The sequence below is a fragment of the Bradyrhizobium shewense genome (assembly GCF_900094605.1).
Classification (GTDB): Bacteria; Pseudomonadota; Alphaproteobacteria; order Rhizobiales; family Xanthobacteraceae; genus Bradyrhizobium; species Bradyrhizobium shewense.
This window is the reverse complement of sequence record NZ_FMAI01000036.1, coordinates 1-57671: the sequence shown is the minus strand read 5'-3', so window position 1 is coordinate 57671 and position 57671 is coordinate 1. Positions and strand designations below refer to the sequence as shown.

Genomic DNA, 57671 nt, shown 5'->3' with positions numbered 1-57671 from the left:
GGCTTGCGCGGACCTCCAATCTGGGGCGCAGTAACGCAGGAAGAAGAGCATCTGATGGGAGGCGATCGGGCACGCTCTCGCTACCCTGCGGATCGCGACAGGGGGCGCATTCGACTTCCTCAAGAGCGGCGGGGAATGTAGAACTGCAACGCGGCGCATTCTCTTATCCCGCGTGTGTGTCGGTTAGGTTCTCATGGAGAAATGTCAGGGAGGATGATGTGCTGAGCGCCAGAAAATCGCAGGCAATTCGAGATGGCATTGACGCGAAGGCGCGGCAATGAGCGCCCTCGGCCACGAAGCAGTCAAAATGTCGCGCGTGCTGCCTTTTAAATCAGCCGCACAAAAATAGTCATCCTTTTACCGGTCCCCGACGCGGTCGATGTCGTCGGCGTTGTACAACAGAGGTTGGGTGGGGTGCCCACTTTCGACCGATCAAGCTGTTTGGCAGCAATCTCCTTGACGCCTGCTAGGCTCGGCTCTCATTCGCGCGAGATGAGCTCCAGGTTCGATGGCTTGCCGAACCACAAACTTCCTTCATCCATTGTGAATGAACTGGGATGCCAGGATGCGAAGGCGATTTTCATGCAATGAACAGGCGCAAGATCTCCCAGCCGGCACCTGCATGGACGGCTCCAGCTCGCAGCATCGAGAACCTAGTGACGGGATGGTCGAGACCTGACCAGGCGGTCTAATTGAAACTGAGAGCTGCAGGTGCATCGCATCGATGCGACGCCAATGAAGGCTAACGGAATAGATATGCGCGATCTGGCAGGGATGGATAGCTCCAAAGGCGATGTTAAAAAGAATTCGACCCAGTTGATGAAGCAGAATAGAAACTATTGGTCTCGTTCGATGCATCCGGCCGGGATCCGCTCTGCCATCAGCAACCTCAAAAGTGGTTGTGAGTTCGTGAGCTGCATTAAAAAGCGACGAGACGCCACTGAACCAAGGCGCCCCGACGCACTTGGCCGGGGGGCTGAAAGTGCGCTGGGGTCGCCCCAACATCATCAGTACATCCGTGATGATGCTTGTGGCAATGAGACAACCAGCATGGCGGAATTGAGGCTTGTGCGTTCGATAGTAGAGATTAAGGATTGTTTTCGTCGGGTGCACTAAAGGACTTTAATCGCACGTCGCGTCACGTTGTGTATTGCGCTCCTCGTGCTCTCATCTAGCAAGCAACTTATCTTCCGTGTCACGCCGGCCTTGGACGGATGCATCCGTCGAACTCTGTGAGCAACCAAACGGCTTTGCTTGAAACACCCGGTTTGAAGATCCAGCGGCAAGCTCAGCTGCTCCTGGTGAAACCCACAATTCCTGTTTTCGTCGCGAAAGTGACCTGGCCGTCAGCGGATGCGAAGCGACGCGCCCTCGGATGAGCGATTGATCGTTCGCGACAGCTCGTCGGGCACGTCTAGCCGCTTGGACCGTGCTCGCACGAGAAATTCATATCCTAAACGTCCGGATGATCGCCAACGAGCGGCTCTCACTCCCTGCCCTGCCCTAAGCGGTTGGCAGTAACATCGAAAACGGGACCGGATCTCAGAAACCCTGGGCGGGTTTGACATAACGCAAAGACACAAGAGAGGGCATCGGTCAGCTTCATGCTGTTTGAGCATGGGAAAGTTAAGCCTTGCAGACCTCCCTCCTAAACAAGTATTGCGATGCGCGCCTGCCTTGGTACACCATCTATCCAACCGTACCGGAGTTCTCCGCGATGGTCGGTGCCAAGACTTGCGAGAAATGGCTGAGGCGGCTGCCTCCCGAGGAACCCGTATCGCTCTACATCCACGTTCCCTTCTGTCGCTCTATATGTTGGTATTGCGGCTTCCCTACAAGCCTCACTCGCGGCGAGCGACCTGTCCGCAATTACTTGGCAGCAGTGAGGAACGAGATAGGCTTGGTCGCAGAGCAAGTGCCGCGCGCTCTGCCGGTGAGCGACGTGCATTTCGGCGGCGGGACGCCGACCACCATTGCACCGAGCGATTTTCTCGGCTTGATGGAACTCGTGCGCCACTGCTTTGCATTCAGCAAATCAGCTACCACCGCCATAGAAATCGATCCGCGTGGGGTCACGGCCGAGATGGTCGAAATGTTACAAGCGGCCGGGATCAGCCGCGCGAGCATTGGCGTGCAAAGCTTCGATCCGGTGGTTCAAAGGTCGGTCAACCGCGTGCAGAGCGAGGTGCTGACAGCTTCTGTCGTCGACAGCCTGCGCCAGCATGGGATAAGCCGCATCAATTTCGACCTTCTCTTCGGACTGCCGCATCAGACGGTGCGGTCCTGCGTGGACTCCGCGCGGACGGCTGTGGCCATGCGGCCAGACCGGCTTGCGGTTTTCGGCTATGCTCACGTCCCCTCCTATATGAAACGTCAGCGCCAGATCGATGAGACGGCGCTGCCGGATAATGTCGCCCGCGCTGAGCAAGCCGCGGCTATTGCAGATACGCTGATCTCGGCCGGCTACCGCCAGATCGGGCTCGACCATTTCGCCCTGCCCAATGACGAGCTCGCGCTGGCGCAGAAAGCTGGTCGGCTGCGCCGCAACTCCCTGGGTTATTCGGCTGATACATGCAGCACCGTGATCGGCTTTGGTCCGTCAGCCATCAGCCGTTTGCGTGACGGTTATGTCCAGAATGAGATCGCAACCGCTTCCTATCACCAACACATTCAGGCTGGCGGTCTGGCAACTTCAAAAGGCTACTGTCTCACCGCCGAAGATCGCCTCCGCGCCGCAATCATCGAGCGTCTGATGTGCGATTTGCAGGCCGACGTACCAGCGATCTGTGCTGCTCACGGATTTGATCCGATTCCTCTTCTCGATTCGGCCGAGCGCCTGGGAATGCTTGTCGAAGACGGGATAGTGGAGATTGAAGAGGGATTCATTCGGGTCAAGCAGGAGCACCGGTTTGTCATTCGCGCCGTTGCTGCCGCGTTCGACACTTATCTCGACCGCATCCCTGTTAACTAAGCCACGCATGTGAGCAGATCCCAAACCTCTAAGCTCTTCGCGAGGGGGCGATCCGAAGAAGCGCCTCGGGCAGACAGCAGGCCGGATTTCGAAGAAGCAGCGGCGGTGTGATGACATGACCTTTCAGATATGATCTCAAAACTGGCGGGAGCTGAATAGAAGAGAGCTGATTCGAAGGAAAGGCGCAGCGGTTCTGCCGTTCAGGGACACGGCTCGATCATGCGGAAAGTGCTCTGCGCCACCTGTCCTGGAGTGCGCGCGATGATAGACGGCCTCAGTGACATGCCCCTGGAGACGACGGCCCGCACAAACTTCGGGTATTTTACGGCCGGAGGCAGCTTTGCGAAGCTACGGTCCACCTCATAGAGCACAGTTGACCAGGCCTGCAGCGTCTCAGACCTCAAGGCTCGGCTGTCTTCGGTCTGGCGATCACTGGCGCGCCTCCGACGGAAACAGGTCCCTGTGGTTTGGACCGCCCGAAGCGTTTTCTGGCGACGCTCGAAGCAGCCCGAGCTGGCGACAAAGGAGGCTCGGAAGCAGCAGAAGGGACAGGTGTTAAACTCTGCAGCGAATCGATCCGCGAAGTCAGCATGGTGATCTGATCCAAGATTCCTTTGAGGTCATCCCGCTGGGCAATGATCCGGCTGTTGAGTATTGCGATCTCATCGCCAGTTTTCTGCTGTGCCCACCTTATCTCAAACAAGGCTGCCCTGTCCTCCAGTGACAGGCTCATCGTTGAAGCGACGTCCCGGGCTTCCGGCGTCTCGATAAACGCTTCAAGGTTAGCCCAAAGCCAGACGCCAGCGGCACACGAGCTGGCGAGGACAAGCGAGAGCACCAAAACCGGGAGAATTCGTCTTGACGGCCCGCGCAAGAGCGGTCGCAAGTCTGAAGCGGCGGCTTGATCAATCAAGTCCATTGTCCCTCGCCCAAGATCCCATTCCAGCGCGCTTGTTTTGTCGACGCCATAGGCTGCGATGCTCACGCGCTCCAGGAGCTGCGAGCGTCGACGATAATCAATCTTGCCGAGCTTCCCGATCGGATGCCCTGCTCCTATGAAACGCTACTTCTTGAGCAGCGCAACGGGACAGTTTGCGCGCGTTCTCCATGATAGCGTCACCAGCGAGCAACGGTACTCATCTTCGCCGGCGATGGCGCAGCATTTTTTCACCATTCAGAAGAACCCTGGAGATTTTCTTTCCCACGACGAATGCAAACCGTTCACTCATTCCTGCAGTGTGTTCGATGGAGCCACCTCACGGCTTGGCGAGACCAGCAACTTCCTCCGGGGCGCGCCACGTAAGCGCCACGGCTGATCGGCCGAGCCGCAATCGCCGATTGGACCGGCAACCATTGCACCTGATCAACTACCAATTCCGGCAGGTTGTTCGAGATGACGGGCACGTGGCAAGCGTGACCAACGACCGCCGCGCACGTCAAGGATTCGGATGCAAGACAGGTTTTGCGGCGCTGACGGCAGCCAGCAACTTCTCGCCGATACCCGCCAAGGCTGCTCGACGGCTAATTCCTTCGGTCTCCTACGCCATCACGTTGGATGTTGTGGTGTGGTTGCCGCGCGCGCAAATTCAACGGCTCTTCGGCCTTCAAGCCTGGCGATTGTCCCCTGTTTCGCTGACAACGATATTAGTGAAGCCATTCGTGAAGCAAAGTATCTTGCACGGAGAGCCTTGCTTTCTGGTAGCTGCTGTTTCGTCCAGAAAGCCGCCTTCGATGCAGATGCGCGGCACCGCCAGACTCGCCTGACTCACAGTGAGCAGGGTGGACATCCCCAATGCTTTGGTGGCCGGGACAGCAAGCCCCGCGCGCTCGTGAGCATTTGCCGAACCAGCGCCCTCCGCTGGCTCTCGGCGCACCGGCGTTATGCACCAGCAGAGTTTCGGACCAGATCATCATCGGGCCGCGGGCTGAGAGGTTCAGCAAGCCTGAGTGGTCCCCTTCGGATGGATCGTGTTCTGGCTCGTCCCCCTCACCCTCGGACGCGAAAACGCCGGGACCTCACTCTGAGCCAATCAGGCCGCTGTTCAATCTATTCATGGCCGGCAGACATAGACTCGAAGTACGTCATGCGTGATTGCCTTCTTGCGACGAGCTCGCCTCGGACAAATTCCGCTACGGCAGCACTTTCTTTCAATTTCAGACCAAGGGGAAGGCGATTTGGGCTTATTATCGCGCTTTCGCTAGCGGTTTGTCTGGTCGGCAATTCCGTACTGGGACAAACCGCGAGCGGACTTGATCCTAGTTCTATGGATCAGGCCAGCAAAAGAGGAAAGACCTCCAATCGGGCCGCAAAGCTCCCGATCGACCTGATCCGTCGGGCAATCCGCCCTCCTGCCCCGGCGCCAGCAGCAGGTCCCGGAGTGCCTTTCGAGAAGCGCGGCAATGCGGACAGGGCTGCTCAGATGAGACCGCAAAAGACGATCGATCCCTTCGCAAGGTACGACAATCTGCGTGAAAAAGGGTTGTGGCTCAACATACCTGGCCCTGCTGACACGATTGACCAGGACAAGGACGGCGTTAGGTCGGCGCTGGCAGATGTCGGCATCGGCTACATCGGTTGGACACACAATAGCTTTGCAAACAACCAGCTGCCGAATGCGGCCAGAAGCACTATCGCAAACCAGCTCTATATGGGCCAGAATCCGACCTTCGCGTCGGCAAACTTCATGATCGTCACCTACGATCTCAGCCGGTTTGGCATTGCCGATGGACAGATTGTCGTAGGAGCCGAGCAGCAATACTGGACGTGGGATCGCCCGGGACCAGATCGAGCGGGAATCAATACGCTCGCCTACTACCAGACTTTCTTCGACAGGACACTAGAACTCAAACTTGGCTACCTCAGAAACCAAAATGAGTTCACCGGCACATTGTTCGGAGGGATTACAGGATCGAATATGTCTGCCTTGTTCCAGGCAGGGATGAGCACCAATGCTGCGCCGACGCCGGCGGTCAACTTGAAGTACAATTTTGACGATCGCTTGTACAACAAGGTCTCCGTCCAGCGCTCAATCAGTCCAGATGGTGCCTATGCCCACATAACCGAGAATCCCACTGGCTTGAACTGGAGCACGGCCAATGCGGGCATCCTTCTCGTTGAAGAAGCCGGCTACAAGAGCAAAGCTGCTGCAGGCGTACCCGACACGTGGCTGCGGGCGGGCGTTGGTTTGAACAGTAGCCGCTACACGAATTTGGCGGATCCCAAGCAACAAAGGGAGAGCGGGAATAATTTTCACTACATCGCTGCGGACAGGCAGCTCTGGCAGATTGACGCGAGTGGGACGCCATCGCGCGGCATCTATGGCGGCTTCTCCATCATGGGAGCTCCGCCTGTCCTCAACAAGATCAGCCAATATTACGAGCTTCGTCTTTATGCGAAAGGGCCCTTTGATAGCCGGCCCAGCGATCTGATTGCACTCGTTGCTAGCAAGACGAGCTGGAGCAAATTTGCGGTGGATGCTGCCCTGGCTAAAGGCCAGCTTGCGCATCGTGATACAACGGCAATCACCGGAACATATACCGCCCATCTTGCTCCGGGAATATATGCAGGCGTGGGATTATCATACGTTCATAACCCCACAAGCATCACGCACACGTCCCAAACTGAACACGCGCTCAATCTGTTGGTATCTACGTTGATATTCTTCTGATCATCGCAAACGCCATTTTGGTTCCACCATCTCGTGCCGCATGGGACTTGAGCTTCGCGATCTTGTTGAAGGGACCGGCGCCAGACAAGCCCGTTGGGATCTCAGGGTGCGCCAGCTGTAAGAGCTTATGGACAAAACGATGTCGTTGTATCCCAGGGAGGGTGAGGCGGATTGTTCAGGAGAGCCTGGCCCCGAACGCGGTCATTTCCGAGGTTAGCCACGCGAATAGCTCTCCGCCGGAACCATAGCCAGGACAGGTTCTCGAAAGCTTGCCCGAGTAAGCAGACCTGTTCAGGTGATCCTGGAGGTGAGGTAGCGTGGACCTGCAAGATTTTGACCCGTTTAACGTGCCAGCTTGGTCGCAGGTGCAGCACGAGGTCTCGCAAGAGCCGCAGACAAGCCAGGCCGGACAAGATGGCTTTGAGCAGCACTTGGCTGAGGCAAGGCAGGCCGAACCCGCGCCCGTCGCCGCTGGAGGCTCCTATCCACATCTATCTACAGAAGACCGGGACCTTATCGACAGGGCGATTGCTCAATATACGGCTCAGAAGAACCCACAACCGAACACGGTCAAGCTTTATACTCAGGCACTTCGTCGACTGGCGAATGATCTCCGCGCCCGTGGCCAAACGACTGATCTAAGGGACCACCAGTCCCTGGTTAATCACCTAGATACTTACTTTCCGAAAGACGCCCTCATGAAGACAGGCGTACGCGTGCTTCGTGCGTATCATGATTCCGGTCATTTGGTTTCTCGCGGGCGACCGCGCGCGCTCCCCTCAGCGAAAGAAGCATCCAACGATGGCCAGCAATCCCCGGACGAAGCGATGGATGCACGTGCCCGGTGCAATCTTCTGGCAAGCGAGGAGGCCCCCATCAATCATGAACATGACGCAGCTCAATCGAGAGCAGCGAAAAGACAGAGGACGCTGAACGATCTGGAAGAAGTTCTGGTTTATCGGAAACCGAGCGCAAGCGCCGCTTCAGGAGGAAGTGGCGGAGCAATGCCGGTCGCCTCAACGGGCGTCATAATCCGGGGGGCGGTGGACCGGCGGCCTCTTTATCCCGAGGATGCTCCTGTTATCCTGAGTCTTGAGGAGGCCCTCATCAAGGGCGGGATGACCGCCAGCCCGGCGAAGCAGTATGCAAATTCTCTTCTTGGCTATAGCCGTTGGCTCTTCGCAAAAAACAAACCAAGCATTGTTGCTCGCCTGGACGGCAAGTCGCTGACCGATAGCGGTGACGTGCACGAGTTCGGCAAGAGCGACAGACTTATTAGAGCATTAGAGCATCTGCGGACCTTTCGGTCGACGGGCGTAGTCGTGCCCATCGTGCGTCCGGGGCGCACTCGCGCCAAGCTCATTCCTCCCAACGTGCCTCCAATCAATCCCGAAACCGCGTCACTGACGGACCCGATACGCATCGACGGCGCCGCTGCGCAGCACGGCGCGTTGCAGGAAGCTAAGCGGCAAGAGGAGCATCAGGAGGTGCAGGAAAATCTACCCGTCCCATTGGCGTCGGCTCTCCTCCAAGGACAGGTCGCGGTCGATCCAGAGCAGCTCCCTCAGGAGCAGCTTCGGCGCGGACTGGATCATCTTGATGATGAAGCGATCCGTTTGCCAGTTCCCGTCCGTTCAGAGGAGGAGCTTCAACGACTGGAAACAAACTTGCACGACGAACTTCAGGGACGATTGGAGGATCATGCAGCTCCTTTGTTATTCATTGATCCGGAAGAGTTTACTTTCGATCCAGACCAGTTCTCTCCAGCGGAGTTTCGGCGACTGCTCGAGGATGAAGACGCACAGGAGGTTACCGAGGGGCGAGATGATCAGCCCGCCACCTCGGCTTTCGTCCAAGAGCAGGTCGCATCCGATTCGGAGCAGCTCCCTCAGGCAGATCTTCGACGAGTACTGGATCATCTCGATGATCAACCCAGCGACTCGCCAGTCTGCGTCCCTCCAGAGGAGCTGCGGCAACTGGAAAAGGACTTGCACGACGCGCTTCACGGACTACGGGATGATCACTTCGCTCCTCCTGTTGCCATTGATTCAGAAGAATTTACTTTCGATCCAGGGCGGCCCCCTCCAGGGGAGCTTTGACAACTGCTTGATGATGAGTCCGCAGTGCAGCTACAGGAAAGGAAACGATGATCAATTCGCCTCGCCGTCTCTTATCCAGGAGCAAGTCGCATTCGATTCAGAGCAGCTTCTTCAGGGGGAGCTTCGGCGAGTACTGGATCTTGTCGATAATCAACACGTCCCAGTCTCCGTGCCTTCCGAGGAGCTCCAGCAACTGGCAAAGGACTTACATGACGAGCTTTCGGACGACAGGATAATCACCTTGCCGCTCCAGCGTCTATTGATCCAGAAGACTTTGCTTTGGATCTGGAGCAATTCCCTCCAAGTGAGCTTCGGCGCATGCTTGATGATGAATAAGCAGAGGAGCTTTCGGAAAGCCGAGATGATCAACCCGCCCCTTCCGCTTTCGTGCAAGGGCACATCGCGATACGGGGTACCGCCAACTTGTATCGCAAAGGACTCCAGCGAGCCTACCATGATTGATGGCAGCCTTGATCGACGACCTTCGTCTAAGCTTGTTGCCGATCTAGGAGAGACTCGAATGGCCAAACGCGCACGCATTCGTTGCAGTAACAAGAAGGACGGAAAGAACCCTCGCGAAAGGATCACACACGTCGGCGGACTAAACCCCGACGGAACGCAGCGGAAGCGATCCATCGATCAGGCAATCAAAGACATCGAGAGCGGCGAATGGAAGTTCTATGTCGAAGAATACGGCCGCACGGTTGATGTGGTGTGAGCCACTCACGACGGGCACAAGTACATCAAGACGACGGTGGACGGCGATCCAACCAACAATGCCCTTTCGCTGCTCGTCGAGTGTCGCTGATGATCGCCGGTCCGCACGTTGAGCCCCACTCTGGCAGCGCTCTCAAGGGGGTCTGCCCGATAGGTAGGCCGGACGACCCTCCCAGATACCAGTCAGCGCCTTGCGAGCGTGAAGGCTGAATGCGCGGGATGCCCCCCCGAACGCATCGTCGGGCAACCGCAAAAGGCGATTGCGTCGGCATTTGATGATGGCCCCAGGTGTCATCTGGTCAGCGCGTAATATCCGCCCCAGGCGCCTCAGCTCGGCGGGCGAACGCTTGTCCCGTTTATGATCACCGTCCACTTCGACCAAAGTGGAAGTTAGCGGCAACGTGATTCGGCGCTTTGTCGGCCCTGAAAAGCGCTGTCCCTACCACGCGCCACTAACTTGGGTGGGCTGCCTTGCCATAACAAAGCTACCACCTCGCCTTCCCAGGAGTGTCATCAAGCTCCACGGGCTGCGAATTGTAGCGCCAAGAGCGCTCGTGGGATGCCTACCAGGATTGGTGGCTGGCCTTCACTTCATGAAGGAGCGCGATAAAGTGAGGTTTGGCCGCAGAAGATCGGCACAAGCACATCAAGATGACACCGTGCTTGCGAGCAGGTCGGCTGACTTCGCCCCAGCCTCATGCTCCTGCGCGCAATACGCGATAATCTGCTCTTCCGTGAACCTGGCGCGCCTCGTTTGTCCGTCCTTCTTCAGGCCGTCCTCTAACTCCTTCTGAAGCAAATACTCAGTCGCAGATCAAATCTACGATGGTCTGCGAGAGCCTTCTGACGAGACTTCGGTTACAGCTACTTATCGGCAGAAATGGTTCGACAAACGAAGGAGCGGGCTGGCACTCCGAGCATGAGCTGGGACAGATAAGGAATGTCGCGCACGGTCCAGCGAACCGCAAGCGCGACGGCAACAATCATTGCCCCGAGAAATGCAGCCGCGGCCGCCCTCGTCGTGGGGCTCCACAATTCTCCATACTGTATCGAATCCATTAGACGGAATACCGTACTCTGGATCAAGTACAGCACCAGCGTGCTCGGCCCCAGTTTCGCGGCGATAAAGCGGACCACCCGATTTGAGCGGCCAATATTCCATGATCGAAGTAGGACCTCAATCATCACCGCTGAGGCAGCTGCGGAGCCAAGAAACATCAGAAGCACATTCTTTGCGGATTGCAAATCCTGGACCAAAGCGAGATTGTTGTAGACATAAGTGTCGTTGCGCCAGAACAGAAAGCACATCATCGCCACCATTGAGGCAGACATAATCGAGAACGGCCCCTGAGAGCGCACTATGCTCGTCCACCGCTCTCTCGACTGCGCAAATGCGAATCCCAAGCAGAAAAACGGGTACGTATACTTTATGAGAGGGAATATGGAAAAGGTCAGAGGTGCGAGGACGACCAGAATGACCGATACCAAGAAGACCCAGGACGAGGAATGATTGAAGATTGAAACAGTTTTGGCGAGAAGAAAGCAAATGAACGCGGCCCAGACGAACCAGTATGCGCCGGCGAAATCATTCAGGAATTGCAAAACGTTGTCTACTGCGCCCGCCGGTCGGGGAAACACGGTCAACTTTAATGTCTCCAGGAGAGAGCACCAAAACAGCATAGGCAACAGGAGCTGCATCGCACGATCGCAGATGGCTTTCGTGAAGGGCTTTCCCGTTAGCGCTCGGCAGGAAAGATAACCGCTTATCGCCATAAAGAGAGGCATGTGGAACATGTAGATCCATTTGAAACTTGCCGAATCCCAAAACCCTTCATTTCGGTAGAGGATATATTGGATCAGGTGGCCGACGATCACTAAAATAATGAGCACTCCTTTGGTGAAGTCCAAAGCGAGATCGCGATCGTGCGCTGTCTCAGGCATGACCTTTCCTGTTACATGATGTATCAACATCTCGCCACGCTTTTCCAATTAGCCGAATACATAGCTCGCGACAATCGACCTGTCCGATGACGGCGGAGACAATCGCCGCTCGAGTCTGCACTCCAATAGCTGACTGTGCGATAAAGACCCAAAGGAAGCGGGAAACGAGCTATACGATGGTTTATCGAATTCTTTACCACCAACCACTGAGCGGAAGAGCTGTTTGAAAGTCATCGCGAGGAGTCATTCCATAGCGTAATAACTGAACTGCGCATGAAGGCTTAAGCGTATGCACGCTGCGAAGTAACACGCCCGCCGAGGATTTTGGCCCATCGTTACGAAAAGCATTCGTCAGCAAACCTTGGTCTGGTAGCCATGTTCTCGGCGCTTGTTCCGTCGGCTGCACTCCGCGCTGTGCTTCGTCGATGACAAATGCGCTCGATCTGCAGGGCTCGCTGAGCGAAAGTTTTCTAGACTAGAATTGGCGAGTTTTTGTGAAAGGATCAGGGTTGCAGAAGGCGCTTAGGGCATGCACCAAATTCGTAGAATCCAATGAGCCTGCCTGGTTAAGAGGAAGCTGCATGGTTCAGTCCGTGACCTAGCAGCCGATCTCGTCTGCCAAAAGCCGGGTATAGAACGCCTCACGCGAGCTGCCCCGCCGAAAGACGGGGATTGCTGTCCTGCTGCCTCTTCAGACACGTTCAGGAAAAATGCGAACGCGCTGGCGTCCCTCGCCTTCCACCAACTCGCCCCTGTAAGGCACTCCGCGGATCTCGAAATAGGTCGGCCGCCCAGGCTGGGGCATGATGCGCTCGCCTTCCAAAACGCGCACGAGGTAAGACGGCAGGAATCGCTCCCTATGCTCCCAGCCGCCCCGGATAAGATAGCCAAGATCGACTGCACTTTCCTCGGTTTGCCTTGCGCTTACGATTGGCGGTGGGCGATGCAGCGGCTGGGATGGCCCGGCCTCGTTCGTCCCACCGGCGCGCGGGTGATGAACCAGGCGAACATCCCTGCGACCGCCCGGTCCAAACCTAGCCGAATAGAGCTCACCGTTGATCGCAAACTGACTTGGTCCAAACTGGTTTGGCAGCAGATTGATATTGCCCAAGACATCGATCAACACGTCTGAAGCCGCCTGCGAGCTGTGGCGCCAGCCGGCGCCAACAATTGTGCCAATATCCCGTAGCTCTGGAGCCGCCGTCGGCAGTCCTGCGAACGACGATGCGGCTGCAAGCTCAGGTGCTGGCGCAGAGTGCGCATCGTCACGCAAGTGGTACGGCGTTGACGGGTCCAGATCGACGAAGGAATCGAGGCCGGCATAAATGTTTGACGATTGGGGCCGAACTGACGACGACGATGCGGGCTCTTGCATCTGTTGCCCAAGCCAGGCCCATGCGCCCTGGCTTGGGGTAGCTGGAGTCGCAGGAAGTTCGACTGGCAGATCAGCCTGGGCGGCCCAGTGCGGCGCTGGAACCGGTGACGCAGGGCCGTGGATCTGCTCCCCGAGCCAGTCCCAGGCTCCGGTGCTCGGCGTCGCTGGCGTTGCAGGAAGCTGCTGTAATGAGGCAGCGTGTTCCCCCCGGTACGGCGCTGGCATCGATGAGGCGGGCCCGTGCATTTGCTCGCCAAGCCATTCCCAAGCTCCCGCGCTCGGCGTTGCCGGCATTGCGGGAAGTTCCTGCGGCGAGTGAACCTGCCGAGCACCTTCCGCAGACGGATGACCATAGTCCTGAGGAGGCAGCAATCCGAGCGCCCTGTTCGCCTCCAGGATTTGCTCGTATTGGCCAAGCTTGACCAGATCAGCGTTGATCTTGCTGTCGTCGGTATCGTGCCTGTACTCCTCGACATCCTGGGCGAGCCCAGGGGTGGACAGTCGGCCGGCGATCGGTGGCCGGTCATGCGTCTGCAGCCACTCACTCAGCCTCGACATGCGGCGAGCTTGCCTGTCGATCGTCTTCGGGTCGATCCTGCCTGTCGCCTTTTCCGCCGCCGCCCACATGCGGATGAGGGTTGCGTCAGCATCCTGAGGAGCCAGTCGCCGGACATCGGCTACCAAGCTGTTACCGGCCCCCACCTCACGAAGCTTCTTCAAGGCGGCCTTGATGCGCCTGGCGCGGTCCTTTGCGTAGGTGTCAACGTCCTCATCGAGCTCAGCTTCCAGCTGGTGGCTGCCCACCTCCGGATTGTCCTGCTGCGCGTTTTCCAATTCCCGGCGAATTCGATCCGCAATTGAGGGCCTGCCGGCCCCGCTCAGGCGCGCGCTCAAATAGCGCAAATCGGTTGCCGCATTCTTGATCGTGCCGTCGCTGAGGTTACCCGTCGCCTTGTTTCTGAAATCGTCAATGAGCTCCTCATCGGCCGGAGGGACCCCGCGCGTTCGGCCTGGCTGCCTGGCGTAATCAATTCGCAAATTCGTCGAAAAGACGTCAGATTGGCCCACCTCGCGCGGCGACTTTTCACTGCTGCTCCCGCCAAGAGCCTTGCCGATTCCCGACTTGAAGCGTGACCATAAACCGCGGCTTTTTCCGCCCTTGGCCGAGGCGGCAGACTCTGCGTCCGGAAAGCTGTAACGTGCGCTGCTGAAGAGATCATCTCGTAAACTAGACTGCGGCACTTGCCCCGAACCGGGAAGCTGAAAGGTGGGAGTGTCTACGCTCCGGCGCGTGCCGCCCAGCGCACTCTCCTTAAAAGCGGAGTGCGGCGGCGCCCGCATCGAACCGCCGAAATCCTCCCGCCGGACTGCTCGACCACCTCCTGCGGCTGGCCGATCAGGCGAAGTTGAGTTCCTTTCATCAGACGGATCGAGATTCAAGTCCTGCAGCCGCCTTTCAAAGTCACCCTGCTCGCTTGGGCTGCCCGCTCGCTGCCCAGTCCGCTCCTGCAGGGCGGCGTACTCTTGCGTCCAGGCTCCTGAATCGAAGAATGGGTCAACCGGATCCATCCTGCTCTCCTCATGTTTATATAGACCCTGCAGCAATCCGTAGGGCCTGGATTACGGCCAGATAGCAGCTCGTTCAGCAAGAATCAGATTCTCGATTGTTGTAGCCGCAACCTTTCGAAAAGCTGACGAGATCAGGATGTTGCTGCGCGCAAGACCGGCCTCGCATCGGCACCCGCCTGACGAGGGGTCCTCCAGTTTTACCGCACCTCTTCGCCGGTCCCCTGTCGAACTGACGAAATTCGTCCACCGATATAACAATGGATCGCCTCACGATCGTGCGCCGAATTCAAGCATCACCGCCCGAACAGTTAGCTGCCTCGTCAAATCGAGCTGGCTGGCTGCGGCAGCGCCTCCGCAACCAATGATTTCACCGCTGCGCGCCTTGGTCTCCTCGACAACTTTTCGACCGAGGAGCGCTCGTCCCGAAGCGCCTTCGGCTGGACGTAGAAACGCCCTCGTCTGGCACGCGGGAATTTTCGTCACTCGGCAAGACCGAAAGACCCTCATCGACTGCAGCGCATTGCCAAGGCGCAAAAGCACCTTGGCAGCGATGGGCGAGCCTTCACGATCGATCTTGAGGTACCGCCACAGAGCAATAATCGATATCTCTGCGGCGGTTTGGGAGCCTCATAGTTCGAGGCCATGCTCGGCGAGCACACGGTGCATGACCTCGCGTTTGATCTCGCCAGCGATCTCGTTTCGGACTTGGGCTCCGAGCACCCGCTCGGCATCCGGATCGCCTAGAAGACCATGCTCGGCCAGTCGCTGATCCAAGCGGGTTTGAAACTCTTCGCCCATGGCTTCGACCACCCGGTCTCGCATCGCTGCATGTTCGTCCCGAGCGATGCGCCTCAGCACCGTCTCCCAGGGTTGCCAGCGGGTTGCCATGTAGTCGGTGAATTGGTTCGTTTCCTGCCCCCGAACCAGGTCCAGCGCCTGCGCAGCGTCATCCGGGGTTACGTGAGAGACCGTCAGGAAACGCATGTCAGGGGCGACGTGACTGAGCTCCAGCGGCTCGCGCAACAAATGTTGATAGGCCAAATAGACTTCGACGTCGTCTATGTTCGGGTCGAGGCTGAGGAGCGAGTTGACCCTGTCGCGCGCGATCCCGTCCAGCGCCTCCAGGCGGAACGCAACGCGGCCGCGCTGGATCAGTTCACCTAGGCGGTCGTCGTATACCCCGTCCTCAACATCAGCGTTAAGGCGCGCGGTCTGCATACCGTTCCAGTGCAAGGTGACACGATCCTCGCAGCTCGCGTTGGCCTCGGAAGCCTGTGTGAAAAACTGCTCACGCAGTCCTGGATTTGCCGCTGCCTGGCGCAGATCATCAGCCACTGCCTGCCGAAACTCGCCATTGCGATAATTCACAGTGCCTCGTAGCCTCTCCAGGAACTGTGCGTAGTCTTGGGCGCCGGGCTCGTCCGCAAAGTGCTGCCATTCGGCCAGCGCGGACGGGTCGTCTGCGAGCCAGTGTGCGGCAGCCTCATGCAGGGATTGCTGCGCAAGCTGCGGTGGCGCTTCAGCCGCCGCCAGATGAGCGAGGACATCGTCCGGCAGCGCGTTATCCCCCAATTCGAGGCTCTCCAGATGCGGGTAGTAGAGGCTATTATTCGGCACAAGAGCATCTAAAAGACCTTCAGGCAGGCTGGTCAGCCGGTTACCGCTGACATTGAGTGATTGGAGCGTGCTCGGAAGAGGGTCGGGTAGGTTGGCCAATTGATTGCCGCTGACATTGAGTTCAATGAGCCACGAGGGGAGGGACTCCGGGAGGTCGGTCAGCTGATTGCCACCAACCGCAAGCGAGGTGAGCCCGCTCGGGAGAGCGTCCGGCAGGCTGGTCAGCCGGTTGTCGTTTGCGTTCAGGATCTCGAGCCCGGCCGGAAGGTTTGCCGGCAGACTGGTCAAGCTGTTGTCAGCGACCTCCAGCTCAGAGAGGGTCGCCGGAAGATCGTCCGGCAAACTGGTCAAGCGATTATGGCTAATGAGAAGATGCTGGAGACCGGGTGGGAACATAGCAGGCAGGCTGCTTAGCTCGTTGTGCCTGGCGCGCAGTTCCAGCAACCTTGGCGGCAGGGCGGCGGGCAGAGCGGTCAGCGAGAGCGAGGACAAATCCAGCGAGCGCGAGCCTGTGTTATCCGAATTCCTGATTCGTCTGCGCCCCTGTCGCCTATTCTCGGCTTCGCCCTGCCCCTCTTCGGCAACCCAATTGTCCAGGATCTGCGCGCGCGCGGAGGCTGGGGTCCGATACCCGGTCAAGGCTTCGACCAAATTCGCGACGGCACGATTGAAGCCGCCGAGGTAGCTTTCCTGGTCCGCGTCTTCAGAAGGCGCCGAGGAAGAACCTGCACTCCACTGTGCCTGTCCCGTGTTCATCAATTTCTCCATCGTCAGAAGCAAGAATATCCCGCTTCTCAAGCTCGCGAAGCAGGTGGTTGCGCCGCACATGATCGTTCGACCGCCGGTGCACGTGCTCTGCGGCTCTCGCCGACTTAAGTGGATACAGCTTCACACGAGCCCGACCCGGCAAATTGATCGATACTGCTGTGAGCTTGCTGCCTTTCGTTGACCAGATAAGTCCGGCAGGACAGTCAACGGGCGTAACGTTCTGCCGTTAGCGGGCCGACCTGTCGATCAGCTGACGAGTGTCGCTGCAGAACGTCAGACTTGCTCAGTTTGCTAATGATAAGCGAAGCAATCCAGCTTGCGAGTGAACCGGTCAACTTCGCAAAGACCAAGCTCGACATCGACTGCCTAGAGCATCTGAGAGGGGCTCCGTGAACTTGGCCGTTCGGACCGCCTGCCGCCCGACGTTTCCAGCTCCTCGGCCGAAAAGACTCCGCTGGCCGCCGTTGGGATAAAGCACCATCGCGGCTCTGGGGTCCTATACTGAAGCCGCTGCCGCCTTGGTATCCGCAGAAACGTGTAGGCTGGAGATAACTATCCTCGGCCGAGATTGAGTCACTGTTCCAAAATCGTCGTACCGACAGTCATGCCGGCTTCGGTGCCATCGTTGCCACCTTACGTCGATAGTCTGTCAGCTTATCGAAAGCTAAGTGTCTTAGGTCCTAGAGCAAGTCACCAGGGGCTGAGTCTACTCAGCTTCGAAAGGAGGGTGAGATGGATCCTTTTGAGGCAGGACAGATTCAGCGCGGCGGTCGCATCCCTTCTGCATCTTCCGGACAAGAGGGCGGGGAAAACGGCGCGGCGGCGCGGTGGAACGCAGTCATGACAGGCTACGCAGCAAACTCCGGGGACTCAGCCCATGCAGAGGAAAATGAGGACGAGGTGCTTGAGAATTGGGCTGCTGAAACGGAGGTGGGCCCGCTCGAGGATCGGGAAGAAGCAGTAAGGCGAGTGAATGCTCGCGGCGAGGCCACTAGGCTGGATCTCGAATCGCTGTCCCTTACTAGCCTGCCTAGACTTCCAACCAGTATCGTCGTGCTCGATGTGCCCTTCAATCGGCTGACCACTCTGCCCGATAGCCTCCCTGCTTCGCTCCAGCGTCTTGACGTTAGGGGCAATCAGCTGACCAGCCTGCCCGCGCTTCCGACCGAGCTCAGAGGTCTCGATGCGAGCTCCAACCGGCTCAGGAGCTTGCCCGAGGTCCTACCTGCTGCGCTGGAGTTTCTCGACCTCAGCCACAATCAGTTGCTAGATCTGCCCAACGTCCTCCCTGCTGCGCTCCAGTATCTCTACGCCAACCACAATCAGTTGACGGATCTGCCGGAGGTCCTTCCTGCCACGCTCCAGTTTCTCGACGTCAGCGAAAACCAACTAACGGGTTTGCCGGAGGCCCTCCCTGGTCGACTGGCATTTCTCGACGCCAGCCAAAACCAGTTGACGAGTCTGCCCGAGGACCTGCTGACGCAGTTGGGCGTTGGTGGCCGCATAGTTCTGACTGAGAATCCGCTGCCGGAGCAGGTGCTGACGAATCTGGAGACAGTCCTAAGCGCCGAGAGCTATGTCGGTCCGACCGTCCACCTTTCACGCGATGACGAAAGCGAATTGTCCGGTGAATTGTCCGGCACAGACGATGGACAGGGCGATGCTCTCATTGAAAGGGTCGCAGACTGGCTCCGGGGCGATCCACAGGAGGGCGATCGAGAGGTGCTGGCAGCTTGGCAGAGCGTTGCCGAAGAACCGGGAGCCCGGGAATACGCGCTCTTCCTTGGTAAACTGTTCGACTCCGTGAACTCTGGGAATGAAGAATTCCGGCAGTCGGTGGCCAATGATCTGCGGCAGGCGGCGAAAAACCCGCAATTGTGCACGCGCTACTTCCAACTGGCCCTGGACGCCAACCAGAGCTGCGAGGATCGCAGAACTTTGACCTGGAACGGCATGCAGACCGCACGCCTCATCGCAGACGTCGAGAACGGCGCCTATAACAACAAGGCCCGGCTTCCCGATCTCATCGATCTGGGGCGGGTCATGTTCCGCCTGGACGCGCTGGAGAGAATTGCGCGCGAGAAGGTTCACTCGCTAGGCGCGGGCAACAGCGTCGAAGACATCGACGTCATTGAGGTCTTTCTTGCTTATCAAAACAAGCTCCGCGAGCGGCTGGGACTGCAACACGTCGCCCCGGACATGCGCTTCTTTGAGGTCTCCGGCGTCACCGACGCTGACGTTGACAGCGCAGAGACATCCGTGCGGAACAGGGAGGCGGCGGAATTCGCCGACTATTTGGCGGCGGACTGGCAACCTTGGGACGACGTCGTGCGTCGCATCGCACCGGAGGATCACGCCAGGACACAGGACCAGCTCATTGCTTCAATGGGGACGGAGTTCGACAGCCGGCTGCAGCAACAGCTCACCGACAAAGGTTTGATCGGGGTCGAAGCTGACCTTGTCGAGGATGCCAAGCGAGAGTTGGGTGCCGCAGTTCGCAAAGAGATCGCCCTTGAGATCAAGGGGGCTCTCAGAGATAAGGTGCTCAATGAGCACGGCCTCACCTTATGAAGCGCCTTTGCCGTATTAGAGCAACTTCCGGCCCGGTCACTCCTAGGTCGTCCTCAATCCGGATCGTTGTCTCAGCTCGCCGGTGTATGCGAGGGCAGCTCTGAGCGTCTCGGATATTGTCGAGACCAACCTTCAGTGAAGGAAGCCCTTCTCTATTCCGGGCCGACGAGACTCTGGACTACGAAATCCGCAACAACGAGGCTGGATCGGAAGGATTGCCAATCCGGATGGAGAATCTGGGAAAGTTTGTCATGCGCGCGATCCGTCGGGCGGCTCCCCGACGCTTCCTAGCGGTGCTCGCGAAGCTGCCGCTCCAGATCAATGGCTTGATCGGCATTCTGAGCGCGCTTCAGCAAGGCGCTGCGTTCATCACCTGAAGGCTTTCGCTCCGCTTGATCTCGCATATCCCGTGCGAACTGCGTCTATCTCGTTTCCAGAGACTCTGTTTGCTTGAACCGCCTGCCCTTCAATCCCATTGCGACCTCCTTCTACTATTGCAACGATCGTACGCCCTCATGCTGCGCGCCGCAGGAACATATGTTTATTTTCGGCTCAAACTTATGAACGAGCTCGCGTGCAGCAATCCTTCGGAAGATGCAACAAATGTTGGTTCAACCAGCGTGGACTTGGCCTTCTGAGCTGCATACTCAAGCTACTCTTTGAGCTTACGCCCCAGTCTCCAGCGGCTTCGCGTTCTTGGCTGGCGCTGGGCGATTTTCGCCCGTGACACCTTCCCCATTGGACAAGCTCCTTGCCTTCGTGCTTGCCGAGGCTAAGCGCGGCGACGCCGGTGGATTTTTTTGACCGCACCGACAATTGAAAACCTGCCTTTGACGGTCTTTTCTTCTGTCATGCTTCCCGCCCCTTGGAGGGGTAGGCGATGTATCCGCTTTTGAGCGACACCTTCATAGTCGAGCTTGCTGGCGGCAGCGAACAGGGCTGCGCGCCGCCTTCATGACGCTCGCTATAGAGCATAGGATTCTCCAGCCTATGCCGGTCAATCCTTCAGTAGCCGCTCGCGCTCCAGCTGCGGCTCCGGACCAAGGTCCGTGCCATTGAACCAGAGCAGATCGAACCGAAATACGGCAACTGTCCTGGTCAGCCAGATCTGCCAGCATCTCGGAAAAGCTCGCCCCTTACGGGTGACAACGATCTCGCCGTCCACTATCGCCTGACCGGGAATCCGAATTCTGCCGGCAATGGCCGAAAACACCTTCCCTTCAAGGGGCGCCGCTGCGAGGGTGGTGAAGCCCGGAAGTCAAGATAGGACTGGCGAGCCGACCGGGTAGGCTTCGCCAGCAACTCACAAAAATACCCGCCGCTGGTCTTGGGGCCAATGAACGTCCAGGATCGGTCGGAGCTCCATTCCAATCGAGCGGCCGCAATCGGCAGGCTCTAAGCGCGAAAATGTGCGGGTGGCCCTAGCCTGCTTAACGTGTGTGAATCCGCGTTTAGCGGGAGTCAGATACGATATTCAATGATTTGGATAATCAAAATGGTTGGGGGACTGCTGCTGGGGCTTTCACGCGGGTGAGGCAGCTACAGCTTCGCGGCATACCTAGACTCTCGGGAACGACCGAGGTCGGCCGGCGGGCAGTGGCAGAGCTCGCGGCTGAGATGGTTGAAATGGATTGACTGTCTTTGTTCGGGCGAGATCGCCGACCCCTTTAAGATACGCGGGTGTTTGTCGAAGCATGAAAGGTCGGAAATTTGCTAATGGGCAGAGGACCAGAATGCTTAATAGAAGCCGGGACTTTACCCTGAATGCAGGCGAGCATCGGCGAAATGGCAATCAGCTAATTCCTATTGGATTCCTGGGAGTTGCCACCATCGTAATGATCGCCTGGCTTGCAGGGATAGCTTGGCGAGTTGGAGTTTAATCACGTGGATTCTACAGTAAGCACCAAGACGCCGGAGGAAGATTTCGCAGGCCTTTCCGACCATTTCATTATTCGAATGTATGAGCTCATTCGTGATCAGGTGGCGGCGGACGCACCAGCGGGCACACGGCCTGTTGGAATTCCGGCGAGGCATCGCGCCGACAGTCTGCTTGCTGAGATCAACCGCAGGGGACTTTATTGCAGGCCTATCGATTGGCCACCCTTGTAGGTGAAAGGCGAGCCGAGCTGATGGCGACCTGAACGCATTCCGGCAGGTTCGCTTTCTTCGATCGAAGCCGCTGGAGAGCCATCAGACGCACAGTAACAGATGTCGCCTCACCAATGTTCGGAGCTGCCGCGACCGTTTTGCCGCCCCATTTAGCTTTGACTTCGACCTGACGAAAAGCGGCAATCATCCCATTCGCAGGCACCCCCTTTCAAGCAAAGTGGCGCTTTGCACGGACTACCTATTGTCGGCAGCTGCTGATCTCAGGCCCCTATTGGGCTCTTATGCCTCAGTCGCGCCGCCCAAGAGGTCGGCGTGGAACATACATCCGATCAAGGTAAAGGGACATCACGCACTCGAGCAGGGCTTCTTCAGGAGCGTCAAAGCTTTGCTAAGCCGCCGCTACGGTGGCCAGGAATCTCTGCACTTCCAGCTTCAGACGGTTGCTATCCTCAGCCAGGGACGTGGCAGCGGCAAGCACCTGCGTTGACGCGGTGCCCGTCTGATCCGCACCTCGAATTGACTTCGGCGATATCTGTAGCGACCTGGGTCGCACCAATTGTCGCCTGCTGCACATTCCGGGCAATCTCCTGGTTTGCATCGCCTTGCCAAGCACCTCCTACGGCTGCCGTGCCAGCGCTAGCATCCACCCGCTCCAACAGCGAATCGTTCGAGACTGTGCTGGGTAGGCTGGTGAGCAGGGCGCTTCGTCGGCGGCGCGCAGACGCTGTGAGTTGCGTTGATCCGTGAACGAGCGGCTCCGAATGCCTTTCAAATCAAGACAATGCGCTTTCTGTTTCGCTACGCAAGACGGAAGACTTTCCGAGCTTCGAAGGAAGATTCAGAAGACGTCGCTCGCTTTCGTCGTTGCGCAGATTACCGCCGAGCAGTGCCTTCGCATGGCTTTTTTTGAGTACTCGCCCCGTGCCATTCAAGACCTCCATGTGCAGAACCCGACAGCAAATTTCGATTGAGTCGATCGGAAATCTCAAAGAGATGATGGTCTGAATCAACTTCGCGACTCCTGGCATGTCAATTGCTGGAAAGTGCCCGCTACATCATGCCACTAACTAGACGCAAAGGCCGAGTCAGACCCGACTTGCCGTCCAAACCAAGTCTCTAGCATAGAAGCGGCTCTGTTAACTGCCGCTCCGCCAACGGAGCCAGGTCATGTTGATCGACACATCCGAAATCTTCGACTCCATTCGCATCAATAAGCAGGAAGCGCAGGAGCGCCAGCCCGCGGCGCTATGCGAATGGCCTGGCTGCCAGAACAAGGCTACCCATCCCGCGCCCAAGGGCCGCGACAATGCGCGCGCCTATTGGCACTTCTGCATCGACCATGTTCGCCAATACAATCAGTCCTACAATTTCTTCTCGGGAATGGACGCGGAAGCGGTTGCGCGCTACCAGAAGGACGCGCTGACCGGCCATCGTCCGACCTGGAAGATGGGCGAGAACATCAGCGCACACAAAATGACCGGCAGCACTGCCAATTTCGAGGACGACTGGCATGCCCTCTGCACGCTCGTCGAGCTGAACGGACGCGCCGGTGCCCGCCACCGCGCGAAGGCCGAACCTGAGGCGCGCAAGATTTTCAATGTCGAGGGCAACGCGTTGCAGGTGATGGGCCTGAATGCCAATGCGACGCTCGGCGATATCAAGGCGAAGTACAGGGCGTTGGTCAAGCAGCACCATCCCGATGCCAATGGCGGCGACCGCTCCACGGAGGATCGCCTGGTCGAGATCATCAAGGCCTACCAGTACCTGAAGACCGTGGTGCGCTAGAGTTAGCCCGAACATCTCAGCGGGCCTCAACGGCGCATCGGAAGTGGAGGACGGAACTATCGAGAGCTTTGCTCCGGCGACGCGGGCAGTTTGACTTCCCTGGCTAACGCTTTCGGGCGACCATGGATGACAATCGACACGATGACCGGTTCGTTTCGTTCCGCGCAGCGGTCAGGAAGAAGGGCCGGAAAAAGGGATGCGGCAAGATCCTGCGCACGTGGCGGCTGCATCGGCCCAGCGGTGAGTTCGTGGAAATGCCAAACGGCTCCTTCCACTCCAGACGGCTGAGTCGCTACTACCGCCGGTTGGAAGCTCCAACAGAAGTGAGCACGATCGATCCCTCCGTTGTTCGAGAGGCAACACGAAAGTACAAACCTTTCCGGGGACACTCGTTGGCTGTATGGAAAGGATTTCGGCGCAGAAGCGACCCGTCCAGGCCTATTCGCTCGGTGGCGCGGGATCAACGATCGATTACGAGAGCGGGATCGCGGGGTTCACGGCCGGTTCTGACATAGCCAGGGGCTGTAGCGCCCCGCGCTACCCACCTATCTCAAGGGCTCTGCCGATCGCCGCGAGGCAAGGCAGCCATCGTGAACTTGATCGCCTTCCACACCGTGCATCGCGTTCATCCAGCACTGGGCTATCGCACGCAGTTGCGCGTTTCCCTGTTCGTGAGTAACCGTCTGGTGAGGTTTTCGATTAGCCACAAATATGGTGCCCAGCGCGATGTCGGTGACAGCCCACGCCGCCGTCATATCCGCACTCCCCCGTCATTCATCCGACGATCGCCGTCGTCTCGTCACCATTGCCTTGTCTTCCATCGATACGGTTCTTTTGGCAGCCAATCTGTGGCGCCTCCGAAGAACACGCTCAGCGACCATCTCGCAGCTTCGCCATCTGTCAGTTGATGGGAGTGAGGCTCGCGGGCTGAGGGGTTGGCCCCGACGCCGAAGGATCTGTGTTCAGCATAATAGCTTGTCCTCAACGTATCGGTCTTGCCGGGCGTCCATTCGCGCCACCCTTCCGCGATCACGGGGGCATCTATCTTCGCCGACAGGAAGACCACTGTGGCGTAGGGGCGCCAGGGGCGGCCAAGTGCGATATAGCGCGCAGCAGGGTCGGCAGTTAGCCTGCAATGATCAAAAACATAGCCACTGTCCTCATCCGGCGCTGCCTTGCTCTGAGCGGTATAGATGACCGCTTGATTGGCAATGCCGTGCAACTCACATTGCCGGAACCAGGCCTTGGCGTTGCCAAATATGAAATCGACATGCCCTTCGATGTAGCAGTTCGAGAAGTATTGTCGTGACATTCTGCCGTTTGGTCCCTTACCGGCAAACAGCGTGTCCTGGGCACCGAGCAGGCGGACCCGCGTAACGACGTCTCTGTCTCCGGTAATGGACAGCGCTACTGCCTGCGAGGGTGGATTGGCCGGATTGAGGGCGTAGTCGTTCTGGATGGTTAGATTCTCGAGCCGGAAGTCATCGCCAGCGGCATCCAGCGTCGCCGAACGGCCGGTTCCTCCTACATTGATCGCGCCGTCGCCATACACAATGACCGTATCCTCCGGCTTCCTGCCAGTCCCTTCGATATGAATACCGGATTTGGAGATTTTGACCTTCTCGCGATAGATGCCCGGCGCGATCCGGACATTTCCCCCTTCCGTCGGCAACGCGTCGACGGCTTGCTGCACGGAGTGATAGTCTGCATTTCCGGCATGCGACACCGATACTGGCTGAGCGTACGCTGCCGAGACGAAGAAACATCCAGCCAGAAGCGCGAACGGCACCAAAATTCGCATGTGATCTCACTCTTCGTTGAGTTCGCAGCGCGTTCGACGCAGCCGATATAAGGTACCGCCGCGGGATAGTCGCCGTGCATGGTCAAACACATTTTTCGCGCCGAATCAGAACCTGCACGTCACCTTCGCATTCGCGGCCCTGCAAACCGTCGTACAATTGCAACCACCTCGGGGCATGAGGCTGACCTTCGTCCCGACCGGTCATCTTTGCGCCAGATGCGGAGCTCAGCACCGAGTTCGGCACCGAGTGTAGTGCTTACCGATTGCCGTCGCGGAATGCCCTGGAACATACCTCCGATCCGCGCAGCAGCGGTTCTGCAGCTCGGCCGGGCAGCGGCGGTGATACGTCGGAATGTTTTGCGGTGACGTTCGCATGTTCAACTTGCCAAGTCGCGGAATTGGCAAATCGGACGTCTTCGAGTGTCACGTCAAGTGCATGCCCCTCGTCCAGGCCGCGCATCAGCAACACACCGGTGTCGCCATGCACATGACGGAGAACGATTTGCCGATAGACCGGAATCCTCGTGCCTTGTGCGCGCGGATCGTACTTTGTATCGAAAGCCACCGGCCACTTGTTGCCCCTCAGGCACACGTACTCATAAGTCACGCTCTCGACCAGACCGCCCCGACTGACATCGCTCTTGATGCGCAGGCCAGACGTCGTACCATCCAGCGTCAGATTGCGCACCAATATGTCTCTGGCCCCGGAATTCACCTCACTGCCGATCGACATGCCATGCCCCCAGCCGAAATAATTATCAATGATCGAGATATGGCTGCTTGAGCCATTATCGCCGGCCTTGATTGCGACGTTGTCGTCACCCGTACGGATCAAGCTGTGGGTGATGGTCACATCCTGACTCGCCCCAAGATCGATGCCGTCGGTGTTGCGGGCATCCGCCGGTGAATCAATCGTGAGGCCCCAAAACGTGGCACCTTCGACCCGGCTCATCGCGACATGAAAATTGGGAGCGTTGCGCAAGGTGACACCAGAGAACGTGATGTCCTGCGCATGATCGATCTGGATTAAGCGCGGGGCGTTCTGGTTGCCGCCCTGGGCTTGGGCGCGCCGGGCTAGCTGCCACCAGCTTTCCGCGCCGCCGCCAATAATTGCTCCGCCCTGACCATCGATGATGCCCTCTCCGTAGATGCCGCCGCCACGCGTTTTGGAAAAGCTGATGAATGGCCGGCAACCGTCGCCCTTGTCCGCGATGCGACCACATTGTCCGAGGCCCTTGTCGTAAGCAGCAGGTTCGGGAATGGCGATCAGCATCGCACCGCGTCCGACCCATAAGGTCACGCCCGATTTCATCTCGAGTGGACCTGAGTGATACTCGCCGCGCCCGAGATAAACTGCAGCGCCAGCGGGGCAATGTTCAATGGCGTCCTGTAGGCTAACTGTATCGTTCTTGCCGGAAGGCACAGGGCGATCGCAGACCGTATGAGGTGCAACAGGTTCGGTGATAGTCCGACGGTCTTGCGCCTTTGCGGCGGGGCAGACAATCATGGAGGTCAGTATGGACAATAGGACCCAGTTGCGAAAACGCTTTATCATCGACCTGCTCGTGCTTTGTCACACGCAACCTTGCCGCGTGCGTTGTCTTATTGAGCGCTGGCTCGATCGAGCCGTCGCGCGCGTCACTGGCCCGCGCAAGATGACATTTATAAGACGCAGCAGAGGCCTCGACCGTGCGATCGCGCCGTAGCACCTTGCCTATGCGCGAAAACGACGAAGCGTTGTGCGGTCGTCCAAAATCCAAACAGCTTCTCGGCGTTCTCACAGTGCTTATGTGCCGACCGGGTCCCGATTTGCGGCATCTCAACAGCGCGTCAATCCGTACGCTCCGTCGCATCGACGTTCGATCAAAGACCCGCACTACAAGAACTGACAGCAGCGCCCAGAGTCAGCCGACACTGAAGCTGCCGTTCAGCCTGGAAGGCGCGCCGCAAGATGTGTAGCGACACGTCGTTGGAACGCGCGGCCGGATCGGCTTTCACAGCGGCAAGATCGAGTTCGAGCGCCCGCGGGGTTAGGAAGATGGACTGTTCATCGCCGCTGCCGCTAAACTTTGTCCAAGGCGATCCGCTTCGCTTCGATTGAGCCCCGAGTCCATGCCAGCCTCCCGTCCAGGATCACTGGGTTAGTCCGTATTCGGTGAAGCTTTCGAGAAGCTGACGAGGCTACGGCCGGCACTGGAGCGCATTCGCGCCGGGAAACTTTCTTCCTGGGTTCTCACGAACTTAGGTGACTGCCGTTACCTGCCCTCTTTCGGGTGCATTGTGATCATTTGCGGACATAGTCAGCCAGTCCTCGTCATCCTCCATGCAGTGCCGGACGAGGCATGGTCGGCTTCCGCGGTCAGCACCACCAGTAACTCGGTCTATGAGGGCCGCAGCTTCACCTGGGCGCAGACCCATGAGCGCTGCAATCATGCCTTGCCCACGGCCATAGCAAACCATCGCGTCATTGAACGCGCCCTAGCGTCCCCCTCCAGACAGGTCTACCGGCAATTTGAGCGCCTTGAAGACGAACAAAACGAGCGAACTGCCTGGCTCAAGGTGGAGAGCTCTTCGACATTCGATTCAGGACATCTACGTGAGCAGCCCCCGAAACAGGGCAATTCTAGCCAAAGATGCGGCGATACGTCAGTGCTACTCTTCGCGCATGCGATCAACCAAAAGCCGAGCCTATCGGCAGTGCCGCATCCAGTTGTCCAGTTCGCCCGCCGGGCTCGCAACACCATGCGTCTCAAGATCTTCGCCAAGTCCGTGACAAAACCTTTCGCCGCTAACGTGCGCGGCGGCAGCTTTCAGCGGTCCCATGATCGACTCGAAAACGCCACGGCAGCATCCTGGTCAACAGGATCATCGACGCTTCGCGATTGGGGCGGTCGTGCGTTACGTATTGAATTGTTTGCCGCAGAGTTGCGCTGGCGTTTATCGATCGACGATGAGACCGCTCGCCGCTCAAGGCTTCGCTCCAGATCCGCCAATTCTGCCTTACATTCGGCGACGACCGATCGGGCGCGAAGCAGCTTGACCTTGAGCTCGTCCTGTTGCCTGAGTATTTTCTCAGGATCCCAATCGTCCTGCATCAGCTCATTGACCATCTGCAAAGCACCGATTTAAGGCCGCCGCTTAGCTTCACGAACCCAGGCTCGGTATCTCGCAGATGCCCGGCGCTTGAGTCACCGGCCAAAACTGACGCAAACAAGCGTCCTGAGGTACAACGCCCTTACCCTGGTGTGCACGATCTTGTTGAGGACCGCCATTCGTCCCGAGCCCTTTACAAGACAATCGGATTCTCCCCGGCAAACCGGGCGCGATCCGAAGATGGCAGAGTTCGCGACGCGGGCGCACGGTTTGGAAAGCGCATCAGGAGACCTCTGCCATCGATCAAGCGGGCAAGTTCATCTGAATACCTCAACCGGATGCTGAACGAGCATCATGGTCACAAGTGGTTTCGTCACAGATTCAAGCAACCGGCATGCCAATGCCGCTCGAGCGTTTTTATGAAGAAACGACGTCGGTTTTCCCGCAGCACCTCGTGGGAGGCGATGCTGTTGTCGGGCTTGAAACAAACGACGTCTTGAACGAGACAGCTAAAGTCGCAATCACGACGGTGATTGACTATGGCAGCGGTCAATAGAGAGAAGATTTTGCGGACGTTGACCAGAATGCTCTCACCATTTTTGAGCGGTGGGTTGTTCTGTGAGAACATGCTATCGCTGGCCATGGCGCCGATGATGCGAACGCGACCGCAGCGATAAGATCGTGTCAGCGAGGGCAGAAAGATAGCTGAAGCGCGCAATCCAGGGCAGCGTGTTCATGAGGAAGACAGCAGAAAAAACGCCCGCATCGCGGTCTCGTCGGCTGGCGAAATGGGTAGCTGGCCGTCAACTCACCGACGAACTCGCCGCAACTGCAACACTCGCCACCCCGATCGCGCTCACGCAGCTCGGACAGATCGCGATGATGGCGACGGATCTAGCCTGGATCGGCCATATCGGCACTGAGGCAATGGCGGCAGCCGCGCTTGCCGGCATGATCTTGTCGGTCGGCGTGACCTTCGCAGCCGGTGTGATCTCGGCGGTGGGTCCGCTCGCGGCCCAAGCATGTGGTGCGGCGGACGGAGCTCTGGTACGGCGCTCGGTGCGCATGGGGCTATGGGTTGCAATCGTTCTGTGGGCGCCGATCATGGTTTTGCCGCTGCAGGGCGAGCAAATTGTGCTTGCGCTCGGCCACGAACCAGCCATCGCGCGGCTAGCTCAACAATATCTGTTCGGGCTGGCCTGGGGCATCTTGCCGGCATTGTGGTTCCTGGCGATCCGCAATTTCATGGCGGCGGTCAACTGTCCAACGCCAGCCTTGTGGATCACGCTCGCCGCCATCCCGACCAACGCAGTGTTGGCCTATCTGTTGATCACCGGCCAATTCGGCTTGCCACAACTTGACTTGTTCGGAGCCGGCCTTGCGACCAGCCTCGTGAACAGTGCGACTTTCCTTGCCGGGATTTGGTTCGTCACACAGTGTCGCCCCTATCGCGACTACCAGGTGCTCCGATATCTGTGGCGGTTCGATTGGCCATTGATGCGGCAGCTCATCGTGATCGGGACGCCGGTCTCGGTTGCCATTTTCATGGAATCGGGCCTTTTTTCTGCGACGGCGCTTCTGATGGGTGTGATCAGCACCACGGCCGTTGCCGCCCATCAGATTGCCTTCCAGGTCGCAACGGCCCTGTTCATGATTCCATTCTGCATCGGGATGGCAGTGAGCGTACGCGTCGGACACGCACTCGGCCGCAACGATCTGTCCGGCATCTGGCGAGCAGGTGCTGCCGCCATGCTGCTCGGTATCCTGATCGCGGCGATTGCTACGATTGCGGTGGTCGGCACTCGGTTCGAAATCGCCGAGCTGTTCGTCGGCCAATCGGCTACCAACGCCGACGCCACGATCAAGCTGACTGCAACTCTCCTCCTTGTTGGCGCGAGCTTCTTCATGACTGATGCCGTCCACAGCATCGCGGCTGGCGGCCTTCGTGGCTTAAAGGACACACGCGTGCCGCTCCTCTTTGCTGGCATCGCTTACTGGCTGATTGGGCTTTCGGTCAGTTACGTGCTCGGCCTGAAAACTGATCTCGGCGCAGTTGGTATCTGGATTGGCCTATCGATCGGCAAGGCCGTCTACGCGGCCCTCCTTGTGCTGCGCTTGCAGCTATTGGCGGACAGAGCTCCCATTGCAAGCACGAGCGATGCTCCAGCCTGAGCCTTGAGCCATCAATCGCGCCTTCGCGCTACGCACGTCGAGGCGATGCCTCCAACGAACTTAAGTTTACTCCTCGACACGGAAGCTTGAAGGCCGAGCGCGATCGACCAATCGCTTGATCTTGCGACAAGTTTAAATTGCCCTTCCCGCGCTACCGCACTGCCCGACATGGCCAGGTACAGCGGCGTTGGGACCTCGGCCAGGGCCGAGGTCGGCATCACCACTGAGGACGGCATCAAGTGTCGATGGCCGAGCCGATCATCGCCGCGCGCTTATGGAGACGGCACCAACATAGTGGTGTTGTTGGGCGAATGTCGACAAACCGTTGACCGGCTGGGGCTTTCGTAGTCGAATCAACGGACTAACACCCCGTCATAAGCGATTCCCATTCTTCACTTCTGGAGGCGAGAGGCGGTGCTTCGGAGCGTTGTCGCCATGGTGCCAATGGGATTGTCGAAGCACGGCAAGGGGCCGCCCTACTCATGGCGTCTCTGCGGAACACAGGTGTTGTTCAACAAAGGCCGACGGAGATCGTCGACCGAGGAAGCTCATCCGGATCGACACCGCGTTCATCCGCGGGCATTTTCTAATGAAGCTCTGGCAGGACTGGATCGAGTTCTTCCTGCTCGAGCGTCTTGGCTCCATCTTCCGCCAGATACGCTGCCAGAGCCGCGATACCGGAGGCCGGTGAACACCGAGCGGGTGCCGATTTTTTGAACGGCACTTGCCCCAAACGCTCGGCAACTTCGACGCTCATGAGGTGGGGACGGATCGGTCGATCGACGGCGCGCTCGATGGTGTGGAAGATCCAGGTGCCGTCCGGATCGATGTCCGACCAATGAAAGATCGGCGTCTGTTCGGATACCAATCCTGCGATCGTCCGGAGCGCCTGCTGGGTGGCAAGCGAGGGGTACCCGCCGACATACATGGTCGTTCCTAATCGGCCGGGGTCCGCCTCGGCGATGTGCCGGTTGAAGCTTGCGAAGTTTTCGATCGTCAGAACGTAGGCCGGTGGCTCCCGGAAGCGGACGCGATCTGCTTCCTTGGGAGCGATTCCGAGATAGTGCGGAGATATGCTGGAAAGATCGGCTCCGTCGAGGTCGATCTTGCCCGCGATCAGCAGCGGCGGCGCGAAGCGCTCCAGTCCGATCGCTCGCAGTGCATCGCGGGGACGGGCGCCAGGTGGAAAGTCCATTATGCCGCTCAAAAGCCGGACCACGGCACCCTCGATGCGCTCGAGTATCTTGCTGTGCCCCACCGTACGTCGCGAGAAAGTTTTGTAGTCGACGTCCAGATGCTTATTATCGAGGATCGCCTGGGCGAGAACGAATGCGTGGCGCAGCGTGTCGACATCGGACGAACCGAATCCATGCCACGTCTTACCCCGCGCCCACACCTCTGCGATTTGAGAGCCGCTGTTCTTCAGGGCCTCGTGCAGCGCCACTCCGGCTACAAGCCGCGCGGCGGCGTCCTCCGCGATGCGTGACGCCGGTGTGCGGCCAAGACATCGATATAAGATCTCCGCCGAGGCCAACCGCACGTGCGCCACTTGGTCTCGTTTGGCGCCGCGCCCCCAGCCAAAGGACACCGCGCCGGCACTTTCGGCTTTCCTGATCTGGTTCAGAAAAGCGTCCGCCGCGACTACCGACGAGAAAGCGGCATAGTCGGGGTGGGCGATTGGACTTGCGGCCCCGGCCTCGAAGCGATCGAGCAGGTCGTTCAGCAGGCCGATCGCGTCCGTGAAACGTCGCGCCATGACTACTCGGCGGCCAGACGGGTGGCGAGCTCATCTTCGGACATCAGGTCCGGATCGATGGCCATCAGTTCGCGCTTGGCCTTCTCTTTCAGTTCCACCACGGTGGCCCTGGACTGTTCGCCGATGCGGTCCACCTCCACGATGGTGTCCATGTGCTCGAGCACGGCGACCCGCTTCTCGAACGGCGCCGCGATCACGAACTGGAGCCCCAGGTTTTTGTAGAAGCTCATCATCTGCCGCTGGTTCTTGCCGTCCATCTTGGAGAAGGCCTCGTCGAACATGGCGAGGGCGAAGCCGGAGGGCTTGCCCGTGCGACGCTCGGCGCTGCCGTAGACGGCGGCCAGCGAGGCGCCGATGGCGACGTAGATGGGCACCTGCTGTTCGGCGCCAGACCCAGTCCCGCGCCGCTGCTCCCAGCGGGTCGAGCGGCCGGTGGCGACATCCTCCATGTGGATCTCGAAGGTGTAAAAATTGCGGTAGTCCTCGAACTGGGTGAAGTCCTTATCGGGATCTTCGAGCAATGCCTCGAGCGCAAGGATCGTATCCTTGTGCGGGAAGTCATCGGGCCCGTCGCCCCGGAACAGCATATCGAGGGCCTCCGGAGAGGTTTTGGCGATCTCGATGATCTTCAGGATGGGCTGGAATTCCACCATCTGAGTGCGGTGGAATGAATAGCGCTCGTTGTGGAAGGGATGTGCGTAGAGGCTACGGTTCAACGATTGCAGCTCCCGCTCCATCTTACCGATCCGGGCCGTGAGCGCGTTGATGAACTCGCCGCGCAGCAGGGTGGAGGCCTTTTCCGCCGCTTCCCGAGCCTGCCGTTCGTACTGGCGCAGCTCGTTGGATTCGATATCCGCGATGAGCTGGTCCATCCAGGGCTTCACCTCCCTCAGCGGCTCGCTCTCCGCGCCGACTTGCGAGCTCATCCCGAACTGGTCGAAGTAATCGTAGAGGAGCTCGCGGACCCGCCGCTCGATGCGGGCGCGCTCTGCGTCCGAGGCGTCCGCATCCTTCAGCGCCCTGTCCGCGATGGCGCGGTGCTTCTCCGCGAAGCCCTTCTGGGCTGAGGCATTGAGGCGCTCGCGGTACACGATCCTGCCCTTCGCGGCGGAGTAGAGCGGGAAGGTCTTGCGATAGATCGACCGGGCGACCCGCAGGTTAAGCTCGGAGCCGGGTACGTTTTCGCCCTCTCCCAGTCTCCTCTCTGCCGATCTGACCTCACCGTCATGCTCGCCGAACGCCTTCTGCTGGATCTTTCGCTCGTCGAGTCTCTTGCCCTTCAGCTTCTGCTGCGCTCGCTTCTTGTCGCGAAGTCCGCCGTCGCCCGCCCCCTCGAGCGCTTCGAGCCTCGCCTGGGCTTCGGCGATCTCTGTCTGCGCGGCTGCGAAGGCAGCGGCGCTAGCCTTCAGATCGTCACGTCCCTCGCAGATGTTCTTCAGAGCGGCAAAGGCCTGCTCTGCCGCCTGGGCCTCCTTGCTCTTTTCCGTTTGGAGCCGATCCAGTTCCTCGGCCTGATCCTGCAGGGAGCGCAGGGCGTTCGCCTGGGCCGCTTTTCCAATCTTGTGCTGCGAGGCTTCGATCCAGCGATGGGTCCTTACGAGTCCGTCGTCGTAGAGGCCGTCCTTCATGATAGCCCGGCCGGGCCTGTTGAACTGGTCGAGCGTGTCCGCGAGGCGGACCGTGCCGTAGCGGCGCATGATGAAGGCCATCGCGTCCGGATCCTGACTCCGGAAGATCGAAGGGAAAGTGCCGCGCTCCGGCTGGGCCCTGAACTGCTCGAGCTTGTTTAGGCTCACTAGCGATGCATGGCGAAACTCGCGACGACCTTCCTTGAAGATCGAGGTGGCGGCGCTGATATCCGCTCTGTCCACGAACACGGCTTCCCGGTCGCGGCCGAGGAGCGCCTCGGCGGCTCCTACCCACTCGGGTTCGGCGACTTCGATGATGTCGCAGAGCACGCGCGGGTCCATTCCCCTCTGCCGCAGCCTGCGGCAGAGGAGTTCAGTGTCATCGCCGAGATAGGCCCGCGCCCCTCCTGCGGCGTGCTGTCGGATCCGTTCGAGCACCTCGTCGCGGCGGCCTCGGAGCCCGGAAAGCTCCGCGATGATCGTTTGACGCGCTTCGTCGACCTTCGGCAGCCACTTCGCGCCGCTTGCCGCAAAGGACTTCTCGGCCGCGGAGAGCTCGTCGGAGACGCGCCCGATGTCGGCCCTGGCGGTGGCGGTCAGAAGGCGCTCAAGCGCAGGAACGAAGTCCTCGAAACCGTCCGCGCACATCGCGCGGAGCGGCTCCAGGCGATGGATGTTCTCCATACGAGCCTTGAAGTCCGCCGAGGCGCGGTGCGCTGCCTGCCCGGCCACATCGGCGGTCTGCTGCAGGGACTTTCTGCCGGTCTTGGCATCGTGCTCGGCGATCGCGGCCGTGAGGCGTTCGATCTCGTTATCAATCGCCTTGACGTCATCGTCGATGAATTCGAGTTCTTTTGCTGCGGCGTCCCGGCGCGCCATCTCGGTACGCCGCTTGGTCTTGAAGTCCAGGTTTATCGCGCGCGCCGCGAGCCAAGTCGCGCGTTTTGCGATCCACTCCTCCCTGAACTTGGTCTCGAGCGCTTCTTCAAGGGTGCCGAGGACGACCCGAAGCGCCCTCAGGGCTTCGAGCCTGAGGCGCATCTTTCTGATGGTTTCGCTGATGTTGCGGTATGTCTGGATCGACTCGCGCAGCTCCTTGATGCCGATCGGACTGTCCTCGAGGATGTAGTTCCGCACGAACTGGGTGGCCGTCTGGTTGTGGTCGAGCGTCATCGCGTTGACGATTGACTTCTGCAGGGCGCTGGCGTTCTGCTCGCCATAGGGCGAATGCGGCAGAAGATGGCGCATGTACTCGCGGACGTAGTCGCTTGCCCGGTCGCGATGATTGACGAAGTTGCCCTCGCCGACCGCCGCGACGATCCGGGCGCGCACGTCCTCCCACGGCGCCGGGAATTGCGACTTTCCTCGCTGCTCGATGAAGTCCTTGGAGCTCAGAACGGTCCCGACGGCGACGAACAGTGCCAGCACGGTCTCCCTGCTGTCGGACTTGCGCGCCTCAAGCGCCATGCCGATCGTGACCGGCGGTCGATCGCCTTCCTTGTCTTCGAAGCCTAGCGCCACGTAGGTGCGCGCCTCGTCGCGCCGGCGCTGGTCTTCGCCGAGCGTCCCGAGGCAGTAATCGACGACGCTGCGCTTCGAACCGCTGCGCGATTTTCCGCTGTCGCCGGCGACCGCGTTCAGGCGCAAGAACCGCCGGCTCCCGCCGGTGAGAACGACCTGTGCCATGTCGAGGATTGTCGATTTGCCGGACCGGTTCTCGCCCAGGACCCCGACGTGTCCTGTCACGTGGATGTCGGCGATGTCGAACAGGTGCCAGTTCACCATGGTCAGGTGGCGTAGCTCCATCATGCCTCGTCTCCTGCGGGCTGCGGAAACCGCGCCTCCTCGCTACGCACGTAGCGCTCAAGCCGTTGGAGGGCATCGCCGCCACTGATCAGCTTGATCATCGGGCGGATCCTGATCTCGCAGTCCTGCTGCTCGTCGTCAAAATCACCGATCTCGACCAAACTGCGTTGGGCGGCCTCGCGCAGGATGTCCCGGAAGCGGGCGGCCGAGATCGCGCCTCCGCCGCCGTGTTGCGCCATCTCACGGTAGCGATCGAACAGGTCGTTCAAAGTGGCCACTACGACGGCCCGGTCCTCGACCGCTCCGACGTTCACCTCCTGTTGCCAGTATGCCGCCAGCACCAGGACAACAATGGTTTCGTCGAGCTTCATTCGAGGCAGCGGTACGTCCTCGTCCATGGCGACGATGCCGGCCCACTGCGCCTCCGGATCGCGATGGACGCGGTATCCGCAACTATCGAAGAAGCCGTCGACCACGTTGCGGAAGCGGCCATCCGTGATCGTGTTGTAGACTGTCCCAGTCCGGGGATCTCCCGCGAACACGAACTGCCGCCGTAACAGAAAATGCAGCGCTTTGCGCAGGTCGGCTGCCTTTTCCGCGCCGAAGGAGCGCTCGACGTTATCGAACTCACTGAGCATGGGCTGCCTCTGCTTTCCGGACGTGGCCGGATCGCCTGACCGCGAAGTTCGCACAGCGAAGCCATTCGCTGTCGTGGGGCGGCGTGTCTGGGCGCGGCTCCAGATCGAACCCGGCCGCGACCTGCGCCGGAACCTCGCCCGTCAACGCATATCGGCGGGCGCAATCGAAGGCGAGAAAGTCGTCCACGGTATCGATTTCCATGAAGCGGGCTTCCCTGGTCGTGAATGGCGGCACCTGGCCCTCGAGGAATCGTCTGACATCCTCGGGGCGGGGCGCGATGCGAGCGATGTACTCGAGGCGAAGCTTCTTCCGCAGTTCGTACAGCGGGTCCGACGGCGGCTCGGCGAGCTCTCTTGCGTCGACGGGACGGCGCGGCTGCCTGGCCGGCGCCTGATGGTGCTCCGACCAGGGTGACCGCAGCGGCTCGATGCTCCATTCGATTGTCGCCTTGTGGTGTCTGCCGTCCCGCAGTAGGGCATCCAGGCGCCGCACCAGGTCGCCGGCCCGGCCGACGAGTCCCTGCCCGCCCCGCTCGGCGTACTTAATGGTGTTGCGGACCCGGGCTTCGAGCTGCCTGCGGAAGGCGTCGATCCTATCGAACATCTCCCCGATCTGATCGAAGATGCTTTCGATGGCCAGCAGGTCGTCGGCCGCGGCCATCCGACCGTCCTCGATGTCGGCTGCCATGCTGGAAGCTGTGTACTCCTCGGCGAGGACCTGCATAGTCTCCGGGGTGTAGGAGATCCTCCGCGCGAGATCGACGATGGCGTCGCGGAAGCGGTAGGGATGGTTGACGGTGAGGATGGACTCGAAATCCTTCAGCAGGAGCTGGTCGACGAACTCCTCGAAAAAGGCTTCCAGCCGGGTAGCGACGGTTGTCGATTCCATGACCGTCCGTCGGACGCGCTTCAGATCGGCGAGAATGGCCCGCAGGCTCTTGGTGAACTGGTCGGCCTGATTGCGCGCCTCGCGGACGGCGAGCGCGGCTTCGCGCTGCTTGCGGTCGGTGATCTCGGGCCTCAGTTTTTCGACGGCCTCCAGGTTGAGGCGAATTTGCACGATCAAGCCGCCGAATCGCTGCGAGAGATCCTTGTTGAGGCTCGCGAGCCGCTGGATTACGAGCAGCGGTCCCATAGCCATGTCCACGGTAACGCGAAGCCCGTATTCCTCCTCTTCAAGCCATCCCCAGGCGAGCAGCCGGGCATACAGTTGTCGGGCAAGACCGAGCGCCTTGTCGCCCTTCTCGGAAGCGAGCGCGACGTCGGCCTTCCGAATCCGGCGGCGTCCCGCGGAGATCATTTCCGGCAGGCTGCCGAAATCATCGCCCTCGTTCCAGAGGGCGGGGTTGGCACGCATGACATCGTAGACGGCATGGACGACCTGCTGCGGGGTCGGAAACGACGGCGCGCCTGAAAAGAAGCGTTCGTGCAGATCGAGCAGACAGGCCGCGTACAGGTGCTTGTGATCGCGCGAGAAGGCCAAAAACGCGTCGTCATGCAAATGGCGGAACAAGGTCAATGACGCGGCTCCTGGGCCCGACTTCATGCTGAGATAGCGACGCTAAACGCATGATGTGCCGGACAACATTGTTATTGAGAGTGGGTCTTGAAAATACAACCGGAAGATCGATCCGTTCTTAGTATGTTCTAATATAGCTTTCCAGCTCAATCGCTGTCGAGGCTCCCAAAAGTCGGATCGCAGTTTGTGTCCGGTCTTTAGATACGGAACAATCCGGCCTCAAGTCATTGAATCTATTTGTGTAACTCTTCCGATACAAGAAGTTGCTGGCGCCAGAGATACAACAACCGGGTCCATTGCTCTCCATTCATACGCAATTGCGTATTAAACGTAAATATACGCGGAGGCGCATAAACAATAAATATTCGCGAACGCGCATATTGACGTCATATACGCACTCGCGTATCGTGAGTTGATGGATACGATCGCCCGCACCCCGCAACAAGTTGGCGCTGGAATCAGACGCTTCCGGCGGCAGAAGAAGCTTACCCAGCGTGACCTGGGTGAGAAGATGCATGCGCGTCAAGCGACAGTCTCGAAGCTCGAGGCCGGCGAACCTGCAACGCAGCTGCGCATGCTGATGGATGCGCTGGCCGGGCTCGACCTCGAGCTCGTCATCCGGCCGCGCACCAAATTAACGGCTGAAGCGATTGAGGATCTCTTTTGATGGCGCGTCGTCCTGCCCGGGCGCCGCTCAATGTTTACCTCAACACGCGGCTGGTCGGCCGGCTGCGACGCGAGAGCAGCGGCGCAATCGATTTCCAGTATGACAGGCAGTGGCTCGCGTGGGAAAATGCAATCCCTGTTTCGGTGTCGCTGCCTCTGCGCGAGGATCGTTATATTGGCGATCCAGTCGTCGCTGTCTTTGACAATCTTCTGCCCGACAATGACGACATTCGCCAACGCGTCGCTGAACGTGCGCATGCTAACGGCCCCGACGCTTACAGCCTGCTCTCCGCCATCGGCCGCGACTGCATTGGTGCGCTGCAGTTCCTGCCCGATGGTGCCGCGCCCGGAGCCGCCGGCGCTATTGATGGCCGTGCCGCCAGCGATCAGGAGATTGCAGCCATTCTCGGCAATCTTGCCAGCAATCCACTCGGCATCGGCCCCGACCAGGATTTCCGTATTTCTCTGGCCGGTGCGCAGGAAAAGACAGCGCTGCTTTACTGGAAAGACAAGTGGTACGTTCCTCATGGCACGACCGCAACTACGCACATCATCAAGCCGCAGATCGGGAAGTTGCCGAACGGAATCGACCTGACCAGCAGCGTTGAAAACGAGCATCTGTGCCTCGAGCTGGTTGCCGCACTCGGCTTGCCGGTCGCCAAATCAAGCATCATCGATTTCGCCGGGCGCCGCGTGCTCGCAGTTGAGCGGTTCGATCGCACCTGGACGCGCGACGGCCGCCTGTTGCGGCTGCCGCAGGAAGACTGCTGCCAAGCACTATCGGTTCCGCCCGCGCGCAAGTATGAATCCGACGGCGGACCTGGCATCCGCAAAATCTCGGATTTCCTCAAGGGCAGCGATACGCCCGAGGACGACCGGGCCATTTTCTTCAAGGCGCAGATCGTGTTCTGGCTGCTTGCCGCCACCGATGGCCATGCGAAGAATTTTAGCATTCATTTGGCGCCGGGCGGACGTTTTCATCTTGCCCCGCTTTACGACATCATTTCGACCCAACCGAGCCTGGACGCTGGACAGATCAGCCAAAACCAAATGAAGCTGGCGATGGCGATCGGTAGCAACCGGCATTACGTCGTCCACACGGTTCTCGGCCGACATTTCGTGCAGACTGCGAAAAGCTGCGGTCTATCCGACAAAACAGTCAAGGCTGTCATCCAGCAGCTCGGCGATACAGCCGCAAAAGCCATAGATCAGGTGCTGAATGCGCTTCCAAAAGGATTTCCGGAGAAGATGGCCATATCGATTGCTGATGGCGCGAAGCGCCGTGCGAATTCGCTGGCTGGTCTCAAGAGTAGTGAATGATCCGCGGCCAGTCGGCGCGGCGCGTAGGTAGGCTTTTCTGACCGAGCCGGCGTTGCGGCCAAGATCTCGGGATCATAAATTTGCTATGTGTCGCCTTGATGAAAGAAGTTGCTCTCCGCGTCCCATCTTCCAAGGCGGCCTTCATCGAAGGAGCCCAATCAACCACCGCCGCACTCAATTCGTGCCCGGCGCCTTCACCGCATGAGGCGCCGCTCCAACGCCTCTAGAACGGCGTTGAAAGCAAGTCCGATCATCGTGATGCTGATGATGCCCTACATCTGAGGCATCAGGAACGTGTACTGACTGTTGATGATGAGACAGCCAAGATTTGCCTTCGCCCCAACCATCTCGGACGGCATCAGCACCACGTAGCGGACGCACTGCCAAGACGAGTGCATAAAGATGGTGGGAAGCTGGCAGGATCACCCTCCGGATCAGTTTCTGCAGCGTCGCGCCCAGCATCCTGATGCGCGAGAGGCTTGCCGGAAGGCAACTATTTGACAAGCGCCTGACGGCGCCAGCTCTCGACAGCCTTGTCGAGCGTCGCCGCAGCCGCTGGGTCGGCCCAACGATCCCAGAACTGGATCGTGCCGCTAAGCGGTTCGTTTATCGGTTTGGCAATGCGGATACGCGTGGGCAGTAGAATCGCATCGCCAACGACCAGTGCTTCGCCCGTGTCGAGGACCGGAAGCAGGTCGTCGAAGCCGCCGAGGCTGTCGGGCAGCAGCCGTCGCACGACAGCTTGGTCGTCACCGTTGGTTAGCCGCATCGCGATGAGATTGTTACACTGGCTGGCGACCGTGCGGTTCACTTCGGCGGGGCGCTGGCTGATCACCACCAGCCCGACGCCATATTTCCGCCCCTCCTTGGCGATGCGCTCGAAGGTAGCGATCGCATTCTCCGCGGCGCCCGAAGTCGGATCCTGTGGAATATAAAGATGCGCCTCGTCACAGAACAGGGCCACCGGATGGCGAAGCCCCTGCGTGCTCCACTGCTGCACGTGGAAGGCCATGCGCGCGACCATGCCGACGATCAGCGGCAAAATGTCGGATGGAACTTCAGAGAAGTCGATGATCTTGACGCCACCGTGGCCGCCTTTGGCCGCCCTGCCACCGAGCAGCAGCTCAACTGCGCGATCAAGCCAATCATAGCTGTCCGCCACGCCGGACGCAGGGAATAGGAAGCCGAGGCGTCGATCGGTGCGTTTGCCCTCGAGGCGCTGGATTAGACGGCTGAGCTTGCCGTGGAAATCGCCCTGCTTCTCAGTGCCCGCCTTGGCTCCCGGTACCATCTCGGCGTTGAGCCGGTTGAGCTCGCCTAGCACGGTTTCCATCCTGAAAGGCACCGGACTGTCGATCGTGAAGTTGGCGAGCACCTCGACATGACCGCCGGCTTTCAGGAAGCCCGTCTTGGCGTCGACGACGGTACGCGACATGATCATGGCCTGGTTTGGGGCGTTCTGATCGGAGCGGTCAACAAACATCGAGACAAGCGCCTCGTAGCTCATGAGACAATAGGGCAAATGCAGCACACCATCGTTCAGCCCCTTCCCCGCTTCGATGTCGCTTGGGCCCGCGACGCGAAGATGGACGAAACCGTCGCCAGCCATCGACGCATATTCTCCGTGCATGTCGAACACGATGGCATTGGCGCTATCGAGCTCGGCGATTTGCTCGAGTAGGCGCGCGGTCGTCCACGACTTGCCCGAGCCGGTGCTGCCCACGATGAGCGCATGACGTTGGAACAACCGATTGCCATTGACGAACGCCTGAGCGTTGGGATCGAGCGTATAGGCGCCAAGCGACAGGCGCTGCGCGCCGCCGGTCAGCTCCGAAATCACCCCGAAGCGCGTAAGGCGCTCGCCTTCGAGAGCGAAGCAGCAGGCATCGATCTCCGGGACGGTCCAAGCGTCCGGCGGAAGACATTGGCGCGCGGTCCGTCCCGATCGAGCAGCGTGCCGATCAACATAATCCGAACCAGATTGACTTCGGGATGCGCGGCCTCGCCTAGCTCGACATCGGCGATCTTCGCTTCACCGAGCGCGGTACGGATGATCTTTTGGATCACACCAATTAACTTATGGCCGGCAAGGCTGCTCTGGAGCGCAACCAGCCGGTTCACCTGCAGCGCCCGCAGCGCCTCGACATCATCGACGTGGACGATCACCGTGGTCGTGTCGACCGATTGGACGCGGCCCAGTGCTTCTCCGTCCGCAAAATTTAGAATGCTCACGCGGAAACTCCTGTCATCTCATTGAGGAAGCGGTCGAGCCGCCAGATCGGTTGATCTACGTCGAACCCGTTGGGCACGTCGTGCATGTAGGCGCGCGCGCCCATCGTCCCCTCCTCGATCGCGAGGTAGCGCCGGCAGCGTCCGCCCAGGAAGGTCCGGGCGGACGTGGTCAGCTCTTTGGTAATCACGACAAGCGGGACGGAATCGCGGTCGCAACGCTCGATCAGCTTGGTCTGAAGGTGTTCGTCGTTAAAGCCATAACCAACGCAGAAATAGGCTCGGGCATTCTCCAGCGCGGCGTCGCTGCAGCCCAAGATCGTTCGGAACGGTTCGCCATGTGTCAGCCGGTATTTATCGATGCCCGGCGTGATCATCAGCGGCGAGTATCCGGCCGGCACTTCGGGCATTCCGCGAATGCCGATGATCTGGCCAGTGGAATCCTGGAACCAGTCGAGAGAGCCATGCACTTTCCAGACGGCAACGGTACGGGTCACCTGCCGATTAACGAAAACGCGCGTGTTCGAATCGCGGGCGCGCGATTGCAGATAACCGTAGTTGAAGCCGGTGAACGTGCCCTGCCGGGGCTGGTACGCATCGAATGACCACTCCGCGATTCGCAACGCGAGCGGGCCAAGCGTTTGGAGACAAGGATTTGGAGGCAAGAGTTGGAGACAACGATCAGCATGAGGCGCCGGGGCTTGCCGAGTTCGTCTCCTTGATGGCGAAGAAGGCTACGAGATCAGCACAAAGCTCGCCGTAACCTGGGCGCTCTGCCACTCGATCGGCGCGCATCATGACCTTGCGATTAACCGTCGTTTGTGGTTTCACACGCCACGTCGCGGATATCGTGCCAGGAGCGGACATCCTGCTATCCGGCGGACCGTCGAGCTACATAAGCGATGCGGAAGATCGGGCGCTACTGGGTGAAATCCTTGTCGTCGTCTTCGAGCAGCGCCTTGAGTGCGATGATCGTAACCTTGTGCGGAAGATCGTCGGGCACATCCCCCTGAAGCCTTGAGCGCAGATGTGCAGCCACGTTTTCCGGCGGTGAGGCAGGCGGGCTCGGCTTTCTCGCGTCATGCGTCTATTCCTCGCCTAGGGCGATGGGCTGCTGCGCCTTCCGGCGCTGGCTCCGCTTGCTTCAGGCGCTCTAGGTAGCCGCGTGCGCGCGAAATCACCGCCTCGACCACCGTGTCCAGGACGGGATCGCCGCCGGCAGGCATGGCTTCGACCTCGGCCTTGGCCGCCATTGCATGGTGCGCCACGGCGTGAGCAATCTCGGAGACGCGCCGGATCGTCTGCGCTGGAGAGAGCTTGCAGTCGATGGCGAAGCGCTCCCAGTGGTTGCGTCCGAGCTGGTCAGCCTGCTTCTGCCCGCCGATCTTCTGCGCCATGTTGTGGGTGATCTTCGGATATGGCGCCGCACAGACGATGTCGTAGCCTGACGCCATGGCGGCGCCTCGAGCCGTTAGCATCAGCGAGTAATTTTTGGCATGAGAATCCGTGTTCCACACCATCGGGTTGAAGATGGCAAGATCGACGAAGCGGGCGGTCTGCTGTGCTGTCATGTGGCGCTGGGTCACGCCGAGCATGTCGGCCAATGATGGTCCTTTTAGGCCTCTATCGTTGTTCTGGTACTTGGCAGCTGGCGGCCGGCCCAGGGCTTGGCAGAAGTCCTCCTGATGCAGCCGCCGCCACCGCTTGCCGTCATGACGGCGGTCATATCGCTCAACCAGCAGGTAGCTACGTTCGCCTGCCGTCCCGGTCGTCACCTTCGGCGTCGGGATTCCGATCATGCGCGCGAGCGTCAGGCAAAATGCCTCGTTCTGGACGGCGCCAGGCAAGCGCTCGCCATCGGGCTTGATGATGTGGGTCGATGGCGCGCCGTCGATCGGTATATACAGCGTGTCGCCGTCTAGAGCGACGGCGAGCTTCATCTGCACACCGGCAAGCGACATCGACACGCCATCTTCGCCGACAAGGAAGGGCTTGTGGGGTAGCTCACTGAGGATGCGCTCGAGCGAGGCCTTGTCGGGGATCTCTCGCCATTTGCCCGCGATCAGTCCGGTGCCAGGTTGTCCGACGGAGAGCGCGCCGGCGGTGTCGCGGCCCATCTCGGCAAGAAGACCGATGACATCGGCCGGCGACTTGCCGAGCATATGACCTACGGCCTCGAGGGTTGCGTCCTCCGGGAGCAGATTTGCCGCCCATGGCAGAATTGCCGAGGCATCGTGCGACGCCCGCGAGAGCGGCATGGTGAGCGACACAGGAAACGCGCCCGTCAGCCCGCGCCAGGATTCGGCATAGGTGAAGACTGACGCTTCGTCGGCGGCCGTGATCCAGCCGACCTCTCGCGTCTCAAAGTAGACCGGAAGACGGTCCATGAGGCTCCTCCTCGTCGCTGTCGGGAATGTCCGGTGTATGGAAAGTGTTCGCGCGGCGGGCTTGGGCATCCTTGAGAACATCCTCGATGCGCAGCCCGAGCACGTTTGCCACGTGCAGGCTGCGCCCGAGCTGACAGGTGCTTTTTCCGGCCTCGAGGTCGACGATGAAGCGCTTTCCTGTCCCGCTCACCATGGCCAGCTCGTCCTGCCGGAGGCCCTGTCGTTTCCGTTCTTCCTGGATGAGGCGACCGAATGCTGCAGCGAACTCGGCGGCTTGGCGCGCCACACCGGTCTCGCCAGGAGCCTCGTTTCGGCCCGAGCGGGGAGTGCGCTTTGGAGGCGTGTTCATAGCTCTCTTCTCGTAAAGTTACCGATCGGGAACTTTAGGAGTTGAAACAGCAAATGTCCAGGGAAAAGTTACCGAACGGGAACTTGTCGAGCCAGTCCCGGCGGAGGGGAAGGTCAAAAGTTACCGATCGGGAACATTTCTCTCAAACGAGGCTGAGCGGCCCAGAAAGTTACCGATCGGGAATTTTGCTGTTCATTGAAGAGGAGATCGAGGACCGGCGGGAAATCCCCGCTCATCGCCGTCGAGCGAAGCACGGTCCTTAGCGTACAGTCAGTCTCGAGCGGCGCTGCCGGCCCCACAACGATCTCGGCGATCTTGTGCAGCTCACGAACCGGCAGCGGATGGGCGATATAGGCGACGATCTCGGTGCGGCGAAACCGCGTCAAAATATGAGGCGCTAGGTGATCGGGCGTGCCCATGATTGCCAGCCGCACGTCCTGTTCGTGTTGATAGGCGGATTGCTTCGAAGTCAGGCAGTCCAGATTGATGAAGAAGCTATGACCTCACGCGCCAAGTGATCCAGTAACGGGCCGATGTTGCGATCTGACATCAAATTGGAGTGGCTTTGCGCACGCCGCTCGTCCGTGTCTTCAGGCTGAGCACGGCAGCAAACGAAAACCCCTCGTGCCAGCGCACCTTCCAGGCCGCGACGGCAGGTCGGCGTCAATGGTCCGAACAACTTCGTTGAGGATAATAGTAGCCCGTGACCGGCAAGACCAAGTGCAGCAATGGCGCTTTGAGCAGCAATTGGCGAATGCCGCGGTCACGATGATGATGACCGAGATCATCTTGGCGACCGGCACCTGCACCAATTCCAGGATGGGGCGTCTTCCTAGGCGTCGAGGAGCCAGAGGCGTAGGCCGTGGGCGCGAACGTGATGGAAATCAGGCGCGTTTCCCATGCCTCCGGTTCCGCGCGACTGATTCGGCGCGCGCCAGTTAGCTCAAGGGCGACATAGGCTCAAATCCGCCCCACGGACATGAGGCCGGTGAGAATCACAAGACACTCAAAAAGAAAGTAACTACCAAATATCAGTTCTGCGTCTTGCACTGTGTCGATGTCCCGCGCCACGGCTTTTCGGGTGAAGCATCCTCCGGTGAGCATTCCGATCGGACGCAGATCGCCTGGGCCGGTGGGCGTCAGGTAGCGCGAGACCAGCTGGGTTGCGGTGCGTTCGGCGAAATCTCGGTATTTGGCGCCACCAGTGGAGCCGAGTGCGGACGCAAGTCGCAAGGATGCTGCCGCGGCGATAGCAGTGGCCGCAGTGTCCCTGCTGGTACACGGAATTGCAGGATCATCAAAGTCCCAGTACGCAACCAAGTCCGTGGGGACGTGGTCGATCCACCAGTCGAGCACGCGCACCGCATATTCGCGCCACAAGGGCTCTTTGGGGCGAACCATTGCCGCATGAGCGGTATAGAGCATCGCCCAACCCTGCGCACGCCCCCAAGTGCTCACATCGCTGTATCCTTTATGCGTGTGCGTTCTCAGCACTTTACCGGTTTGCGGGTCGAGTGTGGATGATTGGATCACCGAGTTATCGGCTCGCACATGGATTTCCAATACCCTCCGCATGTGGGAGCTAGCGACCTCCTCCAGGTAAGAGTCACCCAGCCGGTCCGCAGCCCAATAAAGCAGGCCGGTGGCTTGGAGGGAGTCGATACTGCTTTCGGCTGCACCGACAGCATTAGCTTCCTCTGCATCCTGGCCTAGCGGGATTAAGCCCAGTCTCGGGTCGAACATCTGCCCCAGCGACCTAGCTGCGGTGAGCGCAGCGTCGCGCGCCATTTCATCCCCGAAGAGGATGCTTCCGAGCGCCGCACCGTGGTAGAAGCCAAAACCCTTGAATGCCGTCCGGAGTTGGGCTCGCGGCAGCATCCGGGCCAGCGCGGCATGCGCGTCAGATATCGGGAAGCGCTCCGGATCGGCGAGATGGGCAAGCCAGAGTTCGCCGACGAAGGCTCCGCCGGTCCAATCACCATCCGACGTCAACGTCCACTTTCCATCCTCGGCGCGGGCCCAATGTGGCAGGCCAGCTCCGGTAGCATCCCGCGTTTGCGCAATGCGCATCAGCATGCGCTCGCGCGCGGCGAAGAAGTCGTTGCTCGACATGTTTTCTCCGAAGAAAGCTGTCAGGCCGAGACGGAGCCCGAATTGTGAAGCTAAAGGCCTTGAATTTAGTCCCCGATGTAGACGTGACCGCGCTTCTTTGCGACATGATAAACGACCACGCTCAGCACCGCGATCAGAGATCCATACACGGGAAATATCCAGGCCATCTGCGCATGCTGCAACCACACCAGCAAATAGGGTGACGTCCCGCCAAACAATGATACTCCGAGCGCATACCCGACAGCGATACCCGTCGTACGCACCGCGCGCGGCATCAGGGTGGTTGCGATGAAGTTGTAGAGAGCCATGTTGAAGCCGACGATCGCACCTCCGAACACCATCACGAAGAAGAAAGTGGAAATGCTCTTCTCGGAATAAACCAACGTGAGGAAGAAGCACCCGACGAGCAGCAGCCGGAGTAGCGTGAATGCGCGAGACGGTCGGACCTTGTCTGCGAAGGCGCCCACGAAGGGCGCCGTGACGATCCAGATCACGCCCATAAGAGTCGTAATCCCATACACCCAGGTGCTGTTCTCCTTGAACACCCCGTTCGCCAGGTTGGGCAAACCAGCGTTCCAGGCGTAGTTCGCAATCTGCACCGCTCCGACGACCAAGATGACGGCGAGCAGCGAAAGCCGTACACTCCAGAGCGTCTTCCACACGCCGCCTGTGGTCTCCTGAGTGCGCGACAGTTCGTCCCGATGCATGACGTGCTTAATCAAGGTCTCCGGTAGTTTGCTGCGCAAATAGATGATCAGCAGGCCGAGCGCTCCGCCGACCGCGAAGGGCAGCCGCCAAGCCCATTCGTGCATTGTCTCGGGAGACACCGACGCGCTCACGAAAAAGGCAACCATACTGGATGCGAAGACACCGAGTTGGATAAATGTGCCACTGATCAGACCGAGATATCGCCCCTCCTCGCGTGGCGGTGCAAGTTCGATTGCAATGGCGTTGGCGACACCCGCTTCAGCGCCGGTGGCGAGCCCTTGGATGAGCCGGATGAGCAGCAATATCACCGCGGCCGCAACGCCAAGCTCCTTGTAACCAGGCAAGACGGAAATCAGCAGGGAGCACAATGCCATCGCGGTGACGGAGATCATCATGACCCGCTTGTGGCTGATGCGATCGGCAATAGGACCGAGTATCGCTGCGCCTATCGGTCGTGCGAAGAAGCCCGCGCCGTACACGGCAAGTGCGGCGAGCAGGGACGTCGTCAGGTCAGTGGAAGGAAAGAAGAGTGGCGACAGAAAAGAAGCCATCATTCCGTAGACAGTCCAGTCGTACCACTCAAGGGCTACGCCACCGCCCAAAGCTATGGTCATGCTCTTAGTGGCAACTTGCTTTTCATGCGGCGTGGCTGGCGTCGTGGTTTGCGGCTTGGCCGAAGCGATGGGTTCAGCAAGAGTGGTCATTCATTTCCTCCATTCCTGTGATGAAAAGGTTTACATTTCCGCGCGGCAGCACCACTTTGATTGTTGCCGCATTGCAGACGACCGCTAGTTCATCGGACGATCCGAGTTCTGTGCCCGGTCAAAGTCCGGAGAATACTGGTTGCCGCTTTTCGGCGAAGGCAGCCATGCCCTCCTTTTGATCATCGGTGGTGAACGCGTACCGGATCGCGCGCAGCTCAATCGCCAAGCCGGCCGACAGTGGGGTTTCGAAAGCCGCCTGAATTGATTCCCTGGCTAATCGGGCAGCGATCGGCGCACGATTCGAGATGACCCGCGCTATTGCGAGCGCGCATCCGATCAACTCGGGTGCGGGCAGTATTTCGGATGCGAGTCCCGCAGCCACTGCCCGCTCCGCGCTGATTGGCTCACCTGTCAACACCATCTGCACGGCCAGGGACTTGCCAACAATCCGGGTCAACCGCTGGGTAGCGCCGTCTCCAGGCATGATCCCGATCGTGATTTCCGGCTGAGCGAGCACGCTGTCTTCCGCCACCAGCAGAATGTCTCCGATCATCGCGAGCTCGAGCCCGCCGCCCACGCCTCGAACGGTCACAATGAGCGGCTTGGGGAAGCTGGCAATGACATCCCATGCATCCTGCCGCGTGGGATCACTCAGCGCCGCAAAGCCGTGCTGCTGCATCTCCTTGATGTCAGCACCAGCGGAGAAGGCGCGTTCATCGCCACTGAGAACGACGGATCGCACAGACTCATCGGAACGAGCCGCACGAAACGCATCGGCGAGCTGCCCCAGCAGGGCTGCACTCAATGCATTTCTTTGCCTTGGGCGATTGAGCCGCAACAGGAGTATGGCCGGGTCGGGCCGCTCGACGAGGATAAGGGACTGGGTGAGGTGGTTCATATCGTTCCTTGAACAACCCGTGTGGAGAGCCTATTTTACGAGGCTAGGCACCGGCGGCCTTCTTTGGAAGGAAGCGCTGCATATTTGCTCGTGCCGTCTCGTGACGGATGTCCTGAGCAAAGTAACGGTTCGCCAAGTCATCCATGACTTCCGCCCTCGCGGTTACCGAAGTGGAGAAAAATTGTTTCGTGGTCAGCACGGCATGAGGCGGCATAGCCGCTAGGCCTTTGGCGTAGCGGAGCGCCGCCTCGCGAGCAGTTTCAGTTGGAGGCGACAGAATGTCAGCCAGCCCCAACCGATGAGCCTCCACGCCATCGATCGCAGTCGGGCTCCAGCTCAAGGAGCGAGCCGCAAACGGTCCAACCCGTGCAGCTAAAGTGTCCAGTCCGAAGCCCGGCAACCAGCCTAGAGACACTTCCGGCAAGTGCCAGCGCGTTACTCGAGCCGTTACGACAACGTCGCATGAGGCCGCGAGCATAAAACCGCCGCCCAAGGCAAAGCCATCGACAGCGCAGACCACAGGCTTTCTGACAAGAGCCAGAGAGCGCACAAATGCACCCAGTCGCCGATTCAAGTCGAAGGTATCGTTGATGCTGCCGGCCGAAAAATCTTTAAGGTCTGCACCGGCTGAGAAGCCGGGACCGTTTCCAGCGAGCAATATCACGTTCACGTCTTCATCGTTGGCCGCCCTGCCCACCGATTCGACCAGATCTTTCAGTATGTCTTCGCCCAGAGCGTTGCGTCGCTCTGGCCTGTTCATCGCCAGGAGCTCGACCTTATCCTCGTATTCTCTTGAAACGAACTTCACGTCAGCCGCCCCCTTCAGCGCCATCGTGGAACCGCGCCGCCAAGTTCATCGGCTCATTCTTAAATATCCTGGCGTCCATCAGCTTCAGGTCGGGCGACACGAGTACGTCGAATTCAATGTTCGGCAGCACGTGGTTTTCGACTGATATGCCTGGCGCGACTTCGGTCAGCATCAGGCCGTTCGGCGTAAGCTTGAATACGGCACGTTCGGTGATGAATACGACCTCTTGCTCGCGCTCCTTTGCAAATGCGCCACTGAAGGTGATTTGGTAGACGTCGTTCACCCATTTTTTGACCGTTCCCTCCTCAGCAATGACGAGAGAGCCATCATCCGGGATCACCTTCAGTCCCGATGCCGTAAGTGTGCCGGAGAAAACGACTTTTCGGGCACCCTGGCTAATGTTTATAAAGCCGCCCGGTCCTATGATCTTGTCGCCAAAGCGGCTCACATTGACGTTGCCGTGTCGATCGACTTCAGCAGAAGACAGGAAGGCGATGTCCAACCCGCCGCCATCGTAGAAATCGAACTGATCCGGTTGCGGCGCTATCATGTCGTAGTTCGTACCGGCGCCGGCATCCTGTCCGGGCGCGGGAATGCCGCCGATTACCCCCTGCTCAGCCGTGAGTGTGACTGAGCGATATATTCCTTCTTCGGCGGCGACGACCGCAATTCCGTTCGAGATGCCATAGCCGATGTTGACGGTAGCTCCCGCGATCAACTCAAGTGCCGCGCGCCGCGCGATTACCTTTCTCACATCGAACGGCAGCGAGGCGATTTTGCCATCCGGCACGCGCATTTTACCAGCATAGGCTGGGCTATACTCCGTCGCATAGGTCTGCCGCTGATTGGGATCGACGACGAGATAATCGACCAAAACCCCCGGTATTCTTACTTCTCGCTGATTTAGCGTATTGGATGCAGCTACCCGCTTGACCTGGACGATGACTATTCCACCAGAGCGGCGCGCAGCCGCCGCGATCGACATGCTTTCGCCGACATACGCCTCGTCCTCGAGCGAGATATTTCCCTTCTCATCTGCAATACTGCCTCTGAGGATCGCGACCTGGATCGGGAAGGTCTTGTAGAGCAGGTGCTCTTCCCCTTCGATATCGACAACAGCAACCATATCCTCTTTGCTGCACTCACTTTGCCTGCAGCCGCCGATGCGCGGATCGGCGAATGTCCGGAGCCCCACTTTCGTAATCACGCCCGGTCGCCCCGCTGCGTTTTCGCGAGCGAGCTGCGCCAAAACTCCCTGAGGGAGGGTGTAGGCTTCAATTTCATTGGCCAGGGCGCGGCGTCCAAGCGCAGGGCAGTTATTCAAACCGCTCGCCACAACTCGACGCACCAGACCAGGGGTCGCCAATTTGTTGAAGCCGGTCGTAGCCCAATCGCCGATGGCCACGGTACCAACCAGCATCAAGTTCTTAGGAGACCCCTGCTCGGAATGAACGTCGCGGAGCGCCTCGATGATGAGCTCGGGGATCGCAACGCCGGCTGAACCACCGAAATAGACGCAATCACCGTCGGAAATCAGCGATACGGCTTGCTTAGCCGTAATAATTGGCACCTCGCCCGTTCGCCTGTTCTTCGTTTGCATACTCTCTCCACTGGCCAAACCGCCGGCTCACTATTCCTGACCACTCGCTGCCTTGCCGTGCAGCCGAACGCGGCCACCGCTTGCGCCCTCACCTTCGCATGGCATCTTATGAAAAGGTTTACATAAACAGACCCCGTCACGCAAGAGAAAAGATTACCCAAGAGCATAAACTGCACAAAAACGGGGCCTGAGTGCCCTTTTTTGCTCAATTGATCAACCAAATCGTTCCGTGTATGATGACAACGATTTCACAGAAGGCCTTTGGCGCGTGGCCTGCCAGGCCGGCAGCGAAGAAGGAAGTAGCTCATGGCTTTAGAAAAAATGGCCAACATTGACCGAGGCAGGCAATCACCGACCGTCGTCGAGATAGCGAAATGCGCGGGATGTTCCATCGCTACAGTTTCGCGTGTGTTGAATCGACCGGAAACCGTCGCGATCGACTTGAGAGAACGCATTCTTCGGCTAGTTGATGAGCTCGGCTACGTTCCCAACGGATCAGCACGCGCGCTGCGATCCTCGCGCTCCCGACTGATCGGCTTGATAGTTCCGACATTAGACGCCGCGATCTTCACTCGAATGCTTGAAGGCCTGGAGAGCCGGCTAGCGCCGGCCGGCGCGTCACTTGTCTACTCCGCAACAGGTTACGATCTGGATCGAGAAATTCGCGTCGTGCGTAATCTTATCGAAAAGGGCGTCGACGGCATTATTCTGGTGGGTTCTCACCATCGAAAGGAAACCCTCAAATTGCTGCGTGAGCACAAGGTCAGATTTGCCGTAACCTACGCCCTCTCGGAAGATGCTTCGATTCCCTGCATGGGTTTTGACAATCGCAGTGGCGGGGCTTTGGCAGCGAACTACCTTGCAGACCTCGGTCACAAGACTCTCGCAGTCATTGCTGGAGTAACGCGCGACAATGATCGTGCATCTGGTCGCCTTGAGGGCTTCCTCGCAATGGCTGAACGTCGCGGAATAGACCGCTCCCGCATTGTCGTTGTGGAATCACCTTACGAGTTCAGCCGTGGCCGAGCCGCAGCTAGACTTATTCTCAATCAGAATAGAAATGTAACGGCGATATTTTGCGGGAGCGATGTTCTTGCTGTCGGAGCATTGCGCGGCTGCAAGGATGCTGGATTATGCGTTCCCCAAGACATGTCGATCATCGGTTTCGACAATTTAGATATTGCTGAGTATCTCACTCCCGGGCTTACGACGGTTGACGTCCCGGCTCGTCTGATGGGCGAAGAGGCCGCCAACTACTTTTTGGCCGATCAAAATTCGCTGGATATACACTCCAGGGTGGAGCTCGAAACGCGGTTGATTGTTCGAGAATCAACTGCGCCCGCGAGAGATCGGCAATGATAGAAAGCGCATCCGCATGTTGTTGCCTGACTGATCTCCTCCTCGCCAATCGGAATGTACGCGCCACTAAACTCATAGCTCGAACGACAATGGTTCGTGACGCTTCGCAGGCTCCTTGTCGATGTACGGGCCCCGATCTCAAGCCAATTTTCGAACTGCCGGCGAACACCAGGGCAGCTGACCGGCACGCGCCCAACGATGGGCCCGATAGTGACGGAAGACTGAGGCCAGCTCTCACATACGTTCGAGCCAGAACATTCGCGATACCCGATCGATACGCTCCACAGCATCTGCTCGTCACTATACTCCCCATCCCCGGAAAGAGATCCTGACACATGCTAGTCCAAACAAGAGCGCTCTATAATGGCCTGTTTCCCGTCGCGCCAACGCCATTCACGGAATCTGGAGATCTCGACCTTGAGGGGCAACGGCGCATTTTGGACTGCATGATCGATCAGAAGGCCGACGGGATTTGCATCCTGGCCAACTATTCCGAGCAGTTCCTGTTGTCAGACGAGGAGCGCAGATTGCTGGTTGACCTTTGTCTATCACACGTAGCTGGCCGCAAGCCGGTCATGGTGACATGCAGCCATTTCAGCACTCGTATTGCGGTGCAGCGCGCATGCTATGCGGCCGAACGAGGCGCAAGCCTTCTCATGCTGATGCCGCCTTACCACGGCTCGGGTCTCAAGGCGGACGAAGCCCACATGATCGAGCATTTTGCCCGTGTTGCCGATGCGGCAAGAATCCCACTCATGGTTCAGGATGCGCCGCTCAGCGGCGTAACACTCTCAGTACCCTTTCTCGTGCGGCTGGCCCAAGAGGTGCCGCTTGTACAGTATTTCAAGATCGAAGTCCCTTTTGCTGCACCTAAGCTGCGCAATCTGATCGAGGCAGGAGAAGCTGCCATAGCAGGTCCGTTTGACGGAGAAGAAGCCATTACCATGATGGCAGATCTGGAAGCGGGCGCGACCGGGACGATGTCGAGCGCGCTATGTCCCGATTTGTTGCGTCCGATTTTCGATCATTACATGGCGGGTCGGAGCACGGAAGCGGCTGCTGCGTATGCAAGAGTGCTGCCGTTGATCAACTACGAGAATCGCCAATGTGGCCTGCGCGCTGCCAAAAGCGTGATGAGGGAAGGCAACGTCATCAGATGTGACGCTGTGCGACATCCGCTGGAGCAAATTCACCCCAAAACGAAAGCCGGCCTGATTGAGCTTGCGCGCGGGCTCAACCCGTTGGCCCTCCGCTGGGGACGCTGAATAACTCTACCTGAAGTGACTTACTCGGCGGGCGGACGTGCGAGGCCGAAAGTTTATGCACCTCGCAGAATTTAATCGAGTTCAGAGCTTATCGATGACAAAGAATTATGTTGCTGGCGAATGGCTTTCCGCCGCGGAGGCGTCTCCAAACATCAACGCGTCCAATACCAACGATGTTGTTGGCGAGTATGCCCACGCCTCGGTTGCCGAGACTAGGCGCGGGGTTGACGCTGCTTACGATGTGTTTCCGACTTGGTCGCGCTCCACCATTCAGATGCGGCATGACCTTCTAAAGGCGATTGGCGACGAGATCCACGCTCGAAAGGACGACCTGGGCCGCCTGCTCTCCCGCGAGCAAGGCAAGACCTTGCCCGAAGGCGTCGGCGAGGTCGTGCGTGCCGGACAATCTTTCAATTCTTCGCTGGCGAGTGCCTCGGATGACGGGGGAGAAGCCGCCATCAGTACGGCCGTCCGTCGATGTGGAGATCACGCGCGAGCGGGTCGGCATCGTCGGGCTCATCACTCCTTGGAACTTTCCGATTGCAATTCAAGCCTGGAAGATCGCGCCAGCATTTGCTTACGGCAACACCGTTGTGTTCAGGCCCGCCGAACTCGTGCCGGGTTCGGCTCATGCGCTCTCGGAGATCATCCTCCGCGCAGGAGTGCCCGCAGGTGTATTCAACCTGGTCACGGGCCGTGGCCCGGTGGTCGGCGAAGCGATGCTGAACAGCTCGAAGGTTTCCGCCCTCTGCTTTACCGGCTCATTGCCGACGGGGCGCAAAATCGCAAAGACTTGCATCACTTCGCTGCCGGTGACCAAGGTCGGCGACGAGAACCGATGAAGAAGCTTCAGCTCGATATGGGTGGCAAGAACCTTATGGTGGTCCTTGATGATGCCGATCTGAAACTGGCGGTGGAATGCGCCGTGAATAGCGCCTTCTTCTCCACCGGGCAGCGCTGTACGGCCGCGTCGCGGCTGATTGTGACAGATGGCATCCACGATCAATTCGTGGCCGCCATGCAGGAGAGAATGCGGGGGCTAGTCGTTGACGATGCTTTGAAAGCCAGCACGCATGTCGGCCCGGTGGTCGACCAGACCCAACTCGAACAGGACCTAAAGTATATCGGCATAGGCCAGGCGGAAGGCGCAAAGCTTGTTGCCGGTGGCGAGCTGCTGAAGCGCGAGGCGCCCGGATTCTATCTCGCGCCCGTGCTGCTCACGGAAGTGAATAATGAGATGCGTGTGGCGCGCGAGGAGATTTTTGGGCCAGTCGCGAGTGTTATCCGGGCGAAGGACTATGATGAGGCGCTAGAGCTCGCCAATGACACGCCGTTCGGTTTGTCATCAGGCATCTGCACCAGCAGTCTAAAATACGCGAGCCACTTCGAGCGCAATGCAGAGGCCGGCAGGGTGATGGTGAATCTGCCAACGGCCGGCGTGGACTACCACGTGCCATTTGGCGGCCGTAAAGGCTCAAGCTATGGTCCGCGCGAGCAGGGCCGCCACGCGCTACCGCGGTGAAGACCGCCTACACTTTCGACGGCAACGCTCCTTACGTCCACAAGGCCAAGTCGAGAGATTAAGTGCGCCTAATCCGCAAATACCCGTTCCGTGTCGATCAGGATTCACGCCGGAGGCAGGCATTTGAGTGGTCCAACTATCAGAGATATTGCGCGTGAGGCGAATGTCGGCACCGCAACCGTCGAGCGGGTTCTAAACGACCGCGGTGGCGTGAGGACCGAACTTGCAGAAAGGGTCATCAAGGCAGTAAAGAAGCTGAAATATGGCGGCCGGCGATTGACGCCTCACCGCGGCATCATTCGGATAGAGGTGCTTCTGGTTCAGCCTGAGGCCGGGATTTTTTATGCCGACCTTAACGCCGCCTTCCAACGGATCTCGACGTCCTTGGACCCGGCTATTTTGGTGCACCGGACAGTCGTGCGCGAGGACGACATTCCTGGCATCGCCCGACATATTGCAAAACCCTCTCTTCGCCGAGCCGGTCTCATCGTTCTGGCTCCAGATCATCCTGAGATTACAGAGAGCATCCGCCAAGCCCGCCTGGCGGGCGTGGAAGTCGTACAGATGCTCACGGGAAGCGCTGGCGAGGATGTGCCCTATATCGGGATCGACAACTATGCGGCGGGAAGGACCGCCGCCTACTATATGTCGCGTATGCTGCGAGGGAGTAGCGGAACTTTGCTCGCCATATGCCACAGCGGAGCCTACCGGGCACATAGGGAGCGCATACGGGGCTTCTCCGACTATCTGACGCAGCACATGAGTGGCGATCACCGTTTCCACCAGGTCATTTTCGGTCACGACGACAATTTATTTTCGGCAGAGAGGCTGACAGAAGCGCTGCGCGACGATGCTTCGGTTATGGGACTGTACAGTGTGGGCGCTGGAATGGAGGGAATCGCGGCAGCTTTGAAGGCGCATCCCGCCAAGGTATTCTGGATCGGACACGCGCTTACTCACAGCGCTGCAAAGTGTCTCCGGTCTGGTTTGATGGACATCTGCATCGACGGCGCGCAGGAAACCCAGGCGCGACGCTCCCTTGATACAGTGTTGCGCCGTCTCGGGCTAATCGAGGGCGAGGTGAACGGCGCTCCCGTCCAGTTTTTCACCATCACCGCCGAATCTTTAGCAGCATCTGACGGTTGCAACGAGAGCCGTCTTCGCAACGGGACGCTTTCGGTATAGCTAGGCGGGCAGCCGGCTGGCGCCTCGGCCACCATGGCGCTGGACGCTTAGAAAAGATGCAGCTGCTGGACCTGTCCAACAGCGGCTTAAGTCGAGAAAGGAAGCAGCGAGTCTAGACGGAAGCTTTTGAGGGGCTCCGGCAAACCGCGTCCGGTGCTGGCATTGGCCGGCGGTAGCGGCGTCGCCCACATCGGCGTCGTCGGCATGAACAGGAGGTCGTAGCTCCCAAGGCCCTGTCGTAGACTGCAGCCAGGCGGAGATATTGAACGCCTTGCCGTAAAACCGGGAACCAAAGGTGTTGTTGATGTACGCGCCGAGTAGCAGAAACAATTTATCGTCTATAGATCGCCGCCTCCAAAGGGTGCATCGGAACCGAGACTGTCTCAATGCTCGCACCGAGCCCTTGAAGCGCTTTGCTGCGTCGCGCAGGCATTCATTGACCGCAGCCTCCGCGGCCGGCTGCTCTAAGCCTTCCTTGAGGATCGAATCTTCATCCCTTTGATGTTCGCTCCTAAGGCCCTCGTGTATTCATCGATCTTTGGTGCCTTGATGCGCGAATTGTAACCATCGTCACCCGCGATCACCTCAACCAGCAGCGCGTTGTCGGCCACCGTTGCCGTCATCGGTGCGTATTCCACGGATGGTGATCAGTCGTTCCAGGCGATCGCGATCACTCATTCCAGACGATGGTGATCACTTGCAGAGGCGAACACGACTGACGTGTTTATGTCTGCTGGAAATGGTCTTCCTGGTCAAGACGGGCGGGAGGGTTCGGAGATCGGTCCAGCGGTCCATGGGAGGGCCCCGCGCGCGGCGCGGAGTGCCCCCAGGAGCGGCGCAGCGGCGCGCGCGGGAGGGACCTGTGGGCCGGTGGGGCGATCGGGCGCGCGGTGGTCACGCTGCTGTCCTATCGTCGGCCCGACGACGCAGGCTGTCGCCCTTAAGCTCGATGCGGT

Annotated in this window: 41 protein-coding genes and 3 pseudogenes; 18 read left to right on the top strand and 26 right to left on the bottom strand. The window is 59.2% G+C overall.

The features are described from left to right. Positions 1–711 precede the first annotated feature (711 nt). A complete protein-coding gene (locus GA0061098_RS44350; RefSeq protein WP_129591061.1) occupies positions 712–1116 on the top strand; it encodes a hypothetical protein in 405 nt (134 codons plus the stop codon). A 517-nt stretch (positions 1117–1633) separates the two neighbouring features. Continuing rightward, positions 1634–2971, top strand: coding sequence for an oxygen-independent coproporphyrinogen III oxidase (gene hemN / locus GA0061098_RS38350; protein WP_091966584.1), 1338 nt, complete (start codon positions 1634–1636; stop codon positions 2969–2971). Between the two features lie 400 nt (positions 2972–3371). Here hemN and GA0061098_RS38340 read toward each other — a convergent pair whose 3' ends face one another. Next, positions 3372–3956, bottom strand: a complete 585-nt coding sequence (locus GA0061098_RS38340) for a hypothetical protein (protein ID WP_245323897.1) — start codon at positions 3954–3956, stop codon at positions 3372–3374. Between the two features lie 70 nt (positions 3957–4026). Here GA0061098_RS38340 and GA0061098_RS45425 point away from each other — a divergent pair, with 70 nt between their 5' ends. From GA0061098_RS45425 to GA0061098_RS46570, 5 genes are all read left to right on the top strand, one after another. Continuing rightward, positions 4027–4287, top strand: a complete 261-nt coding sequence (locus GA0061098_RS45425; RefSeq protein WP_165637878.1) for a hypothetical protein — start codon at positions 4027–4029, stop codon at positions 4285–4287. Positions 4288–4324: 37 nt separating this feature from the next. Continuing rightward, complete coding sequence (locus tag GA0061098_RS44345; RefSeq protein WP_165637877.1) at positions 4325–4735, top strand: hypothetical protein; 411 nt, start codon at positions 4325–4327, stop codon at positions 4733–4735. 500 nt (positions 4736–5235) lie between these two features. Beyond that, positions 5236–6639, top strand: coding sequence for a carbohydrate porin (locus tag GA0061098_RS38325; RefSeq protein ID WP_245323896.1), 1404 nt, complete (start codon positions 5236–5238; stop codon positions 6637–6639). Between the two features lie 317 nt (positions 6640–6956). Then, positions 6957–8738 carry a hypothetical protein gene (locus tag GA0061098_RS44340; RefSeq protein ID WP_165637876.1) on the top strand — a complete coding sequence of 594 codons (1782 nt, stop codon included), beginning with the start codon at positions 6957–6959 and terminating at the stop codon, positions 8736–8738. Further along, complete coding sequence (locus GA0061098_RS46570; RefSeq protein WP_245323895.1) at positions 8656–9456, top strand: DUF3892 domain-containing protein; 801 nt, start codon at positions 8656–8658, stop codon at positions 9454–9456. Before GA0061098_RS44340 ends, GA0061098_RS46570 begins: the two co-directional genes overlap by 83 nt. Before the next feature lie 863 nt (positions 9457–10319). Here the strand turns inward: GA0061098_RS46570 and nolL are convergent. The 3 genes from nolL to nopM all read right to left on the bottom strand — a co-directional run bounded on the left by nolL (position 10320) and on the right by nopM (position 16713). Further along, positions 10320–11426 (bottom strand): nodulation factor fucose acetyltransferase NolL, encoded by a 1107-nt coding sequence (gene nolL / locus GA0061098_RS38305; RefSeq protein WP_091966594.1) that lies wholly within the window; start codon positions 11424–11426, stop codon positions 10320–10322. A gap of 661 nt (positions 11427–12087) precedes the next feature. Next, complete coding sequence (locus tag GA0061098_RS38300; RefSeq protein ID WP_245323894.1) at positions 12088–14340, bottom strand: hypothetical protein; 2253 nt, start codon at positions 14338–14340, stop codon at positions 12088–12090. A 627-nt stretch (positions 14341–14967) separates the two neighbouring features. Continuing rightward, positions 14968–16713 carry a T3SS effector NEL-type E3 ubiquitin ligase NopM gene (gene nopM / locus GA0061098_RS38290; protein ID WP_208610725.1) on the bottom strand — a complete coding sequence of 582 codons (1746 nt, stop codon included), beginning with the start codon at positions 16711–16713 and terminating at the stop codon, positions 14968–14970. Positions 16714–17457: 744 nt separating this feature from the next. Here nopM and GA0061098_RS38285 point away from each other — a divergent pair. Together GA0061098_RS38285 and GA0061098_RS47115 are read left to right on the top strand one after the other, a co-directional pair. Beyond that, positions 17458–19296, top strand: a complete 1839-nt coding sequence (locus tag GA0061098_RS38285) for an NEL-type E3 ubiquitin ligase domain-containing protein (protein WP_091966572.1) — start codon at positions 17458–17460, stop codon at positions 19294–19296. A 251-nt stretch (positions 19297–19547) separates the two neighbouring features. Next, positions 19548–19673 carry a hypothetical protein gene (locus GA0061098_RS47115; RefSeq protein ID WP_283808033.1) on the top strand — a complete coding sequence of 42 codons (126 nt, stop codon included), beginning with the start codon at positions 19548–19550 and terminating at the stop codon, positions 19671–19673. Positions 19674–21793: 2120 nt separating this feature from the next. Here the strand turns inward: GA0061098_RS47115 and GA0061098_RS46565 are convergent. Both GA0061098_RS46565 and GA0061098_RS44335 read right to left on the bottom strand, forming a co-directional pair. After that, positions 21794–22010 (bottom strand): annotated as a pseudogene (locus GA0061098_RS46565) (methyl-accepting chemotaxis protein); the annotation flags it as partial. A 168-nt stretch (positions 22011–22178) separates the two neighbouring features. Beyond that, positions 22179–22415, bottom strand: a complete 237-nt coding sequence (locus GA0061098_RS44335) for a hypothetical protein (RefSeq protein ID WP_129591058.1) — start codon at positions 22413–22415, stop codon at positions 22179–22181. Positions 22416–22572: 157 nt separating this feature from the next. Between GA0061098_RS44335 and GA0061098_RS38270 the strand changes: the two genes are divergently transcribed. Next, a complete protein-coding gene (locus GA0061098_RS38270) occupies positions 22573–23190 on the top strand; it encodes a J domain-containing protein (RefSeq protein ID WP_091966566.1) in 618 nt (205 codons plus the stop codon). A 799-nt stretch (positions 23191–23989) separates the two neighbouring features. On the opposite strand, the gene GA0061098_RS38265 is transcribed toward GA0061098_RS38270, so the two are convergent. The 4 genes from GA0061098_RS38265 to GA0061098_RS44330 all read right to left on the bottom strand — a co-directional run bounded on the left by GA0061098_RS38265 (position 23990) and on the right by GA0061098_RS44330 (position 28802). After that, on the bottom strand, positions 23990–24991 hold the full coding sequence (locus tag GA0061098_RS38265) for a pectinesterase family protein (protein WP_091966563.1): 1002 nt from the start codon (positions 24989–24991) through the stop codon (positions 23990–23992). Positions 24992–25247: 256 nt separating this feature from the next. Then, the gene (locus GA0061098_RS38260) at positions 25248–26546 is read right to left on the bottom strand and encodes a glycoside hydrolase family 28 protein (RefSeq protein WP_091966561.1); all 1299 of its coding nucleotides are present in this window, start codon (positions 26544–26546) and stop codon (positions 25248–25250) included. 1255 nt (positions 26547–27801) lie between these two features. After that, the gene (locus GA0061098_RS38255) at positions 27802–28101 is read right to left on the bottom strand and encodes a hypothetical protein (RefSeq protein ID WP_091966559.1); all 300 of its coding nucleotides are present in this window, start codon (positions 28099–28101) and stop codon (positions 27802–27804) included. Positions 28102–28457: 356 nt separating this feature from the next. Next, on the bottom strand, positions 28458–28802 hold the full coding sequence (locus GA0061098_RS44330; protein WP_129591057.1) for a hypothetical protein: 345 nt from the start codon (positions 28800–28802) through the stop codon (positions 28458–28460). Positions 28803–28819: 17 nt separating this feature from the next. Between GA0061098_RS44330 and GA0061098_RS38250 the strand changes: the two genes are divergently transcribed. Further along, positions 28820–30256 carry an MATE family efflux transporter gene (locus GA0061098_RS38250; RefSeq protein ID WP_091966557.1) on the top strand — a complete coding sequence of 479 codons (1437 nt, stop codon included), beginning with the start codon at positions 28820–28822 and terminating at the stop codon, positions 30254–30256. A gap of 586 nt (positions 30257–30842) precedes the next feature. On the opposite strand, the gene GA0061098_RS38245 is transcribed toward GA0061098_RS38250, so the two are convergent. From GA0061098_RS38245 to GA0061098_RS38230, 4 genes are read right to left on the bottom strand one after another with little or no spacing between them, the layout of a single operon-like run. Beyond that, on the bottom strand, positions 30843–32012 hold the full coding sequence (locus GA0061098_RS38245) for a Wadjet anti-phage system protein JetD domain-containing protein (RefSeq protein WP_091966555.1): 1170 nt from the start codon (positions 32010–32012) through the stop codon (positions 30843–30845). 2 nt (positions 32013–32014) lie between these two features. After that, on the bottom strand, positions 32015–35449 hold the full coding sequence (locus GA0061098_RS38240) for an SbcC/MukB-like Walker B domain-containing protein (protein WP_091966553.1): 3435 nt from the start codon (positions 35447–35449) through the stop codon (positions 32015–32017). Beyond that, positions 35446–36084, bottom strand: a complete 639-nt coding sequence (locus GA0061098_RS38235) for a DUF4194 domain-containing protein (protein ID WP_091966551.1) — start codon at positions 36082–36084, stop codon at positions 35446–35448. Before GA0061098_RS38235 ends, GA0061098_RS38240 begins: the two co-directional genes overlap by 4 nt. After that, positions 36074–37603 (bottom strand): Wadjet anti-phage system protein JetA family protein, encoded by a 1530-nt coding sequence (locus tag GA0061098_RS38230; RefSeq protein WP_245323893.1) that lies wholly within the window; start codon positions 37601–37603, stop codon positions 36074–36076. The genes GA0061098_RS38235 and GA0061098_RS38230 overlap by 11 nt, the downstream gene beginning before the upstream one ends. A 415-nt stretch (positions 37604–38018) precedes the next feature. Here GA0061098_RS38230 and GA0061098_RS38225 point away from each other — a divergent pair, with 415 nt between their 5' ends. After that, positions 38019–38270: a helix-turn-helix domain-containing protein gene (locus tag GA0061098_RS38225; RefSeq protein WP_091966547.1), complete on the top strand. Its 252-nt coding sequence runs from the start codon at positions 38019–38021 to the stop codon at positions 38268–38270. After that, complete coding sequence (locus GA0061098_RS38220; protein ID WP_091966545.1) at positions 38270–39589, top strand: type II toxin-antitoxin system HipA family toxin; 1320 nt, start codon at positions 38270–38272, stop codon at positions 39587–39589. The genes GA0061098_RS38225 and GA0061098_RS38220 overlap by 1 nt, the downstream gene beginning before the upstream one ends. A gap of 493 nt (positions 39590–40082) precedes the next feature. Here GA0061098_RS38220 and GA0061098_RS38215 read toward each other — a convergent pair whose 3' ends face one another. The 11 genes from GA0061098_RS38215 to GA0061098_RS38170 form a co-directional block, all read right to left on the bottom strand. Continuing rightward, positions 40083–41429 (bottom strand): ATP-binding protein, encoded by a 1347-nt coding sequence (locus tag GA0061098_RS38215; protein ID WP_208610724.1) that lies wholly within the window; start codon positions 41427–41429, stop codon positions 40083–40085. Next, positions 41426–41821 carry a hypothetical protein gene (locus tag GA0061098_RS45735; protein ID WP_208610723.1) on the bottom strand — a complete coding sequence of 132 codons (396 nt, stop codon included), beginning with the start codon at positions 41819–41821 and terminating at the stop codon, positions 41426–41428. Before GA0061098_RS45735 ends, GA0061098_RS38215 begins: the two co-directional genes overlap by 4 nt. Next, a complete protein-coding gene (locus tag GA0061098_RS38210) occupies positions 41818–42441 on the bottom strand; it encodes a hypothetical protein (protein WP_091966543.1) in 624 nt (207 codons plus the stop codon). Before GA0061098_RS38210 ends, GA0061098_RS45735 begins: the two co-directional genes overlap by 4 nt. A gap of 456 nt (positions 42442–42897) precedes the next feature. Beyond that, a complete protein-coding gene (locus tag GA0061098_RS38205; protein WP_208610722.1) occupies positions 42898–44274 on the bottom strand; it encodes a type II toxin-antitoxin system HipA family toxin in 1377 nt (458 codons plus the stop codon). Beyond that, positions 44180–44491 carry a helix-turn-helix domain-containing protein gene (locus GA0061098_RS44325; RefSeq protein ID WP_245323892.1) on the bottom strand — a complete coding sequence of 104 codons (312 nt, stop codon included), beginning with the start codon at positions 44489–44491 and terminating at the stop codon, positions 44180–44182. The genes GA0061098_RS38205 and GA0061098_RS44325 overlap by 95 nt, the downstream gene beginning before the upstream one ends. 176 nt (positions 44492–44667) lie before the next feature. Then, on the bottom strand, positions 44668–44988 hold the full coding sequence (locus GA0061098_RS38195) for a hypothetical protein (RefSeq protein ID WP_091966539.1): 321 nt from the start codon (positions 44986–44988) through the stop codon (positions 44668–44670). A gap of 526 nt (positions 44989–45514) precedes the next feature. Continuing rightward, positions 45515–46666, bottom strand: coding sequence for a glycoside hydrolase family 88 protein (locus GA0061098_RS38190; RefSeq protein ID WP_091966537.1), 1152 nt, complete (start codon positions 46664–46666; stop codon positions 45515–45517). A gap of 65 nt (positions 46667–46731) precedes the next feature. Continuing rightward, positions 46732–48078 carry an MFS transporter gene (locus GA0061098_RS38185; RefSeq protein WP_091966535.1) on the bottom strand — a complete coding sequence of 449 codons (1347 nt, stop codon included), beginning with the start codon at positions 48076–48078 and terminating at the stop codon, positions 46732–46734. A gap of 118 nt (positions 48079–48196) precedes the next feature. Beyond that, positions 48197–48976: an enoyl-CoA hydratase-related protein gene (locus GA0061098_RS38180; protein WP_091966533.1), complete on the bottom strand. Its 780-nt coding sequence runs from the start codon at positions 48974–48976 to the stop codon at positions 48197–48199. Between the two features lie 43 nt (positions 48977–49019). Further along, positions 49020–49784 (bottom strand): enoyl-CoA hydratase/isomerase family protein, encoded by a 765-nt coding sequence (locus GA0061098_RS38175; RefSeq protein WP_245323891.1) that lies wholly within the window; start codon positions 49782–49784, stop codon positions 49020–49022. Position 49785: 1 nt separating this feature from the next. Next, positions 49786–51384, bottom strand: coding sequence for an acyl CoA:acetate/3-ketoacid CoA transferase (locus GA0061098_RS38170; RefSeq protein WP_091966529.1), 1599 nt, complete (start codon positions 51382–51384; stop codon positions 49786–49788). A gap of 306 nt (positions 51385–51690) precedes the next feature. On the opposite strand from GA0061098_RS38170, the gene GA0061098_RS38165 reads away from it, so the two are divergent. From GA0061098_RS38165 to GA0061098_RS38150, 5 genes and pseudogenes are all read left to right on the top strand, one after another. Then, a complete protein-coding gene (locus tag GA0061098_RS38165) occupies positions 51691–52743 on the top strand; it encodes a LacI family DNA-binding transcriptional regulator (RefSeq protein ID WP_091966527.1) in 1053 nt (350 codons plus the stop codon). A 335-nt stretch (positions 52744–53078) separates the two neighbouring features. Continuing rightward, entirely contained in the window at positions 53079–54008 is a 930-nt protein-coding gene (locus GA0061098_RS38160) for a dihydrodipicolinate synthase family protein (RefSeq protein WP_091966525.1), read from the top strand. A 55-nt stretch (positions 54009–54063) separates the two neighbouring features. Then, a pseudogene (locus tag GA0061098_RS47565) lies at positions 54064–54850 on the top strand (aldehyde dehydrogenase family protein). Beyond that, positions 54847–55530 (top strand): aldehyde dehydrogenase family protein, encoded by a 684-nt coding sequence (locus GA0061098_RS47560; RefSeq protein ID WP_430649293.1) that lies wholly within the window; start codon positions 54847–54849, stop codon positions 55528–55530. Before GA0061098_RS47565 ends, GA0061098_RS47560 begins: the two are co-directional and overlap by 4 nt. Positions 55531–55653: 123 nt before the next feature. After that, positions 55654–56715 (top strand): LacI family DNA-binding transcriptional regulator, encoded by a 1062-nt coding sequence (locus GA0061098_RS38150; RefSeq protein ID WP_091966522.1) that lies wholly within the window; start codon positions 55654–55656, stop codon positions 56713–56715. 155 nt (positions 56716–56870) lie between these two features. Here GA0061098_RS38150 and GA0061098_RS47555 read toward each other — a convergent pair. Beyond that, positions 56871–57341: pseudogene (locus tag GA0061098_RS47555) on the bottom strand (amidase); the annotation flags it as partial. Between the last annotated feature and the right edge of the window lie 330 nt (positions 57342–57671).

What these genes read in the sequence shown, in the direction of transcription:
- GA0061098_RS38255 (WP_091966559.1), bottom strand. Translation starts at nt 28,101, where the DNA reads ATGGTCAATGAGCTGATGCAGGACGATTGGGATCCTGAGAAAATACTC.
- GA0061098_RS38165 (WP_091966527.1), top strand. Translation starts at nt 51,691, where the DNA reads ATGGCTTTAGAAAAAATGGCCAACATTGACCGAGGCAGGCAATCACCG.
- GA0061098_RS38185 (WP_091966535.1), bottom strand. Translation starts at nt 48,078, where the DNA reads ATGACCACTCTTGCTGAACCCATCGCTTCGGCCAAGCCGCAAACCACG.
- GA0061098_RS38225 (WP_091966547.1), top strand. Translation starts at nt 38,019, where the DNA reads ATGGATACGATCGCCCGCACCCCGCAACAAGTTGGCGCTGGAATCAGA.
- GA0061098_RS38245 (WP_091966555.1), bottom strand. Translation starts at nt 32,012, where the DNA reads ATGGCGCGACGTTTCACGGACGCGATCGGCCTGCTGAACGACCTGCTC.
- GA0061098_RS45425 (WP_165637878.1), top strand. Translation starts at nt 4,027, where the DNA reads ATGAAACGCTACTTCTTGAGCAGCGCAACGGGACAGTTTGCGCGCGTT.
- GA0061098_RS38250 (WP_091966557.1), top strand. Translation starts at nt 28,820, where the DNA reads ATGAGGAAGACAGCAGAAAAAACGCCCGCATCGCGGTCTCGTCGGCTG.
- GA0061098_RS38160 (WP_091966525.1), top strand. Translation starts at nt 53,079, where the DNA reads ATGCTAGTCCAAACAAGAGCGCTCTATAATGGCCTGTTTCCCGTCGCG.
- GA0061098_RS47115 (WP_283808033.1), top strand. Translation starts at nt 19,548, where the DNA reads ATGCGCGCGATCCGTCGGGCGGCTCCCCGACGCTTCCTAGCGGTGCTC.
- GA0061098_RS38265 (WP_091966563.1), bottom strand. Translation starts at nt 24,991, where the DNA reads ATGCGAATTTTGGTGCCGTTCGCGCTTCTGGCTGGATGTTTCTTCGTC.
- GA0061098_RS46570 (WP_245323895.1), top strand. Translation starts at nt 8,656, where the DNA reads ATGATCACTTCGCTCCTCCTGTTGCCATTGATTCAGAAGAATTTACTT.
- GA0061098_RS38235 (WP_091966551.1), bottom strand. Translation starts at nt 36,084, where the DNA reads ATGCTCAGTGAGTTCGATAACGTCGAGCGCTCCTTCGGCGCGGAAAAG.
- GA0061098_RS38180 (WP_091966533.1), bottom strand. Translation starts at nt 48,976, where the DNA reads ATGAACCACCTCACCCAGTCCCTTATCCTCGTCGAGCGGCCCGACCCG.
- GA0061098_RS38285 (WP_091966572.1), top strand. Translation starts at nt 17,458, where the DNA reads ATGGATCCTTTTGAGGCAGGACAGATTCAGCGCGGCGGTCGCATCCCT.
- GA0061098_RS38205 (WP_208610722.1), bottom strand. Translation starts at nt 44,274, where the DNA reads ATGCCCAAGCCCGCCGCGCGAACACTTTCCATACACCGGACATTCCCG.
- GA0061098_RS47560 (WP_430649293.1), top strand. Translation starts at nt 54,847, where the DNA reads ATGAAGAAGCTTCAGCTCGATATGGGTGGCAAGAACCTTATGGTGGTC.
- GA0061098_RS38190 (WP_091966537.1), bottom strand. Translation starts at nt 46,666, where the DNA reads ATGTCGAGCAACGACTTCTTCGCCGCGCGCGAGCGCATGCTGATGCGC.
- GA0061098_RS38220 (WP_091966545.1), top strand. Translation starts at nt 38,270, where the DNA reads ATGGCGCGTCGTCCTGCCCGGGCGCCGCTCAATGTTTACCTCAACACG.
- nopM (WP_208610725.1), bottom strand. Translation starts at nt 16,713, where the DNA reads ATGAACACGGGACAGGCACAGTGGAGTGCAGGTTCTTCCTCGGCGCCT.
- GA0061098_RS38170 (WP_091966529.1), bottom strand. Translation starts at nt 51,384, where the DNA reads ATGCAAACGAAGAACAGGCGAACGGGCGAGGTGCCAATTATTACGGCT.
- GA0061098_RS38260 (WP_091966561.1), bottom strand. Translation starts at nt 26,546, where the DNA reads ATGATAAAGCGTTTTCGCAACTGGGTCCTATTGTCCATACTGACCTCC.
- GA0061098_RS38300 (WP_245323894.1), bottom strand. Translation starts at nt 14,340, where the DNA reads ATGGATCCGGTTGACCCATTCTTCGATTCAGGAGCCTGGACGCAAGAG.
- GA0061098_RS38325 (WP_245323896.1), top strand. Translation starts at nt 5,236, where the DNA reads ATGGATCAGGCCAGCAAAAGAGGAAAGACCTCCAATCGGGCCGCAAAG.
- GA0061098_RS38270 (WP_091966566.1), top strand. Translation starts at nt 22,573, where the DNA reads ATGTTGATCGACACATCCGAAATCTTCGACTCCATTCGCATCAATAAG.
- GA0061098_RS38240 (WP_091966553.1), bottom strand. Translation starts at nt 35,449, where the DNA reads ATGATGGAGCTACGCCACCTGACCATGGTGAACTGGCACCTGTTCGAC.
- nolL (WP_091966594.1), bottom strand. Translation starts at nt 11,426, where the DNA reads ATGTTGATACATCATGTAACAGGAAAGGTCATGCCTGAGACAGCGCAC.